Annotated in this window: 47 protein-coding genes and 1 pseudogene (1 of these 48 running past the window's edge); 33 read left to right on the forward strand and 15 right to left on the reverse strand. The window is 59.6% G+C overall.

The features are described 5' to 3' along the window. Positions 1–430 precede the first annotated feature (430 nt). Positions 431–2074 (forward strand): phosphoglucomutase (alpha-D-glucose-1,6-bisphosphate-dependent), encoded by a 1644-nt coding sequence (pgm, locus tag MF6394_RS19250; RefSeq protein WP_078467307.1) that lies wholly within the window; start codon positions 431–433, stop codon positions 2072–2074. 134 nt (positions 2075–2208) lie between these two features. Here pgm and MF6394_RS19255 read toward each other — a convergent pair whose 3' ends face one another. Continuing rightward, entirely contained in the window at positions 2209–2904 is a 696-nt protein-coding gene (locus MF6394_RS19255) for a pirin family protein (RefSeq protein WP_078467308.1), read from the reverse strand. Between the two features lie 217 nt (positions 2905–3121). Between MF6394_RS19255 and MF6394_RS19260 the strand changes: the two genes are divergently transcribed. After that, positions 3122–5584 carry a UvrD-helicase domain-containing protein gene (locus MF6394_RS19260; protein ID WP_078467309.1) on the forward strand — a complete coding sequence of 821 codons (2463 nt, stop codon included), beginning with the start codon at positions 3122–3124 and terminating at the stop codon, positions 5582–5584. A gap of 543 nt (positions 5585–6127) precedes the next feature. Here the strand turns inward: MF6394_RS19260 and MF6394_RS19270 are convergent. Beyond that, a complete protein-coding gene (locus tag MF6394_RS19270; protein ID WP_078467310.1) occupies positions 6128–6400 on the reverse strand; it encodes a DUF1652 domain-containing protein in 273 nt (90 codons plus the stop codon). A gap of 257 nt (positions 6401–6657) precedes the next feature. Here MF6394_RS19270 and MF6394_RS19275 point away from each other — a divergent pair, with 257 nt between their 5' ends. The 5 genes from MF6394_RS19275 to MF6394_RS19295 all read left to right on the forward strand — a co-directional run bounded on the left by MF6394_RS19275 (position 6658) and on the right by MF6394_RS19295 (position 11087). Then, complete coding sequence (locus MF6394_RS19275; protein WP_003191139.1) at positions 6658–7467, forward strand: helix-turn-helix transcriptional regulator; 810 nt, start codon at positions 6658–6660, stop codon at positions 7465–7467. Between the two features lie 49 nt (positions 7468–7516). Then, positions 7517–8923, forward strand: a complete 1407-nt coding sequence (locus MF6394_RS19280; RefSeq protein WP_078467311.1) for an NAD(P)/FAD-dependent oxidoreductase — start codon at positions 7517–7519, stop codon at positions 8921–8923. Between the two features lie 26 nt (positions 8924–8949). After that, a complete protein-coding gene (locus MF6394_RS19285) occupies positions 8950–9291 on the forward strand; it encodes a cupin domain-containing protein (RefSeq protein ID WP_003191142.1) in 342 nt (113 codons plus the stop codon). A 60-nt stretch (positions 9292–9351) separates the two neighbouring features. After that, positions 9352–10431: a polyamine ABC transporter substrate-binding protein gene (locus MF6394_RS19290; protein ID WP_069558124.1), complete on the forward strand. Its 1080-nt coding sequence runs from the start codon at positions 9352–9354 to the stop codon at positions 10429–10431. A gap of 188 nt (positions 10432–10619) precedes the next feature. After that, positions 10620–11087, forward strand: coding sequence for a M10 family metallopeptidase C-terminal domain-containing protein (locus MF6394_RS19295; RefSeq protein ID WP_047710822.1), 468 nt, complete (start codon positions 10620–10622; stop codon positions 11085–11087). Positions 11088–11089: 2 nt separating this feature from the next. Here MF6394_RS19295 and MF6394_RS19300 read toward each other — a convergent pair whose 3' ends face one another. After that, the gene (locus tag MF6394_RS19300) at positions 11090–11875 is read right to left on the reverse strand and encodes a helix-turn-helix transcriptional regulator (RefSeq protein WP_003191146.1); all 786 of its coding nucleotides are present in this window, start codon (positions 11873–11875) and stop codon (positions 11090–11092) included. 199 nt (positions 11876–12074) lie between these two features. On the opposite strand from MF6394_RS19300, the gene MF6394_RS19305 reads away from it, so the two are divergent. From MF6394_RS19305 to MF6394_RS19355, 10 genes are all read left to right on the forward strand, one after another. Then, the gene (locus MF6394_RS19305; protein WP_032897426.1) at positions 12075–13439 is read left to right on the forward strand and encodes an APC family permease; all 1365 of its coding nucleotides are present in this window, start codon (positions 12075–12077) and stop codon (positions 13437–13439) included. Between the two features lie 9 nt (positions 13440–13448). Then, positions 13449–14552: a DmpA family aminopeptidase gene (locus MF6394_RS19310; RefSeq protein ID WP_078467312.1), complete on the forward strand. Its 1104-nt coding sequence runs from the start codon at positions 13449–13451 to the stop codon at positions 14550–14552. Between the two features lie 369 nt (positions 14553–14921). After that, complete coding sequence (locus tag MF6394_RS19315) at positions 14922–16355, forward strand: serralysin family metalloprotease (protein ID WP_044273737.1); 1434 nt, start codon at positions 14922–14924, stop codon at positions 16353–16355. Positions 16356–16403: 48 nt separating this feature from the next. After that, positions 16404–16772: a protease inhibitor Inh/omp19 family protein gene (locus tag MF6394_RS19320; protein WP_003191151.1), complete on the forward strand. Its 369-nt coding sequence runs from the start codon at positions 16404–16406 to the stop codon at positions 16770–16772. A gap of 100 nt (positions 16773–16872) precedes the next feature. After that, on the forward strand, positions 16873–18624 hold the full coding sequence (locus MF6394_RS19325; protein WP_078467313.1) for a type I secretion system permease/ATPase: 1752 nt from the start codon (positions 16873–16875) through the stop codon (positions 18622–18624). Then, positions 18621–19934: an HlyD family type I secretion periplasmic adaptor subunit gene (locus MF6394_RS19330; RefSeq protein WP_044273740.1), complete on the forward strand. Its 1314-nt coding sequence runs from the start codon at positions 18621–18623 to the stop codon at positions 19932–19934. The genes MF6394_RS19325 and MF6394_RS19330 overlap by 4 nt, the downstream gene beginning before the upstream one ends. Before the next feature lie 2 nt (positions 19935–19936). Next, entirely contained in the window at positions 19937–21277 is a 1341-nt protein-coding gene (locus MF6394_RS19335; protein WP_003191155.1) for a TolC family outer membrane protein, read from the forward strand. A 125-nt stretch (positions 21278–21402) separates the two neighbouring features. Beyond that, entirely contained in the window at positions 21403–24360 is a 2958-nt protein-coding gene (gene eprS, locus MF6394_RS19340) for an autotransporter serine peptidase EprS (protein WP_078467314.1), read from the forward strand. Positions 24361–24542: 182 nt separating this feature from the next. Further along, positions 24543–27650: an autotransporter outer membrane beta-barrel domain-containing protein gene (locus tag MF6394_RS19345; RefSeq protein ID WP_078467315.1), complete on the forward strand. Its 3108-nt coding sequence runs from the start codon at positions 24543–24545 to the stop codon at positions 27648–27650. A gap of 180 nt (positions 27651–27830) precedes the next feature. Then, the gene (locus MF6394_RS19355) at positions 27831–29255 is read left to right on the forward strand and encodes a polyurethane esterase (RefSeq protein WP_078467317.1); all 1425 of its coding nucleotides are present in this window, start codon (positions 27831–27833) and stop codon (positions 29253–29255) included. 121 nt (positions 29256–29376) lie between these two features. On the opposite strand, the gene MF6394_RS19360 is transcribed toward MF6394_RS19355, so the two are convergent. Beyond that, positions 29377–29601, reverse strand: coding sequence for a YgdI/YgdR family lipoprotein (locus MF6394_RS19360; RefSeq protein WP_003191162.1), 225 nt, complete (start codon positions 29599–29601; stop codon positions 29377–29379). Between the two features lie 189 nt (positions 29602–29790). Between MF6394_RS19360 and MF6394_RS19365 the strand changes: the two genes are divergently transcribed. Together MF6394_RS19365 and MF6394_RS19370 are read left to right on the forward strand one after the other, a co-directional pair. Continuing rightward, positions 29791–31437: a VRR-NUC domain-containing protein gene (locus MF6394_RS19365; protein ID WP_078467318.1), complete on the forward strand. Its 1647-nt coding sequence runs from the start codon at positions 29791–29793 to the stop codon at positions 31435–31437. Continuing rightward, a complete protein-coding gene (locus tag MF6394_RS19370; protein WP_078467319.1) occupies positions 31434–33695 on the forward strand; it encodes an ATP-dependent DNA helicase in 2262 nt (753 codons plus the stop codon). The genes MF6394_RS19365 and MF6394_RS19370 overlap by 4 nt, the downstream gene beginning before the upstream one ends. Positions 33696–33798: 103 nt before the next feature. Here the strand turns inward: MF6394_RS19370 and MF6394_RS19375 are convergent, their stop codons facing one another. Both MF6394_RS19375 and MF6394_RS19380 read right to left on the reverse strand, forming a co-directional pair. Continuing rightward, positions 33799–34749: an alpha-E domain-containing protein gene (locus MF6394_RS19375; RefSeq protein ID WP_044273752.1), complete on the reverse strand. Its 951-nt coding sequence runs from the start codon at positions 34747–34749 to the stop codon at positions 33799–33801. Between the two features lie 2 nt (positions 34750–34751). Then, positions 34752–36161: a circularly permuted type 2 ATP-grasp protein gene (locus MF6394_RS19380; protein WP_032897394.1), complete on the reverse strand. Its 1410-nt coding sequence runs from the start codon at positions 36159–36161 to the stop codon at positions 34752–34754. Between the two features lie 407 nt (positions 36162–36568). Here MF6394_RS19380 and MF6394_RS19385 point away from each other — a divergent pair, with 407 nt between their 5' ends. From MF6394_RS19385 to MF6394_RS34950, 3 genes are all read left to right on the forward strand, one after another. Continuing rightward, on the forward strand, positions 36569–37114 hold the full coding sequence (locus tag MF6394_RS19385) for a hypothetical protein (protein ID WP_014718415.1): 546 nt from the start codon (positions 36569–36571) through the stop codon (positions 37112–37114). An 85-nt stretch (positions 37115–37199) separates the two neighbouring features. Then, positions 37200–37412: a hypothetical protein gene (locus tag MF6394_RS19390; RefSeq protein WP_069558133.1), complete on the forward strand. Its 213-nt coding sequence runs from the start codon at positions 37200–37202 to the stop codon at positions 37410–37412. 11 nt (positions 37413–37423) lie between these two features. Continuing rightward, positions 37424–37558: a hypothetical protein gene (locus MF6394_RS34950; protein WP_003191171.1), complete on the forward strand. Its 135-nt coding sequence runs from the start codon at positions 37424–37426 to the stop codon at positions 37556–37558. Here MF6394_RS34950 and MF6394_RS19395 read toward each other — a convergent pair. The 3 genes from MF6394_RS19395 to MF6394_RS19405 form a co-directional block, all read right to left on the reverse strand. Further along, positions 37549–37896, reverse strand: coding sequence for a helix-turn-helix domain-containing protein (locus tag MF6394_RS19395; RefSeq protein WP_047710833.1), 348 nt, complete (start codon positions 37894–37896; stop codon positions 37549–37551). The two genes, MF6394_RS34950 and MF6394_RS19395, sit on opposite strands and share 10 nt — an antisense overlap. Positions 37897–37951: 55 nt before the next feature. Further along, the gene (locus MF6394_RS19400) at positions 37952–39298 is read right to left on the reverse strand and encodes a cation:proton antiporter (RefSeq protein WP_078467320.1); all 1347 of its coding nucleotides are present in this window, start codon (positions 39296–39298) and stop codon (positions 37952–37954) included. A gap of 217 nt (positions 39299–39515) precedes the next feature. After that, positions 39516–39959, reverse strand: coding sequence for an Lrp/AsnC family transcriptional regulator (locus MF6394_RS19405; protein WP_032897385.1), 444 nt, complete (start codon positions 39957–39959; stop codon positions 39516–39518). Positions 39960–40067: 108 nt separating this feature from the next. Here MF6394_RS19405 and MF6394_RS19410 point away from each other — a divergent pair, with 108 nt between their 5' ends. Beyond that, positions 40068–40976, forward strand: a complete 909-nt coding sequence (locus MF6394_RS19410; protein WP_078467321.1) for a DMT family transporter — start codon at positions 40068–40070, stop codon at positions 40974–40976. Positions 40977–41020: 44 nt separating this feature from the next. Here MF6394_RS19410 and MF6394_RS19415 read toward each other — a convergent pair whose 3' ends face one another. The 3 genes from MF6394_RS19415 to MF6394_RS19425 all read right to left on the reverse strand — a co-directional run bounded on the left by MF6394_RS19415 (position 41021) and on the right by MF6394_RS19425 (position 45158). Then, positions 41021–43000: a peptidase U32 family protein gene (locus MF6394_RS19415; RefSeq protein ID WP_078467322.1), complete on the reverse strand. Its 1980-nt coding sequence runs from the start codon at positions 42998–43000 to the stop codon at positions 41021–41023. A 726-nt stretch (positions 43001–43726) separates the two neighbouring features. Beyond that, on the reverse strand, positions 43727–44107 hold the full coding sequence (locus tag MF6394_RS19420; protein ID WP_003191178.1) for a RidA family protein: 381 nt from the start codon (positions 44105–44107) through the stop codon (positions 43727–43729). A gap of 70 nt (positions 44108–44177) precedes the next feature. Continuing rightward, positions 44178–45158, reverse strand: a complete 981-nt coding sequence (locus MF6394_RS19425) for a putative phage abortive infection protein (protein ID WP_078467323.1) — start codon at positions 45156–45158, stop codon at positions 44178–44180. 241 nt (positions 45159–45399) lie between these two features. Between MF6394_RS19425 and MF6394_RS19430 the strand changes: the two genes are divergently transcribed. Beyond that, the gene (locus tag MF6394_RS19430) at positions 45400–46830 is read left to right on the forward strand and encodes a PIN domain-containing protein (RefSeq protein WP_161952174.1); all 1431 of its coding nucleotides are present in this window, start codon (positions 45400–45402) and stop codon (positions 46828–46830) included. 108 nt (positions 46831–46938) lie between these two features. Further along, complete coding sequence (locus tag MF6394_RS19435; RefSeq protein ID WP_153046025.1) at positions 46939–47793, forward strand: hypothetical protein; 855 nt, start codon at positions 46939–46941, stop codon at positions 47791–47793. A 64-nt stretch (positions 47794–47857) separates the two neighbouring features. Here MF6394_RS19435 and MF6394_RS19440 read toward each other — a convergent pair whose 3' ends face one another. Beyond that, positions 47858–48727 carry an isocitrate lyase/PEP mutase family protein gene (locus MF6394_RS19440; protein ID WP_078467326.1) on the reverse strand — a complete coding sequence of 290 codons (870 nt, stop codon included), beginning with the start codon at positions 48725–48727 and terminating at the stop codon, positions 47858–47860. 107 nt (positions 48728–48834) lie between these two features. Beyond that, on the reverse strand, positions 48835–49167 hold the full coding sequence (locus MF6394_RS19445; protein ID WP_078467327.1) for a hypothetical protein: 333 nt from the start codon (positions 49165–49167) through the stop codon (positions 48835–48837). A 164-nt stretch (positions 49168–49331) separates the two neighbouring features. On the opposite strand from MF6394_RS19445, the gene MF6394_RS19450 reads away from it, so the two are divergent. The 5 genes from MF6394_RS19450 (at position 49332) to MF6394_RS19470 (ending at position 54931) form a co-directional block, all read left to right on the forward strand. Continuing rightward, positions 49332–50042 carry a response regulator gene (locus tag MF6394_RS19450; protein ID WP_275623540.1) on the forward strand — a complete coding sequence of 237 codons (711 nt, stop codon included), beginning with the start codon at positions 49332–49334 and terminating at the stop codon, positions 50040–50042. After that, positions 50039–51367, forward strand: coding sequence for an ATP-binding protein (locus tag MF6394_RS19455; RefSeq protein WP_078467329.1), 1329 nt, complete (start codon positions 50039–50041; stop codon positions 51365–51367). The genes MF6394_RS19450 and MF6394_RS19455 overlap by 4 nt, the downstream gene beginning before the upstream one ends. Before the next feature lie 165 nt (positions 51368–51532). Then, positions 51533–52486 carry an ABC transporter substrate-binding protein gene (locus tag MF6394_RS19460; RefSeq protein ID WP_069557521.1) on the forward strand — a complete coding sequence of 318 codons (954 nt, stop codon included), beginning with the start codon at positions 51533–51535 and terminating at the stop codon, positions 52484–52486. Positions 52487–52508: 22 nt separating this feature from the next. Beyond that, on the forward strand, positions 52509–53840 hold the full coding sequence (locus tag MF6394_RS19465; RefSeq protein ID WP_078467330.1) for an LLM class flavin-dependent oxidoreductase: 1332 nt from the start codon (positions 52509–52511) through the stop codon (positions 53838–53840). Between the two features lie 158 nt (positions 53841–53998). After that, the gene (locus tag MF6394_RS19470; RefSeq protein ID WP_044273778.1) at positions 53999–54931 is read left to right on the forward strand and encodes a cupin; all 933 of its coding nucleotides are present in this window, start codon (positions 53999–54001) and stop codon (positions 54929–54931) included. A 1-nt stretch (position 54932) separates the two neighbouring features. On the opposite strand, the gene MF6394_RS19475 is transcribed toward MF6394_RS19470, so the two are convergent. Further along, positions 54933–55838, reverse strand: a complete 906-nt coding sequence (locus tag MF6394_RS19475) for a LysR family transcriptional regulator (RefSeq protein WP_078467331.1) — start codon at positions 55836–55838, stop codon at positions 54933–54935. A 225-nt stretch (positions 55839–56063) separates the two neighbouring features. Here MF6394_RS19475 and MF6394_RS35040 point away from each other — a divergent pair. The 3 genes and pseudogenes from MF6394_RS35040 to MF6394_RS19485 form a co-directional block, all read left to right on the forward strand. Then, positions 56064–56159 (forward strand): annotated as a pseudogene (locus MF6394_RS35040) (IS5/IS1182 family transposase); the annotation flags it as partial. Between the two features lie 245 nt (positions 56160–56404). Continuing rightward, positions 56405–57505 (forward strand): alpha-xenorhabdolysin family binary toxin subunit A, encoded by a 1101-nt coding sequence (locus tag MF6394_RS19480; RefSeq protein ID WP_078467332.1) that lies wholly within the window; start codon positions 56405–56407, stop codon positions 57503–57505. Between the two features lie 17 nt (positions 57506–57522). Beyond that, on the forward strand, positions 57523–57671 hold the beginning of the coding sequence (locus MF6394_RS19485) for an alpha-xenorhabdolysin family binary toxin subunit B (RefSeq protein WP_078467333.1). The gene runs 844 nt beyond the window's last position; only the first 149 of its 993 coding nucleotides appear in the window; it begins with the start codon at positions 57523–57525; its stop codon lies beyond the right edge, outside the window.

A 57671-nucleotide genomic window follows, 5' to 3' on the forward strand; every position in this document is an offset into this window, starting at 1 on the left:
CCACTCAAGCGTTGGTAATATTGGCTCGCAAGCTTGCTCGAGTGGTGTTCGCTCTACTGAAAGGGCAAAGCGAATATCAGCCAAAGGTTGGTTGAGGGTTGCCCCTCAACCATAGAATCTCCCACAGGGGATCTGTGGCAGGCGCTGATTCTATGGGCATTACATAACCAGTCGGGGAGCTGGTCAGCTCCCACATTTAGATCTCGGCGCGTCAGTTAGATCAGCGCCGGTTGAGGCCGTTACGGGAGCAAACTTCCTCGCCACAGATTTAGCGTCGTGCCGAAGTTGTGTAGATACCTATGCCGAGTGCATATCCCCACCTCAATTATCCGAAATTTCTCTTCAGGCTGTCGGATCGATACCGTCGCGCAGTAGTCCAAGTCCCAGTAAACTGTCATTTTTTCCGAATCCTTCTTTTCGAGGTTTATGCATGACTATCAGTCCTTTTGCGGGCAAACCGGCGCCAGCCCAGTTGCTGGTGGATATCCCGCGACTGGTCACGGCCTACTACACCGGCCAGCCTGATGCAGCGATCTCCACTCAGCGCGTGGCTTTTGGTACCTCCGGGCACCGCGGCAGCTCGTTTGAACTGAGTTTCAACGAGTGGCATGTGCTGGCTATCAGCCAGGCCATCTGCCTGTACCGCGAAGCGCAGGGCATTACTGGCCCATTGTTTGTCGGCCTGGATACCCATGCATTGTCGACGCCAGCCGGTGCCAGTGCCTTGGAAGTCCTGGCGGCCAACGGCGTGCATGTGATGCTGGCCGAGGGCGATGAGTACACGCCGACGCCGGCGATTTCCCACGCCATCCTCTGCTACAACCGCGGCCGTACCAGCGGCCTGGCGGACGGCATTGTGATTACACCGTCCCACAACCCGCCGCAAAGTGGCGGCTACAAGTACAACCCGCCTAACGGTGGCCCGGCCGATACCCACGTCACCAAGTGGATCGAAGCCAAGGCCAACGAACTGCTCGCCAACAAGTTGGCCGGGGTCAAGCGCATCACGCACGCCCAGGCGCTCAAGGCAGACACCACCCATCGCCATGACTACCTCAACAGCTATGTGGCCGACCTGATCAATGTGATCGACATGGACGCGATCCGCAGCGCTGACCTGCGCTTGGGCGTGGATCCATTGGGCGGAGCAGGGGTGCGCTACTGGTCGGCGATTGCCGAGCATTACCGCTTGAACCTCGACGTGGTAAATACCGAGGTCGACGCAACCTTCCGCTTCATGAGCGTCGACTGGGATGGCCAGATTCGTATGGACCCGTCTTCCAGCTACGCCATGCAAAGCCTGATCGGGCTCAAGGAACGCTTCGACGTTGCGTTTGCGTGTGACCCGGACCATGACCGCCACGGCATCGTCACGCCTTCCGGTGGTTTGCTGGCGCCCAACAACTACCTGGCGGTGTCCATCGACTACCTGTTCCAGAACCGTCCGGACTGGCGTGCCGACGCGGCCGTGGGCAAGACCGTGGTCAGCAGCGGCCTGATCGACCGCGTCGCGGCTCGCATCGGTCGTCGCCTGTACGAAGTGCCGGTGGGCTTCAAGTGGTTTGCCGATGGCTTGTTCGAAGGTTCGTTGGGGTTTGGCGGCGAAGAAAGCGCCGGCGCCTCGTTCCTGCGCAAAGACGGCAGCGTGTGGAGCACCGATAAGGACGGGCTGATCCCGGCCTTGCTGGCCGCAGAAATGACCTCGCGCAAAGGCCAGGACCCGAGCCAGATCTACCGTGGCTTGACCGATGCCCTGGGTGAGCCGTTCGCCATTCGCGTCGATGCCAAGGCCACTCCAGCGCAAAAAGCCCTGCTGGGTAAGCTGTCGCCGGAGCAGGTCACGTCCACGCAATTGGCCGGGGAGAGCATCCAGCAGATCCTCAGCCATGCGCCGGGCAACAACCAGGCGATTGGCGGTCTGAAAGTCATGACCGAAAACGGCTGGTTTGCCGCACGGCCTTCGGGCACTGAGGACATCTACAAGATCTACGCCGAGAGCTTCATTGGCGAAGAACACCTCAAGCAACTGGTGGAAGAGGCGCAGGTGTTGGTAGACGGCGCGATCAGCCAATAACTGACACTAATGCGGTAGAAGTGTGGGAGGGGGCTTGCTCCCGAAAGCGGTGGGTCAGTCAACTAAGATATCGACTGGTTCACTGCTTTCGGGAGCAAGCCCCCTCCCACATTAGATAGCAACAAGCGTTGAGATCAGGCGAGGTCCACCAGCACGATTTCGCTGTCCTCAATCGCCGTCACGCGCAACACCTGCTCATCCTCAACCGCCACACCGTCTCGCGCCTGTGCCCGTACACCATTGACTTCAATCACGCCCGTGGCGGGCACCAGGTACGCCCGGCGGCCGCTGTCCAGCCGGTACTCCGCGCTTTCCCCGGCCTTCAGGTTCGCGGCCACCAAGCGTGCATCGGCACGAATCCGCAAGCTTTCACTGTCACCAGCCTTGCCGCTGGCCAGCGTTACAAAGCCCTCGCGGTTGCCTTGCGGAAACGGTTTGGCGCCCCAGGACGGCGGCAAGCCCGCTTCATTGGGGATGATCCAGATCTGGAAGATCTTGGTCGGCGTGGCCTCCAGGTTGTACTCGCTGTGGGCAATGCCGGTGCCCGCGCTCATCACCTGCACATCGCCGGCTTCGGTGCGGCCTTTGTTACCCAGGTTGTCGGCATGGCTGATGGCGCCTTCGCGCACATAGGTGATGATTTCCATGTCGCGATGCGGGTGCTGGGGAAAGCCGCTGCCGGGGGCGATGATGTCGTCGTTCCACACCCGCAGGTTGCCCCAGTGCGTGCGCTGGGGGTCGTGGTATTCGGCAAAGGAAAAGTGGTGATGAGCGTCAAGCCAGCCATGGTGGGCGCCGCCCAGGCTGGTGAAAGGTCGAAGTTCAAGCATGATCGTCTCCTGTTGATGGGCCTATCATCCAGCAGCGCATGATCGAGAAAAAGCGTAAAAACTGCCGGATTATTATCTATTTGTTCGATGTTTTACCCCGGTGTTCACTTTCACTTCATCGCCTAACTGCATGACTGCAAAGCATTTGGCTGGAACTGGGCGGCGTTTCCGGCGACCATGGTGTCCTGGTCAAAACAAGCTCACCGCAGGAGTCCGCGTGTCGCAACAACAGCCTGATCTACCCCCCGAACTGCGCCCCTTGGCTGAAATGCCGCTGTTGAAGCGGCTTGCCGCTCGCCTGTTCGGCCATGGGCTCACCCGTTTGCGTGCGCAGCATCGGTTTTCCTGGTTGCATGGCCAGGCGGACGGCTTTCGCAGTGGGCATGAGGCGGGCGTTGAATACGGTTACCGCGAGGGTAAGGCCGATGGCATTGAAGAGGGCCGCCAGGTCCTGCTGATTCGTGACTTTCGCCCCGATGAGCACCGCGCACCAGGCATAGATGACAGCCTGTTCGACGATTGGCGATTGCCGCTCACCGCAGAGGTGAAGAAACGCATGAAGGCCGATGTCGCGCGGCTGCTGCCAGCCCATGCGCAGCCAAGTGCGGCGCAATGGAAGATGATCTTCAGCGACACGCCCTCGACCTCGGTGATTGCGGGCGCAGGCGCCGGCAAGTCGACGTCCTTGGTGCTGCGCATCCTGCTGCTCAGCCATTACCTGGGCTTTGAGCTAAGTTCCATGACGGTGGTGACGTTCACCCGCGAGTCGCGCAAGGACTTCATCAACAAACTCATGGAGATTCTCAGCCTGTGGGGCCAACCCCTTGGCAGCAAAGACGCCCAGGCGGTGGTGCGCACCTTTCATTCGCGCATCCTGCCGATGGTGCGCAGCCTGTCGGGATTTGAACGGCTGCAAGCCTTTGAGAACCTCAACGGTGGTTTTGAAGACGCCGACAGCAACGCCTTCGACCTGCGCATCAGCGACGCCCAGCGCCAGCAGATGAACGCCTGTTATCACCGCTTGTATGGCCGCCATCAGCGTTTTCGCGAGTTGATTGCACCCCTGGCCCGCCATGGCCTTCAGCTCAAGGAGCTGGAGCGCGATCATCCGGACGTGCAAAAGCGCATGGCCGTGACTGAATTGGCCGCCAAGCGTGATGAAGAACTCTGTGATGTGATCGAAGACCTGTGGTTTCGCGCCGGTGCCTGGCCGATCAAAGGCATCGAGCCCAGCCGTCAGACCTTTGAAATCAACGGCGCGCAATTTCATTGCCACGGCTACATCCCGGAGCTGGATGCCTGGGTGGTACTGGGGTTCGATGGGCGCGAAAACCCGCAGATCAGTCGGCCGAACTCGAAACTCTCGGTGCGTGCAGAATGGGCGGTTAAGCGCACGTTATTTCAAGCTTTCTGCAATAAGCCGCTGATATGGCTGGATAATTACGAATCTTACAAGCGCCTTCTGAGCAGCCTGGGCGGCGATGCCACGGCCGGACCGGGCTTTGATTACAAGGTCAAAGGCGAGCTCGCTTCGGCGCCCCTGTTGGACAGTTTTGTCATGGCAGCCGGGTTTATCGAGAACCTCGGTTTGGATGTGCCTACGGCGGTTGGCCAGATGAGCTTTGCCAAGGACGACCCGGACCGGCTGTTCTTCGAGGCCTTGAGCATTTTCTGGAAGGCCCTGGAAGATCACCTGCTGGAACAATCGCCGCCGATCATGACCTACAACCGGATGTTCTCCCTGTTTGGCGAAAACACCCCGGAGAACCTCAAGCTGCTCAGCGATCCGCTGTTGCGGCCGATGTCGCACCTGATGATCGATGAATTCCAGGACGTGTCGCCGCAGATCGTGTCCTGGATCCGCGCCAGCCTGCGGGAAATCCGCAGCCGTGGGCCGGCCATGCACGTCGGGCGTGGGGCGCAACGCTCATCGTTGCTGTGCGTGGGGGATGACTGGCAATCGATCTATGGCTGGCGCGGCAGTTCGCCCAAGTACTTCATGGACTTCAACAAGGAGTTTGTTTCGCCCAGCACTACCCGCGTGATGCTGGGGGAGAACTACCGCAGCCACCAGCACATCATCGACGCCGCCGAACATATCGTACGCAGCGCGCCGGCCATCCCGGGCAAGAAGGCCAAGGCCAGTGGCGAGCCCAAGGCATTGGTGCCCGTCACGGTGTTGGAGCGCGACGACGCGGCACTGGGGCAGCGGTTGCTCGAGCACTATCAGCGGGGCGATTCGATCCTGATGCTTTATCGAAAAGGTAGCGATAAGTTATTGATTCAGGAGCATATTCAGTCTGTAGTTAATGTTGATTCTAGCTTTGCGCCTCAGGCGCGCAGGCTTAAACAGCTGACTTATCACAGTGCCAAGGGCTTGCAGGCGGATGCGGTGTTTTTGCTGGGTGATTGTCAGCATGTCACCAGTTCGCCGTACAAGAACCAGGTGTATCGCATGGCGGGTTTGGGCAAGGATGGGGACAGCGAGCCTTATGACAATGCGCAGAGAGACGAAGTGTTGCGCCTGGCCTACGTGGGGATTACCCGGGCGGTCAGCCATTGTTATTGGTATGTGGAAAAGCCGGAAGGCCAGGGTGTGAATGTGCCGAGGGCGTCTGAGCGGGTGGATGGCAGGAAGGTGTTTTTTGATGATCAGCGTTCAGTGAAGGGGGCTGGCTGACCTGCGATGACGGCCTGCCAGCCGACGCCTATCTACCTGACACCCCAACGATCGAAAATGTGGGAGCTGGCTTGCCTGCGATTGCGGTCTGCCAGCCGGCGCCTATCTACCTGAAACCCCACGATCAAAAATGTGGGAGCGGGCTTGCTCGCGAAGGCGGCCTGGCAGTCAACACAGTTGGATTGTGTACATATCCATTGCTGCGGTAACGGCCGCTTAGGGTTCCGCCTGACGGCGGGTCACTTTGGAAAAGAGCCCCAAAGTAACCAAAGGGCTCTTGCCCCACCACTCGGCACCTCGCTTGGGCTCGGTGTGCCCGTAATCCGCCAGTGATTTGGGGGGCCGCCGCCACGCGCCATCCATGGCGCGGGGCGGCTAAACCGGCATCCCTGCCGGTTTACCCCCCAAATCCCTGTCGAATTCCGGCCAGCGTGGTTTAACGGGGCGCCTGAGATCAAGATCACAAGCAGATCAAGATCAAGAGCGGCTCGCTTCGCATCGTGGTTACCGTTGGAGTGGGCCGCTACGGCCTGTTGCCCCGCCTCACGCTCGCAACGAAATCGGCGGCACAAAACTCTCCAATTCATCCTCCACGGCCTCGATGATGCGCTCCACATCAGCCGCGTTCATCACCGTGGCGCACGGGATCCCCGCGATGGCGATCAAGGTCTCGCCGCTGGCCCGGTCGAACAGGCGGGCGATCATGCTGCCGGGGGCGTCCATGCTGCCCTCGAAGCCCATCGGGTGAAAGTGCCAGCGCATCAGCTGGCAGGCGTTGGGGAATGTCACTTTGTGCATGTTGCCCACCTTGTTCATTGAGCGCTTCCTTTAGCTCGCGGCAGGGGCCAGGACCTTCACTGGTCATGACAGATAAGGGCTTAAAAATAGCATTCGTTCGCAACTGCGAGGTGACTTTTTTGGGCCCGTTCAGCGGTTCTTTCGCCTAATTTTGATATGGATCATGTCCTACAGAGGAATAGGCAAAAGGCCATTAGTCAGGCGCTCGATTTGACTCTTGAAGAGGCGGGTAAACTTCGGCAGTCTCAAGTATTTTTTCCGCGGTAGAGCCCGATATGCCCGACATCGCTCCAGACGATGAGTGTCAGAATTCCCACGCTACCGGCGCGCTGGTGCTGCGCCATCACTTGTGCTGGCGCCATCGCGATCTGGATGGAGTGATGGCCTACTATCACCCCGAGATCCAGTACCACGATTTCTTCCAGAACCGTGTGGTGGGCTATGCCGAGTTGCGTGAGTACTTGCAGGCCAGCATGCCCCGTGAGGCAGACGAGGCGATTGAACACACTGATCGCATCCGCGCCGATGGCGATACGGCGTTTATCCAGTACCGCATTACCTTGCGTGGCGGCCAGGGCCTGGTGTCGTTTCGTACCAGTGAGGCCATTACGGTGCGCGACGGGTTGATCTGGCGGGTGAATGAATATGCGTCCCTGGTGCACGAGCAACCGACCCAGGCGCTGCGTCCGACGGTCAGCCGCCTGGGTCTGTCGCCCCAGCAGTTGGGGTATATGGCCAATGACCTGCAACAATATTTCGAGCGTCAGCAACCGTACCTGGACCCGGAACTGGACCTGCAGCGGGTCGCCAAGGCCTGTGGCTACAGTCGCAACCAGATGTCCTACCTGCTGAACCAGGTGCTGGGGCAGAGCTTCTATCGCTACGTCAACCAGGCGCGACTCCAGCATTTGCTGGCCGCGCTAGACTGCGCCACACCGCCCATCAAGGTGGATGATCTGGCCTTTGCCGCCGGTTTCAATTCACTTTCGGCGTTCTACAGCGCTTTTCGCCAGCACACCGGGCAATCGCCCAAGGCGTACCTCAAACAAATTTCTCTGCGTGCACGCGCGCAAGACAGTCCCTGACGCGGCGCTCTAGGATCGACGCTATCGAACCGAGGTAGGGGAACCTGGCATGCCGGCATGGCGCAGTATCAGTTTATGGATGGACCAACTGGACGACCCGCTGGTGGCGCGGCCGTCGCTGGAGCACGACCTGGACGTCAATGTGGCGATCATCGGCGCCGGCTACACTGGCCTGTGGACCGCCTATTACCTGAAGCGCCAGGCCCCCGAGCTGAAAATTGCAATCATCGAGGCACAGACTGCCGGTTTTGGCGCATCCGGTCGCAATGGTGGCTGGTTGATGGGCAACCTCTTGGGGGAAGACCGCCTGCTGGCCGAGCTTGCTCCCCAGCACCGGCGCGCTTCGTTTGACCTGCTGCACGGTATTCCCGATGAAGTGGCCCAGGTGCTGGCCCGCGAAGGCATTGACTGCGATTACCGCAAAGGTGGCGCCTTGTATTGCGCCGCACGCTACCCCGAGCAGGAAGGCAGCCTGCGCCGCTATCTGGACAAGCTGTACGCCCAGGGCCTCACCGAAGACGATTACCGCTGGCTCAGCCCGCAGCAGTTGGCCGAGCAGGTCCGCATTGCCAAGCCTTATGGCGGCATCTATGCCCCTCACGTCGCGACCATCAACCCGGCGAAACTGGTGCGTGGCCTGGCGCGGGCCGTTGAGAACCTGGGTGTAGCCATCTACGAGAACAGCCCCGTGACCCATTGGCAGTCCGGCAGCCTGCGCACCGCCAAGGCCAGCGTGCGCGCCGCCTGGGTGGTGCCTGCTGTCGAGGGTTACGCCAACACCTTGCCGCCGTTGGGCCGCTACCAGTTACCGGTGCAGAGTTTAATCGTCGCCACCGAACCGCTGCCGGCCAGCACCTGGGCAGACATCGGGCTCAGCCAAGGCCAGGCTTTTGGCGAGAGCAGCCGTCAAGTCACCTACGGCCAGCGTACGGCCGACAATCGCCTGGTATTCGGAGCACGTGGTGGCTATCAATTTGCGGGACAGTTACGGCACAACTTCGACCTGACGGACAGTGAAGTGGAGTTGCGTCGCTACCTGTTTGGCGAACTGTTCCCACAGCTGAAGAAGGCCAGGATCACCCACTCCTGGGGCGGCAACCTCGGCATGTCGCGCCGTTTTCGACCGCACATGCTCTGTGACCACAACACCGGCGTCGCACTGTCCGGCGGCTATGGCGGGGAGGGCGTGGGCGCCACCAACCTCGGCGGTCGTACCCTGGCCGATTTGATCCTGGGGCGCGACACCTTGCTGACTCAACAACCTTGGGTTATTCGCGAAGGTGGCCTCAAAGCACTCAAACCCTGGGAGCCGGAGCCGTGCCGCTGGCTGGGCTACAACGCGATCATTCGCAGTTTTGTCCATGAAGACCAAGTCTTGGCCAACCCCAATACTGCGCCCTGGCGTCGCAAGCTGGCGACCGGCATTGCCGGTTTCATGGAAGGTTTCATGCACTAAGTCGTTCCACCCACAGGGGAAAACCCATGAGCATCACCCAATTCAAAGACACGCTGAACACCCCTCTGCCGGATTCATCACCGGTGGCGGCGCCCCTGGGCGAGCCCATCGCCGTGGCCTCGACCCTGAGCGTGGAGCGCAACGACGGCGTCGAGACCGGTATCTGGGCCTGTACGCCGGGGCGCTGGCGTCGGCAGATCACATCCCAGGAGTTTTGCCATTTCATCCAAGGGCGCTGCACCTTCACGCCCGACAACGGAGAAACCCTGCACATACAAGCCGGTGACGCACTGATGTTGCCAGCCAATAGCACGGGTATCTGGGATATCCAGGAAACCGTGCGCAAGACCTATGTCCTGATTCTGTAACGCTTTGATCCTTGATCGCCTGCCATAAAAACAGCCCTAAAACCGCCAGGAAATCGAACCATGAAAGCCATTGCCCTGTTGCCCTTGATGTTGGTGGCCTCTATCAGCCAGGCCGCCGAAACCGTGAAGATCTATAACTGGTCGGACTACATTGCACCGGATACCACCAAGAACTTCCAGAAAGACACCGGCATCGGTTTCACCTATGACGTGTACGACAGCAACGAGACCCTCGACGGCAAGCTGATGACCGGTAAATCAGGCTACGACGTGGTGTTCCCCTCCAACCATTTCATGGCGCGGCAGATCCAGGGCGGCGCCCTTAAAAAGCTCGACAAGAGCCAGTTGCCCAACTGGAAAAACCTCAACCCGGTGCTGCTCAAGGCCCTGGAAAACAACGACCCTGGTAACGCCCACGGCTTCCCGTACCTGTGGGGCAGCACTGGCATTGGCTACAACATCGACAAGGTCAAGGCGGTACTCGGCGACAACGCCCCGGTGGATTCCTGGGACTTGATCTTCAAACCGGAAAACATGGCCAAGCTGCAAAAATGTGGGGTCGCCATCCTCGATAACGGCCCCGAACTGCTGCCTGCCGCGCTGAATTACCTGGGCTTGCCGCACCACAGCAAAAAAGCCGAGGACTACAAAAAGGCCGAAGCCCTGCTGATGAAAGTGCGACCTTACGTGGCGTATTTCCATTCCTCGAAATACACCGCCGACCTGGCCAACGGCGATATCTGCGTGGCCGTCGGTTTCTCCGGCGACATCCTGCAGGCCGAAAGCCGCGCCAAGGAAGCCAAGAACGGCGTGAATATCGGCTACAACATTCCCAAGGAAGGCGCGGCAATCTGGTTCGACATGGTGGCTATGCCCGTCGACGCACCGAACGAAAAAGCCGGCTATGCCTTCATGAACTACCTGCTGCGCCCCGACGTGATGGCGAGTATCACCAACTACGTGCACTACGCTAACGGCAACGCGGCGGCCGACAGCCTGGTAGATCCGGCAATCAAGGCCGATACCAAGGTGTATCCAAGCGCGGAAATGATGGGCAAGTTATTTGCACTGGAAGCCATGCCGTTGAATATCGACCGGGTGCGTACTCGGGTTTGGAACACCATTCGCACGGGACGATGATTAATGACAAAACAGCGCTGGCGTGAAGGGCGATAAGTCATTGGTACGGGTGAGATAAATAATCACGTCATAGTTAAGACATTTGATGTCAATTATTTAGAGTGGAAAGTGTTATTGCCTGCGTGAGAGATTTCGATCCGCAACGCGTAACACTTTCACATACACTCATTATCTGACAGGTGACTTATATGTCCTCAATAGAAAGCCTTCCCACTGGCGGCACGTGGACCCATCCGGAAAACAGCCCGCCGACCTTGCGTGGCACAGACCAGCGGGAGCGCCTGGAAGCCAAGCGGGGCGAGCCCTCGGTGCTCATCGGTGGCGGTGGTGCCGACCAGTTGGTGGGGCGCCAAGGTGAGAATATATTCAAATATGAAAAAAGCACCGACTCGCTTAGCGATGATCCAGACACTCTCTTGAATTTCAACCCCAAGGAGGATGAAATCGATGTGTCCGGAGTATTAAAAGACAACAACATCTCAGCCATTAATATTCAATCTGGCCCGCCCGTGGACGTGGGGGATGTGCAACTGACCCATGAGTTTGGCGTGAGTACTTTGAATATCAAGGTCACCCCTGAAGGGCCGAACTTTTCTGTACGCGTTGATGGCGTAAATTTATTGCCGCAGCATATTAATTTCTTTCATTCGGATTAAGCCTATGGATTCTCCAGGTCATGGCCCAACGACTGAATGAATAGGGAAAACAACTCCGGCTGCGACGAGATGTCCAGCTTGGCGTACAAATGCCTGCGGTGCACTTTTACCGTGTCCGGTGAGATCTTCAGGCGTTCGGCCATGGCCTTGGAGGAGAACCCACGCAACACCAGGCGGGCGATTTCCAGCTCGCGGTCCGACAGCACACCGCTGCCGAAATGACTCAGCGCATCGCGAATCTGGCTGTCCATGGCCGGTGCCCGCTGGGTGCTTTGCTGCCAATGCTGCTGCATGAGCGGCAACACCCAGGCCGACAGCGTGGTCAACAGCCCGGTTTCTTCAAAGCTGAAGCGCCGCTGCATGCCCAGTGACAACGACAAGGTACCGGCGCCAGGCAATTGCAGGATCAATTGCACTTCGTCTTCCAGCACGTTGTCGTGGAAATAATTGAGGAAGTACTCACTTTGGCGAAAATGGTCCGGCGCCACTTCCTCCAGGCGGTATACGCCGCTGGCATAGTGCTCGCGGCAGGCCTGGTAGAACGGGTCGAGCAAGTACAGGCCGTTGAGGTACACCAGCATCGATGCCGGTTTGCTGCTGGGTTGGGCGTCGTACTCTTCCAATGCCTGAGGCGGGCCATCCAGCGGATAGAAAATCGCCAGGGCATTATCGAAGGGCAAACATTGGTGCAAAAGCAGTACCAGTTGCTTCCAGAACCGCTCGGTGCCGATCTGAGACAAGGTGCGGCCCAACCCCGCATGCATACCCACTTCCCGGAACAGGCTCATCCAACCATCCCCACCCTAAAATGATCGGTCAAGGGTTAGGCTTCTGGCGGGCACCGTCAAGGGGAGTACGCCAATAGGGGAATTGGCCGACAGGCCCGCCAGCCGATAACGTCGTCACTGTCCAATGGGAAGCATATCCCGAGGAAAAATCATTTTTCGTTTCTGCCTCACACCAAAAACAACGACAGAGGATAACGATATGAGTGCTACCCCCGCGCCCGATGGCGTGCTCAAGCCCACCCTGAGCGTCTTTGATGTCGTGGCCATTACCGTTTCAGCGGTAACGCCGGCCAGTTCCGTCTTTGTGATCGCCCCGTTTGCCATCCAGCAGGCGGGCAGTGGCGTGTTCCTCGCGTTTGTGATGGCGGCGTTACTCGCGTTGATGTTCGCCTTCTGTTACGCCGAACTCGGCCGCGCCCATAACAGCGCTGGTGGCGAGTACGTGTATGCCAAGCGCGTATTTGGCGGCATGGCTGGTTACGCCACCTTCCTGACGGTGCTGGTGATGTTGCTGTTTATCCCGCCGGTATTGGCCACCGGTGCGGCGACCTATCTGAATAACGCCCTGGGCACCCAGTTCGACGCGCAAACGGTCGCCCTGGTGATCGTGGTGTGCAGCTACGCCCTGGGCATCCTCAATATCAAGCTCAACGCCTGGATTACCGGCACTTGCCTGCTGTTGGAAGTGGCGGCGTTGCTGGTGATTGTGGTGATCGGCTTCGGTAACCCGGTGCAGCCGGCCAGTGTGTTGTTGCAGCCCCAGATCGTCGAAAACGGCGTGTTGCACCTGGCACCCTGGGCCTTGGTGATCGGCGCCGTCGGTATCGGCCTGTTCTCGTTCAACGGCTACGGCCCGGCGGTGTTGCTGGCCGAAGACATGAAGTGCGGCGGCAAGGGCGTGCACAAGGCGGTGCTCTGGTCCCTGGGGTTGGTGGTGGTGATTGAGTTGGTGCCGATCACCGCACTGTTGATCGGCGCGCCGTCCCTGAGCGAGATGATCAGCAGCCCCGACCCGATCGGCTACCTGTTGACCAGCCATGGCAATGAAACCCTGTCGCGGTTGGTGAGCGCCGGGATTTTCCTGTCGGTGTTCAACGCGATCGTCGCCATCGTGATCCAGATTGGCCGGGTGGTGTTCAGCAGCGGTCGCGATGCGCTGTGGACGCCGAGTATCAACAAGCTGTTCACGCGTATCCACCCGCGCTGGGACTCACCGTGGCTGGCGACGCTGTTTCTGGCGATCCCTTCGGCGCTGTTGAGCTTCAGCTCCAACCTGGCCGACCTGACCTCGTTCAGCGTGTTGCTGATCATGCTGGTGTACCTGGTGGTGGCGCTCAGCGCGCTGATGAGCCGGGTGCTGCTGCGGGATCGCGAGCATCCCTATCGCATGCCGTTATGGCCGCTGCCGGCATTGCTGGCGGTGCTCGGTGCCGGTTACCTGCTAGTGACCTTGATCCTGGAGGCGTCGGTACGCGACATCATGATCATCATCGGCTTGCTGGCCCTGTCGGTTATTTTGTATTGCATCAGTGGCCGGTTGAGTCCGGCGTTTCAGAAACTGTAAGGAGTGGGTATGCGTGCACGTCAATTGGGCATCACGTTGGGGCTGGGCATGCCCGGCGAATTGAATGCCATCACCGATGTTCCCGGGGTTCGCGTCGGCCATGCCACGCTCAAGGCGCAGGTCGACGGCAAGCAGGTGCGCACCGGCGTTACGCTGATCCAGCCGCGTGCCGGGGAAGCGCGGCATCAACCGTGTTTTGCCGGCTACCACGTGCTCAACGGCAATGGCGACGCCACGGGGCTTGAGTGGATCCGCGAGGCGGGGCTGTTGACCACGCCGATGGCCATTACCAACACCCACAGTATCGGGGTGGTGCGCGACAGCCTGATCGCCCTGGAGCACGAGCGCCTGGCGGACCCTGCGGTGTACTGGTGCATGCCGGTGGTCATGGAAACCTACGATGGACTGCTCAACGATATCTGGGGCCAGCACGTGCGCCCAGAGCATGTGCGCCAGGCCCTGGAGCAGGCTGAAAGCGGGCCGGTGCAGGAAGGCGCGGTGGGCGGTGGCACCGGCATGATTTGTCATGAGTTCAAGGGCGGCATCGGCACCGCGTCACGGCGGTTGCCAGCGGAGCAGGGCGGCTGGACCGTCGGCGTACTGGTGCAGGCCAACCATGGCAAGCGCCAGGAGCTGCGGGTCGATGGCTACCCGGTGGGCCGTCATTTGATGGACATTGCTTCGCCCTTTGCCGAGCAAGGTACCCCCGGCATGGGCTCCATCGTGGTGATCATCGCCACGGACGCCCCCTTGCTGCCCCACCAGTGCCAGCGCCTGGCACAGCGTGCGTCCATCGGCATCGCGCGCACCGGTGGCGGCACCGAGGATTCCAGTGGTGACCTGTTCCTGGCGTTTGCCACCGGTAATCAGGATTTGCCACCGGCCGACTATGGGCGCAAGGACCTGCCGCTCAGCACCGGCTTGCAGATGGTCAACAATGATCATATTTCGCCGCTGTTCAGCGCGGCGGCAGAGGCGGTGGAGGAGGCGATCATCAACGCCATTCTGGCGGGTGAAGACATGACCACCCAGGACGGCGTCAAGGTGCCGGGCCTGGCTGGCGAAACCCTCTTGGCGGCGTTGAAACAGTGTGGCTGGAGTATGTCCCGGTAATGGGGGACAGCGCACTTTAATAGTGCCGATAGTGGCTCTTTAATGTTGCTAATGACACCGTGACAATATATTGGATCCATTAATCAAGTGGGCCGCTCACTTAGAGTGGCTTTACTTGTATTTAATATTTAAATAGTGCTGTGCGCCGATTCGGCCACGCAAACGCAACGGCCCCCAATAAACACTGCGTGGGACTTCTGCAACTTGAACCTGCGTCACAATTGTGCGATGGAAATAGATGTAGACGAAAGATTTCAAGTTGTGTCAGTTTTCTTACGCCTTCAAAAGAGGTGAGTGATAGGACTATCCTCGCCCGCGAGGTTCCTATCGAACAAAGACTGATGCACTTGCAAACAAGGAAGTACGTTTATGTCAAAAGTAAAAGACAAAGCTATTGTATCTGCCGCGCAAGCCAGCACTGCTTACTCGCAAATCGATAGCTTCAGCCATTTGTATGACCGTGGCGGCAACCTCACGGTCAATGGCAAACCGTCCTACACCGTAGACCAGGCAGCGACCCAGCTGCTGCGGGATGGTGCTGCGTACCGGGACTTTGATGGCAACGGCAAGATCGATCTGACCTACACCTTCCTCACCTCGGCTACCCAGAGCACCATGAACAAACATGGCATCTCGGGGTTCAGCCAATTCAACACCCAGCAGAAAGCACAGGCCGCACTGGCCATGCAATCCTGGGCGGATGTTGCCAACGTGACCTTTACCGAAAAGGCTTCCGGCGGTGACGGCCACATGACCTTCGGCAACTACAGCAGCGGCCAGGACGGCGCCGCGGCCTTCGCTTACCTGCCCGGTACCGGTGCAGGCTACGACGGCACTTCGTGGTACCTGACCAACAACAGCTACACGCCGAACAAGACCCCGGACCTGAACAACTATGGCCGGCAGACCCTGACCCACGAAATCGGCCACACCCTGGGCCTGGCTCACCCTGGCGACTACAACGCCGGGAACGGCAACCCGACCTATAACGACGCCACCTATGGACAGGACACGCGTGGTTATAGCCTCATGAGTTACTGGAGCGAGAGCAACACCAACCAGAACTTCAGCAAAGGCGGCGTCGAGGCTTACGCTTCCGGCCCGCTGATCGATGACATCGCCGCGATCCAGAAGCTCTACGGTGCCAACTTCAACACCCGCGCCACGGACACCACCTACGGGTTCAACTCCAACACCGGGCGTGATTTCCTTAGCGCCACGTCCAATGCCGACAAGCTGGTGTTCTCGGTATGGGACGGTGGCGGCAACGACACCCTGGACTTCTCCGGTTTCACCCAGAACCAGAAGATCAACCTCACGGCCACCTCGTTCTCTGATGTGGGCGGCCTGGTGGGCAACGTGTCCATCGCCAAGGGCGTCACCATCGAGAACGCGTTCGGCGGCGCGGGCAACGACCTGATTATTGGTAACCAAGTCGCCAACACCATCAAGGGCGGGGCCGGCAACGACCTCATCTACGGCGGCGGCGGTGCGGACCAACTGTGGGGCGGCGCGGGCAGCGATACATTCGTGTACGGTGCCAGTTCCGACTCCAAGCCAGGGGCTGCGGACAAGATCTTCGACTTCACGTCCGGTTCGGACAAGATCGACCTGTCTGGTATCACCAAGGGGGCGGGCGTGACCTTCGTCAACGCCTTTACCGGGCATGCCGGCGATGCTGTACTGAGCTATGCCTCGGGTACCAACCTGGGCACCTTGGCCGTGGACTTTTCCGGGCACGGCGTGGCGGATTTCCTCGTCACCACCGTTGGCCAGGCCGCTGCCAGTGACATCGTAGCCTGATGTAAAGCGCGCGGCGCTTCGGCGCCGCGCTCCTGGCTGGAGTTGGATATGCCACGTTTTTCCCCTTTGATCGCCTGTGTTGTGCAGGTGTTGTTCGTGTCGGCAGGAGCCCACGCAATGGCTAGCAGTCTTGTATTACCCACCTCCGCGCAGCTTGCCGGGCAGTGGGAGCTGAAGCAGCAGGATCAGGTGTGCGTGCTGAAGTTAGTGGAGCAAGCCAACGCCCTTGGGGGCGATATCGCTTGTGCCGAGCAGTGGCTGGGCGACAAGCCGCAGACATGGTCACCCACGCCGGATGGTATCTGGCTGTTTAACGCTGAAGGCTCAGGGATCACTCATTTGAATCGCCAGAAAGAGGGTGACTATCAAGCCCGCACTAAAGCTGGCGAAGTTGTAACGTTGCAACGTAAACCTTAATTAAAAGTTATAAGCATATAACTCGATTTGTTAGGGGGCCGTACCCTACTGGGTAGGGGTGACCCTTTTGCGTAATTCGCTGCAAGGAAAAACAATTAATATGGCGAAGTCCCATGGGGTGGCGCCCTTATTCAGGGCGCTGGGTGAGTACAAGAGTATTTTGATCAGCGTTGGCTGTTTCACGGCATTGATTAACCTATTAATGCTGGTGCCCTCGATTTACATGCTGCAAGTGTATGACCGTGTGTTGTCCTCCCAGAATGAAACCACCCTGGTGATGTTGACGCTGATGGTCGTGGGCTTCTTTGCGTTTATCGGCCTGCTGGAAGTGGTGCGCAGCTTTATCGTGATCCGCATTGGCAGCCAGTTGGAGCGACGGTTCAACTTGCGCGTGTACAAAGCCGCGTTCGAGCGCAACCTGCAGCGCGGCCAGGGGCATGCCGGGCAATCCTTGGGCGACCTGACCGCTCTGCGCCAATTCATCACGGGGCCGGCGCTGTTCGCGTTTTTCGATGCGCCGTGGTTCCCGATCTACCTGTTCGTGATTTTCCTGTTCAACGTGTGGCTCGGCGTACTGGCCACGGCGGGCGCGGTGCTGTTGATTGGCTTGGCGTGCCTGAATGAATACCTGACCAAAAAGCCGTTGGGCGAGGCCAGCGGTTATTCGCAGCAGTCCACCCAACTGGCCACCAGCCATTTGCACAACGCCGAAACCATCCAGGCCATGGGCATGCTCGGCGCGCTGCGCCAACGCTGGTTTGGCGTGCATTCGCAGTTCCTGGGCTTGCAGAACCAGGCCAGCGACACCGGTTCGATCATCACCTCCTTAAGCAAATCCCTGCGCCTGTGCCTGCAATCCTTGGTGCTGGGCCTGGGCGCCTACCTGGTGATCAAGGGCGACATGACCGCCGGGATGATGATCGCAGGCTCCATCTTGATGGGCCGCGTACTCAGCCCCATCGACCAATTGATTGCGGTGTGGAAGCAATGGAGCTCGGCCAAGCTGGCCTACCAGCGCCTCGACGAGCTGCTGCGCGAATTCCCGCCAGAGGTGGAGCACATGGCCTTGCCGGCGCCCCACGGCCAGGTCAGTTTCGAGCAGGTCAGCGCCGGCCCACCGGGGCGACGCATGGCCACCCTGCACCAGGTCAGCTTCAACCTGGCCGCCGGTGAAGTGCTGGGCGTGCTCGGCGCGTCGGGCTCCGGCAAATCCACCCTGGCCCGCGTGCTGGTGGGCGTGTGGCCGGCTCTGGCCGGTACCGTGCGCCTGGACGGCGCGGATATTCACCGCTGGAACCGCGACGACCTCGGCCCGCATATCGGTTATTTGCCCCAGGACATCGAGCTGTTCAGCGGCAGCATCGCCGACAACATCGCGCGCTTTCGCGAAGCCGACCCGGAGCTGGTGGTCAAGGCCGCGCAACAGGCCGGTGTGCATGAATTGATCCTGCGCCTGCCACAAGGCTACGACACCGTGCTGGGCGACAACGGCGGTGGCTTGTCCGGCGGCCAGAAACAACGGGTCGCCCTGGCCCGCGCCCTGTACGGCGGGCCGCGCCTGATCGTGCTGGACGAACCCAACTCCAACCTCGACACCGTCGGCGAAGCCGCATTGGCTAGCGCCATCGTGCAGATGAAGGCCCAGGGCAGCAGCGTCGTGCTGGTCACCCATCGCTCCTCGGCACTGGCCCAGGCCGACAAATTGCTGGTGCTCGGCGAAGGCCAACTGCAAGCGTTCGGGCCCAGCCAGGAGGTGCTGCGCGCATTGTCCGGGCAGCAGGAAGCGCCGAAAGAAAAAACCGGTGTCAGTTTCAGTCGTCAGTACCAGGCCGGAAGGAATCCAGGCGCATGAGCAGCCTTACCGTTGAACCTCAAATCAAAGAACGCGATGCCGGCTTTTTCGTAAAAATGGGCTGGGTGATGACCATTGTCGGTGCCGGCGGGTTTTTCCTCTGGGCCAGCCTCGCACCGTTGGACCAAGGCATCCCGGTCCAAGGCACCGTGGTGGTGTCGGGTAAGCGCAAGGCGGTACAAACCTTCAGCCCCGGCGTGGTCAGCCGCATCCTGGTGAAAGAGGGCGAACTGGTCAAACAAGGCCAGCCACTGTTTCGTCTCGACCAGACCCAGAACCAGGCCGATGTGCAATCGCTGCAAGCCCAGTACCGCATGGCCTGGGCCAGCGTGGCGCGTTGGCAGAGCGAGCGTGACAACCTCTCCAGCATCACCTTTCCCGCAGAACTGAGCGCCAATCCCGATCCAGCCCTGATGCTGGTGCTGGAAGGCCAGCGCCAACTGTTCAGCAGCCGTCGCGACGCGTTTGCCCGCGAACAAGCCGGGATCCGCGCCAGCATCGAAGGCGCCACGTCACAGTTGAGCGGCATGCGCCGTGCGCGCAGCGACCTGACCGCCCAGGCTCAATCCCTGCGCGCGCAACTGAGCAACCTGCAACCCTTGGCCGACAACGGCTACATCCCGCGCAACCGGCTGATGGACTACCAGCGCCAGTTGTCCCAGGTACAGCAGGACCTGGCGCAAAACGCCGGTGAAAGCGGCCGGATAGAGCAGGGCATTGTCGAATCGCGGCTCAAACTCCAGCAGCACAGCGAGGAATATCAAAAAGAGGTGCGCAGCCAACTGGCCGACGCGCAACTGCGCAGCCTGACCCTGGAGCAGCAACTGACCTCCGCCGGCTTCAACCTGCAGCACAGCGAAATCAACGCGCCGGCCGATGGTATCGCCGTCAACCTCAGCGTGCACACCGAGGGCGCCGTCGTGCGAGCCGGTGAAACCCTGCTGGAGATCGTGCCCCAGGGCACACGCCTGGAAGTAGAAGGGCATTTGCCCGTGCATCTGGTGGACAAGGTCGGCACGCACTTGCCGGTCGATATCCTCTTCACCGCCTTCAACCAAAGCCGCACGCCACGGGTGCCGGGCGAAGTCAGCCTGATCTCCGCCGACCAGATGCTCGATGAAAAAACCGGGGCGCCGTATTACGTGCTGCGCACCAGCGTCAGCGAGGCGGCGATGGAAAAACTCAACGGCCTGGTGATCAAGCCCGGCATGCCCGCCGAGATGTTCGTGCGCACCGGCGAGCGTTCCTTGCTCAACTACCTGTTCAAGCCGCTGCTGGACCGCGCCGGCTCTGCGTTGACCGAGGAATGAGCATGAAGCCAGTGTTCATTTCGCTGTTACTGGTGTGTGGCAGTGCCCAGGCGGCCATGGGGCCCTTTGATGTGTACGAGCAGGCGCTGCGCAACGACCCAGTGTTCCTCGGCGCCATCAAGGAACGCGACGCCGGCCTGGAAAACCGCACCATTGGCCGCGCCGGCTTGCTGCCGCGGCTGTCCTACAACTACAACAAGGGCCGCAACAACTCCGAAGCGCACCTGCCTGACGGGCGCGGCGGCAGTTACCGCGACGACCGCAACTACAACAGCTACGGCTCGACCTTCAGCCTGCAACAGCCGTTGTTCGACTACGAAGCCTATGCCAACTACCGCAAGGGCGTGGCCCAGGCGCTGTTCGCCGATGAAAGCTTTCGCGACAAGAGCCAGGCGTTGCTGGTGCGGGTGTTGAGCTATTACACCCAGGCGCTGTTTGCCCAGGACCAGATCGACATCGCCAGGGCCAAGAAGAAGGCCTTCGAGCAACAGTTCCAGCAGAACCGCCATCTGTTCCAGCAAGGCGAGGGCACCCGCACCGATATCCTTGAAGCCGAGTCGCGCTATGAGCTGGCCACCGCCGAAGAGATCCAGGCCCTGGATGAGCAGGACGCCTCGCTCCGGGAACTGGGCGCATTGATCGGTGTGCAAAGTGTCAACATCAACGACCTGGCACCGCTGAACCAGAGCTTTGCCGCGTTCACCCTGACCCCGGCCAACTACGACACCTGGCATGAGTTGGCGCTGACCAACAACCCGGTGCTGGCTTCGCAGCGCCAGTCCCTGGAAGTGGCGCGTTATGAAGTGGAACGCAACCGCGCCGGGCATTTGCCGCGCATCACCGCGTATGCCACCTCGCGCAAGCAGGAGTCCGACAGCGGCAACACCTATAACCAGCGCTACGACACCAACACCATCGGCGTCGAAGTGAGCATGCCGCTGTATGCCGGTGGCGGTATCTCGGCCTCCACCCGCCAGGCCAGCCGCGCCATGGAGCAGGCGGAGTACGAGCTGGAAGGCAAGACCCGCGAAACCCTGATCGAGCTGCGTCGCCAGTTCAGTGCGTGCCTGTCAGGCGTGAGCAAGTTGCGCGCCTATCAGAAAGCGCTGGCATCCGCCGAGGCGCTGGTGGTGTCGACCAAGCAAAGCATTCTGGGCGGCGAGCGCGTCAACCTCGACGCCTTGAACGCCGAACAGCAGCTGTACAGCACCCGCCGCGACCTGGCCCAGGCGCGTTATGACTACTTGATGGCCTGGACCAAATTGCACTACTACGCGGGCAACTTGCGTGACACCGACTTGGCCAAAGTGGACGAAGCCTTCGGCCCAGATGGAAAACTGTAGGAGCGAGCTTGCTCGCGAAAAACGTCAACGATGACGTGGACATCCTGGCTATACGCGGTGCCAGTGAGTTCTTCGCGAGCAAGCTCGCTCCTACAGGGGGAATAACAATAATAGGGAGTGTGCACATGATCACCGATTCACCGCGTTTCAAACCCTTCACCGCAGGTTCTTTGCTGCTGCTGTCCGTTGCGGCACAGGCGCAATACACCGAAACCGGCCAGCCGGGTAACCCTGCCAGTTGGCGCTCGGCCGAGTACCAGAGCGACTGGGGCCTGGGCCGCATGAAAGCCGATGAAGCCTACGCCGCCGGGATCAGCGGCCAGGGCGTGAAAATCGGCGCGCTGGACTCAGGGTTCGATGCCAATCACCCCGAAGCCGCCAAAGACCGTTTCCACCCGGTCACCGCCACGGGCACCTATGTCGATGGCAGCGCCTTCAGCACCACCGGCGCGCTCAACCCGAACAACGATTCCCACGGCACCCACGTCACCGGCACCATGGGCGCCGCCCGCGACGGCGTGGGCATGCATGGCGTTGCGTACAACGCGCAAGTCTATGTGGGCAACACCAACGCCAACGACAGCTTCCTGTTCGGCCCCACGCCAGACCCCAAATACTTCAAGACCGTGTACACCGCCCTGGTGGATTCCGGCGTGCGCGCCATCAACAACAGCTGGGGCAGCCAGCCCAAGGACGTCAGCTACCAGACCCTGGACAACATGCATGCGGCGTACGCCCAGCATTACAACCGTGGCACCTGGCTGGACGCGGCCGCGGACGTGGCCAAGGCCGGTGTGATCAACGTGTTCAGCGCCGGCAACAGCGGCTATGCCAACGCCAGCGTGCGCTCGGCCTTGCCGTATTTTCAACCGGAACTGGAAGGCCACTGGCTGGCCGTGTCCGGGCTGGATAAAGCCAATAACCAGAAATACAACAAATGCGGCGTCGCCAAGTACTGGTGTATTTCTACCCCTGGCGCGCTGATCAACAGCACCATTCCCGACGGCGGCTATGGGGTCAAGTCCGGCACCTCGATGTCGGCGCCCCATGCCACTGGCGCGTTGGCGCTGGTGATGGAACGTTATCCCTACATGACCAACGAGCAAGCCTTGCAGGTGCTGCTGACCACCGCCACCCAGCTCGACGGCTCGATCACCCAGGCGCCTAACGCCATCGTCGGCTGGGGCGTGCCTGACCTGGGCCGGGCGATGCACGGCCCAGGGCAATTGCTCGGGCCCATGGAGGTCAACCTGGCCGCCGGTCAGGGTGACGTGTGGAGCAACGGCATCTCCGACCAGGCGCTACTTCAGCGCCAGGCCGAGGACCGCGCCGAGCACACGGCCTGGCAGCAAACCCTGATCGACAAGGGCTGGCAAAACGGCGTGGGCGCCACTGCCAGCCAGCAGGACCAGACCGACTACGCCATCGGCAATGCCCGCGACCAGGCCGCCGCCAACCGCGTGTACGAGGGCAGCCTGATCAAGGCCGGTGCAGGCAGCCTGGTGCTCAGCGGCGACAGCACCTATCGCGGTACGACCCTGGTCAACGGCGGTCTGTTGGCCGTCAATGGCTCGCTGACTTCGGCGGTGACGGTCAATGACAGCGGCACCCTGGGTGGTTCCGGACGTATCGCCGCGTTGTCGGTAAACAGTGGCGGCCGTGTGGCGCCAGGCAATTCGGTGGGTACATTGCAGGTGGCGGGGGATGTAAACCTCGGCGCCGGCTCGACCTATGCCGTGGAACTGACGCCCACCAGCAGCGACCGCATTGTCGCCGGTGGCCAGGCGATTCTGGGCGGCGGCACCGTCACGCTGGCGCTGGAAAACAGCCCCACCTTGCTCAGCCAGAGCGAGGCCCAAAGCCTGATTGGCCGGCAGTACTCGATTCTCGAGGCGGCGGGCGGCATTCAGGGCCAGTTCGGGCAAGTGCTGCCCAACTACCTGTTCCTCGGTGGCACCCTGGACTACGCCGCCAATGCCGTGCAACTGAACGTGGGGCGCAACGACGCCAGCTTCGCCAGCGTCGGCGCCACCCGCAACCAGCGCAACGTCGCAGCCGCCGCCGAGCAATTGGGCGCCGGCAACCCGGTGTATGAAAGCCTGCTGCAGTCGCAATCGGTTGCCGTGGCCCAGCAGGGCTTGCAGCAACTGTCCGGGGAAATCTACCCGGCGGTGGGTGCGATGCTGATCAACGACAGCCTGCAACTGCGCAATGCCGTGGGCGAGCGCCTGCGCCATGTGCCAGTGGCCGGTGAAAGCAACCTGTGGTTCAAAGCACTGGGCGCCTGGGGCAAGACCGATAGCCGCACTGAAACGGCGGGGTCCACCACCTCCATCGGTGGCCTGTTGGCGGGCGTGGATGGCGCGCTGGATGAGCAGACCCGCGTGGGTGTGGTCGCCGGTTACAGCGACAGCTCCTTGAACATGGGCAGCGGTACCCATTCATCGGCGTCCATCGACAGCTACCACTTTGGCGCGTACGCCGGGCGCGAGCTGGGTGACTGGCGCCTGAGCGTCGGCGGTGCCTACAGCTGGCATCGCGGCGATGTGAAGCGCGACCTGCAATGGGGTGATGTCAGCGGCAAGCAAAAAACCAAGCTGGACGCGACCACGGCGCAAGTCTTCACCGAAGCTGCGTACCGCATCCGCCTGCAAGCGGTTGCCCTGGAGCCGTTCGCCAACCTGGCTTACGTGCATCTGAACAGCGAGTCCTTCCACGAAAAAGGCGATGCCGCGGCCCTGGAGCGCGGTAGCGACCGGCGTGACGCGGTGCTCAGCACCCTTGGCGTACGTGCCCTGAAAACCCTGGCTCTCAATGACCACCAGCAACTGGACCTGTCCGGTTCGTTGGGCTGGCAACACAGCCTGACGGCGGTGGAGTCCGAAGAACACCTGGCGTTTGTCGCAGGCGGCCCTTCATTTGCCGTGCGCAGTGCGCCATTGCTGCGCGACGCTGCCTTGGTGGGCGTGCAGGCCAGCCTGGCGCTGAATGCATCGACACGGGTCAACCTGGATTACAACGGCCAACTGGGTGGGCGCGCGAAAACCCAGGGCGTGGGCTTGAGCCTGAACTGGCAGTTCTAAGCACACCCGCGAACTTGTAGGCGCGAGCTTGCTCGCGAAGAACTCACAGGCGCCGCGTTGATACAGGAAGCCCGCGTTATCGTTGACGTTTTTCGCGAGCAAGCTCGCTCCTACATTGAAGCGGCGTTGTTCTGGAGTAAGTGATTTACACACGTGCAATAAGAAAACTAAGGAAGGTCACCGTGAAAAAACGCAAGTCAGGGTTAACTACCGCCATCCACACAGGCCCGGGCTATCCGCTCAAGGCGCTGAGCTGCGTGCCATATGGCGCGTTGTTGTGTTGCCTGGCAAGCCTGGGGACCGCCCAGGCTGCACCCTATGTGGAAACCGGCAAACTGGGCGACGCCGCCAGCTGGCGCAGCAATGAGTTCAAGGCCGACTGGGGCCTGGGCGCCGTGCACGCCGACACCGCCTATGCGGCTGGCTATACCGGCAAGGGCGTCAAGCTGGGGATCTTCGACCAGCCGGTGTACGCCCAGCACCCGGAGTTCGCCAGCCCTGACAAGGTGGTGACGATTGTCACCGAGGGCATTCGCCAATACACCGACCCGTATATCCCGGTGAAGGCCGGCGACGCGTTCCGCTACGACGGCACGCCGTCCAAGGACTCCAACGGCAAACTGGGTAACCACGGCACCCACGTCGGCGGCATTGCGGCCGGTAACCGCGATGGCGGGCCGATGCATGGCGTGGCGTTCAACGCACAGATCCTCACCGCCGAAAACGGCGACCCGGGGCCGGAAGACGGGATCATCCTTGGCAACGATGGCGCCGTGTACAAGGCCGGTTGGGATGGGCTGGTCGCCAGTGGCGCACGCATCATCAACAACAGTTGGGGCATCGGCATCGGTGATCAGTACGCCAAAGGGGGTCGTGATCCGGCGTTCCCCAACTTCACCGTCAATGAGGCCCAGGCGCAGTTCAATACCATCCGGCCGATCCTTGGCACCCTCGCAGGTGGTGCGTACCAAGGCGCCATCGACGCGGCCCGCAGCGGTGTGCTGACCATCTTTGCCGCAGGCAATGACTACAACCTCAACAACCCGGATGCGATTTCCGGCCTTGCGTATTTTGTGCCAGAGATCGCGCCTAACTGGCTGTCCGTCGCGGCCCTGCAGCAGAACCCGAATACCGCAAGCCCCGATCCGTATGTGATCAGTACTTTCTCCTCGCGTTGTGGCTATGCGGCGAGCTTTTGCGTGTCGGCACCCGGCACCAAGATCTACAGTTCGATCATCAACGGTACCGACCTGAGCAACCTCACCACCGACTGGGCCAACAAAAACGGCACTTCAATGGCCGCACCCCACGTGGCAGGCGCCGCAGCGGTGCTGATGGAACGCTTCCAATACATGAGCGGTGACCAGATCTCCACTGTGCTCAAGACCACCGCCACCGACCTCGGCGCGCCGGGCATCGACTCGCTGTACGGCTGGGGCATGATCAACCTGGGCAAGGCGGTCAACGGCCCAGGGATGTTTATCACCGCCGAAGATATCCCGGCCGAGTTCCGTATCGACGGTGCCTACGGCAGCGGCCAGTTCGTCGCGGAGTTGCCGGGTCTCGGGGCGGTGGTGGATGCCGGCAAACCCACCCAGCGTGTGTGCGATGACCTGCACTGCGGCCGGGATGTGTGGAGCAACGACATCTCGGGCCATGGCGGCCTGACCAAGCAGGGCATCGGTACCTTGGTGCTCACCGGCGCCAACACCTACAGCGGGCCGACGCGGGTCAACCAGGGCTTGCTGGCGATCAATGGTTCGGTTACCTCCGACGTCACGGTGAGCCAGAGCGGCGTGGTCGGTGGTTCGGGGCGTATCGGTTCGCTGAGCGCGAACAGCGGCGGCACCGTGGCGCCGGGCAATTCCATCGGCACCTTGAACGTGGCGGGCAACGTCAACTTTGAACCGGGCTCGACCTACGCGGTAGAACTGTCGCCCACCAGCAGCGATCGCATCGTCGCCGGCGGCGCGGCCACCCTCAACGGCGGCACCGTGACCCTGGCCCTGGAAAACAGCCCGACCTTGTTGAGTGCCACCCAGGCCCAAAGCCTGATCGGCCGCCAGTACAACATCCTGCAAGCGGCAGGTGGCGTCACCGGCAGCTTCGCGGCAGTGGTGCCCAACTACCTGTTTGTCGGGGGCACCTTGAACTACGCCGCCAACGGTGTGCAGTTGGATGTGGCACGCACCAACAGCTTCGCCAGTGTGGCCGCCACGCCGAACCAGCGCGCCGTGGCCGCCGCCGTCGAGCAATTGGGCGCGGGCAACGGTGTGTATGAAAGCTTGCTGCTGGCACCCACGGCCGCCTCGGCCCAGGGCGCGTTCCAGCAACTGAGCGGGGAGGTTTACCCGGCGCTGGAAACCGCGCTGGTCAATGACAGCCGCTACGTGCGCGAAGCCGTGGGCGAACGCCTGCGCAACGGTGAAATGGGCGCTGCCAGCCAAGCCATCGACAGCCGTGGCAACGTGTGGGTCAAGGCACTGGGCGCATGGGGCAAGACCGACAGCCGCAACGACACCGCGGGCTACACCACCTCCATCGGCGGCATGCTCGCCGGTGTGGACGGCGCCCTCGATGAGGCCACACGCATTGGCCTGGTGGCCGGCTACAGCGACACGTCGCTGAACATGGGCAGCGGCACCCACAGCCGCGCTTCGGTCGACAGCTACCATTTCGGCGCCTATGCCGGGCATGAAATCGGCGCCTGGCGCCTGAGTGGCGGCGCGACCTACAGCTGGCACCGCGCCGATGTCAAACGCGACCTGCAATACGGCGACGTCAGCGGCAAGCAAAAGGCCAAGGTCGATGCCCACAGCACCCAGGTGTTCACCGAAGCTGCGTACCGCATCAACCTGCAACCGCTGGCCCTGGAGCCGTTCGCCAACCTGGCCTACGTGCACCTGGCAACTGACAGCTTCAAAGAGAAGGGCGACGCCGCCGCGCTGAGAAGTGGCGACGACAGCCGTGACCTGGTGCTCAGCACCCTGGGTATGCGCGCCTTGAAGACCTTCAATATCAACGACCATCAGCAACTGGAAGTCTCCGGCACCCTGGGCTGGCAGCACAACCTGAGCAGCACCGATTCGGAGCAGCACCTGGCGTTTGCCTCGGGCGGCCCGTCGTTCACGGTGGAAAGTGCGCCGATGGTGCGCGATGCGGCGTTGGTCGGGGCCCGGGTCAGCCTGGCCTTGAGTAAGGATGCGCGGGTGAACTTCGATTACAACGGCCTGCTGGCCAGCAAAGAGAAGGTGCACGGCGTTGGCTTGAGCCTGGATTGGGCGTTCTAAAGCTTTGAAAAACCACTGTAGGAGCGAGCTTGCTCGCGAAAAACTCAAGTGCGCCGCGTTCCTTCAGGTAGAACGCGTCATCGTTGACGACCTTCGCGAGCAAGCTCGCTCCTACAGGTGGTAACGGATAACAGGTGTTTTGGCTTTCTCTACAAATCCAACAACAGAGAGGCACTACCAATGGGTATCTTTGACTATAAAAACCTCGGTACCGAGGACTCCAAGGCGCTGTTCGCCGATGCCATGGCGATCACGCTGTATTCCTACCACAACCTGGATAACGGCTTTGCCGTCGGCTACCAGAACAACGGCCTCGGCCTGGGCTTGCCCGCCACGCTGGTCAGCGCGCTGATTGGCGGCAGCAACGCCCAAGGGGTCATCCCTGGCATCCCCTGGAACCCCGACTCGGAAAAGGCCGCCCTCGACGCGGTGCAGAAAGCCGGCTGGACGCCTATCAGCGCCAGTACCCTGGGCTACAGCGGCAAGGTCGATGCGCGCGGCACCTTCTTTGGCGAAAAATTCGGCTACGGCACGGCGCAGGCCGAGGTGCTGGGCAAGTACGATGACGCTGGCAAGCTGCTGGAAATCGGCATCAGTTTTCGCGGCACTTCGGGGCCTCGGGAAAGTGTGATCACCGATTCCATCGGCGATGTGATCAGCGACCTGCTCGCCGCCTTCGGGCCCAAGGATTACGCCAAGAACTACGCGGGGGAAGCCTTTGGCGGCTTGCTCAAGAACGTGGCGGACTATGCCAGTGCCCAGGGCCTGAGCGGCAATGACGTCGTGGTCAGCGGCCACAGCCTGGGGGGGCTGGCGGTCAACAGCATGGCCGATTTGAGCGACAGCACCTGGTCAGGGTTTTATAAGGACTCCAACTACGTGGCCTATGCTTCGCCGACCCAAAGCGCCGGCGACAAGGTGCTTAACGTTGGCTACGAAAACGACCCGGTGTTCCGCGCCCTGGATGGCTCGTCATTCAACCTGTCGTCCCTGGGCGTGCACGACAAACCCCACGAGTCGAGCACCGACAACATCGTCAGCTTCAACGACCATTACGCCTCATCCCTGTGGAATGTGCTGCCGTTTTCCATCCTCAACCTGCCCACCTGGGTCTCGCACTTGCCCACCGGTTACGGCGACGGCATGACCCGCATCCTCGATTCGGGCTTCTACGAGCAGATGACCCGCGACTCGACGGTGATCGTCGCCAACCTGTCCGACCCGGCACGGGCCACCACCTGGGTGCAAGACCTCAACCGCAATGCCGAGACGCACAAGGGCAGTACCTTCATCATCGGCAGCGACGGTGACGACCTGATCAAGGGCGGCAGGGGCGTAGACTTTATCGAAGGCGGCAAAGGCAATGACACGATCCGCGACAGCAGCGGGCATAACACGTTTTTGTTCAGCGGGCAGTTTGGCAATGACCGGGTGATTGGCTATCAGGCGACGGACAAGCTGGTGTTCAACGACGTGGCGGGCAGCACCGATTACCGCGATCACGCCAAGGTGGTGGGCGGGGATACCGTCATTAGCTTTGGTACGGATTCGGTGACGCTGGTGGGGGTGAGCAGTCTGTCGGGGGAGGGGATAGTCATCAGCTAACGTATTCGGTGTGGGAGCTGGCTTGCCTGCGATGGCGGCGGTCGAGACAGCCATGCGGTGACTGACAAATCGCTATCGCAGGCAAGCCAGCTCCCACATTTGATGGGGTGTTGCTAGATGATCATTTTTCCTTACGCACGGTGGCCACATCATCGGCCTTTATACGAATACGCTTGCCGGCAATATCGGTGAACTCGTAGAAGCCGTCGGCCGTCTTGGCGTTAGGCGTGTCCTTGGTCAAATATTGCGTGCCATTCTGCAAGGTCACTACGGTTTGCGTGGAGCAACCGGCCAATACCAGAAAAGTGAGTGCAACCAGTGGCAGACCCAAATTCTTCATGTTCATAACCCTTACCTTTAACCCTGAAAAGTCCCGCAGCGTCTGGCTGCGCGGCCATAAATATTACTTGATCAACCCCCTCATCAGATTGTTTTTTTGCAAAAAGTTGCAGGCGCCATTTATCTATTACTGATTGCAACAACCGCTTTGCCCCGGCACTCTGTATGCATAACCAGTATTTGATTGCTTTGCGCCATGGCCAACCCCCTCGAAGACCCCTTGTATTACCTGCATAACTTCCGCCAAGTGCTGGTGTGGTTGGGGCAGCGCTATGCCGATTTGCTCGACGCGCACGAACAGCATTTCATTCAGCAATTTGACAGGTTGCCCCAGGCCTCCCAGGCGTTGTTGGTGCGGATGGTGATGCGCAAGGGCGTGCATTTTCGCGCTGCCAGGCTCCATTACCTGGAAATCGGTTGCCCTCATGCGGCGGCAGGGCCATTGCGGGAGTTGGGATGGGTAGAGGATCAAAGCCCGCTGCCGTTTGCCACCCTGTTTGCTCTGCTGCAAAAAAGTGAACTGCTCGGCGCCTTCAAACCCTGGATCGATCAACCCAAGGGCAACAAGGCCGATTGGCTTGAACCCTTGGCCGCGCAATTTAGCGAACCGCGCAGCTTTGCCCAGTGGTGCCCCGACGTGGACGATGTGCTGTATAGCCTGACGGTCATGGAGTTGTGTGATCGCCTGCGCCTGATGTTCTTCGGCAACCTGCACCAGGACTGGTCGGAATTCGTGTTGGCAGATCTCGGCATCTACACCTATGAAAAAGTCGAGTTCTGCGCTGAGTCTCGCGGTTTACGCAGCCGCGACGACGTGCATGGGTTTGTGTTCCTGCACCAGTGCCAGCAAGCTTTTGAAGCCGGTGAGGCAGTGGATACGGTGCTGGCGCAGGTCGCCACGCTGTGTACCGACAACCCCTGGCTGGAAAAGCGCCGCGCCAAGCTGCTGTTCCAGATCGGCCAGTATTGCGAACGTTGCGCCGAGCTGGCACTGGCTGAACAGATCTACCGCAATTGCACCCATCCCGGTGCGCGGGCGCGGCTGATCCGTGTACTGGAGCGCCAGGAAGATTACGCCCAAGCCATGGCCCTGGCGAGCGAGGCGCAACAGGCCCCCCACAACGCAGCGGAACAACAACACCTGCTGCGCGTCGTGCCGCGCCTGCGCCGCAAACTTGGCGGGCCGGCGCTGCCCAGGGCCAAGCCCCAAGCGGTGGCGCGCCTGGACCTGGCGCTGGTGCAGGAGCCGCTGCTGTCGGTGGAGTCCTGTGTGCTGGCGCACCTGAGTGAACCGGATGCGCCGGTGCATTACGTCGAGAATGGCCTGATCAATTCGCTGTTTGGCTTGCTGTGCTGGGAAGCGATTTTCGCACCGCTGCCAGGGGCGTTCTTCCACCCGTTCCAGCGTGGGCCGGCGGATTTGCACAGCGAGGACTTTTATCAGCGCCGTGAAGCCTTGTTTGCCGCGTGTTTTGCACAACTGGAGGACGGTCGCTACAAGGCGAGCATCCGCCAACGCTATGTGGACAAATGGGGCATTCAGTCGCCGTTCGTGTTCTGGAACCTGCTCAGCGAAGAACTGCTGGAGCAAGCCCTGGCCTGCCTGCCCGCCGAGCACTTGCGTCATTGGTTCACGCGCCTGTTGCAGGATATCCGTGCCAACCGGGCCGGGATGCCGGACCTTATCCAGTTCTGGCCGGCGCAAAACACCTATCGCATGATCGAGGTCAAGGGCCCCGGCGACCGCCTGCAGGACAACCAGTTGCGCTGGCTGGCGTTCTGCGGTGAATACCAGATGCCGGTCACCGTTTGCTACGTGCGCTGGGCGGAGCAACCCGCTTGAGTTACAGCGTGGCCGTGCGGGCGCTGTGTGAGTTCACCGCCAAGGTCGGCGACCTCGACCTGCGCTTTACGCCGTCGCCCAGCGCCCAGGAAGGCATTGTCGGCCATCGTACGGTGGCGTCCCGGCGCAGCGCGCATTATCAGCACGAGGTTGCCCTGGAGGGTGACTACCAGCAGCTCAAGGTGCGGGGCAGGGCGGACGGCTACGACCCTGACGCCAACCGCCTGGAAGAAGTCAAAACCTACCGTGGCGATCTCGCTGCTCAACCCGCCAACCATCGGCAACTGCACTGGGCCCAGGTCAAGGTGTATGGCTGGCTGATGTGCCAGAAACTCGGGCTCGATCACATTGACCTTGCGCTGGTGTACTTCGATATCGTCGGAGAAGGCGAAACCGTACTGAACCAGCGATTCGAGGCGCCAGGCCTTGAGCAGTTCTTCAATCAGCAATGCGCGCTGTTCCTGGACTGGGCGCGGCAAGAGATGCAGCATCGCGACGCACGCAACGCCGCTGCGCAGAACCTGGCGTTTCCCCATGCCGACTTCCGTATCGGGCAACGCGACTTGGCCGAGTCGGTCTACAAAGCGGTGACTACGGGCCGGTGCCTGATGGCCCAGGCGCCCACTGGCATTGGCAAGACCATCGGCACTATTTTCCCGCTGCTCAAGGCCCTGGCGCCGCAGCAACTGGACAAGCTGTTCTTCCTTACCGCCAAGACGCCCGGGCGCAAGCTGGCCCTGGATGCCGCCCAAGTGCTGTACGACAGCAGCCCCGAGCTGTCACTGCGCGTGCTTGAACTGGTGGCACGGGACAAAGCGTGCGAACACCTGGACAAAGCCTGTCACGGTGACTCCTGCCCGTTGGCCAAGGGGTTTTACGACCGCCTGCCTGCCGCTCGCCAGGCTGCGTCCCAGGTGCGCTTGCTCGACCAGCGCAGCCTGCGCAACGTGGCGCTGGCCCACCAGGTATGCCCGTACTACCTGAGCCAGGAAATGGCGCGCTGGAGCGACCTGATCGTCGCCGACTATAACTATTATTTCGACTTTGGCGCCATGCTGTTCGGCCTGGCCCAGCTCAACCAATGGCGCGTCGCGGTGCTGGTGGACGAGGCGCACAACTTGGTCGACCGGGCGCGCTCGATGTACAGCGCCAGCCTGGACCAGTACAGCCTCAAGACCTTGCGCGAGAGCGCGCCCGAGACACTGAAGAAGCCCTTACAGCGCTTGAACCGCGAGTGGAATGCGTTGCACAAGGACCAACTCGCGCCGTATCAGGCATACGCGGCCAAACCAGACAAACTGCTCCAGGCCCTGAGCCTGTGCACCAGCGCCATGGGCGACTACTTCAACGACCACCCCGAAGCCCTCAGCGGTGACTTGCAAGCCTTCTACTTCGACGCGCTGCAATGGGCCAAAGTGGCCGAGCTGTTCAATGAACACTTTATCTTCGATATCACTAAACGCCAGTTCAGCGCCAAGCGCAGCAGCTCGACCCTGTGCCTGCGCAATGTAGTGCCGGCCGAGTTCATTCGGCCCAGGCTGACCGCCGCACGCAGCAGCGTGCTGTTTTCCGCGACCCTGAGCCCGCGCCATTATTACGCGGACTTGCTGGGCCTGCCGGCGGATACCGCCTGGGTTGATGTGGCGTCACCGTTCAAGGCCGAGCAATTGCAGGTCAGCATCGTTGACCGCATCTCTACGCGGTTTGTGCATCGCCAGGCGTCGCTGGAACCCATTGTGGAACTGCTCGCCCGGCAATTCGCCGCGCAACCGGGTAACTACCTGGCGTTTTTCTCAAGCTTCGATTACCTGCAACAGGTGGCCCAGTTAATGGCCGAACGGCACCCACAGATTGCGTTGTGGCTGCAGGCGCGGGGCATGGCCGAGGCCGAGCGCCAAGCATTTTTGGACCAGTTTACCCACCACAGCCAGGGCATTGGCTTTGCGGTGCTGGGCGGTGCGTTTGGCGAAGGTATCGACCTGCCCGGAGCGCGCCTGATCGGTGCCTTTATCGCCACCCTGGGTTTGCCGCAGCTCAACCCGGTGAATGAACAGATCAAGGCACGCATGGGCGCGGTCTTTGGCGCGGGGTATGACTACACCTACCTGTATCCCGGTATTCAGAAAGTGGTGCAGGCAGCGGGGAGGGTGATCCGCAGCCAGCAGGATCGCGGAGTGGTGATGCTGATCGACGACCGCTTTGGCGAATCGCGGGTACGCCAGTTGCTCCCACGTTGGTGGGCGATCAACCCCCTGTAGGAGCGAGCTTGCTCGCGAAAAACGGCAACGATAACGCGGGTTTTCTGAATAAACGCGGCGCCGGTGAGTTTTTCGCGAGCGAGCTCGCTCCTACAGGTGTGTGTTAGACCACTTCCAGGTAGGAGCTTTGTATCTCCCGCGCCAACTCACGCACGGTGTCGATGAATTCTGTCAGCCGAGTATGCAGCCCATCTTCCAGAATCTCATCAATCCCCGTGTACCGCAGCCGCGCCTCGAACTCCGCCGCCAGGCGTTGCGCCGTGCGCCCATAACTGCCGGGCAGGTCGGCCAGGATATGGCTCAATTCCTCGATGCAGGCATGCAGCGAACGGGGCACATCGCTGCGCAACAGCAACAGCTCGGATACCGAGCGTGCATTCAAGGCATTCGGATACAGCTCGGTATACGCCTCGAACGACGACAACGCGCGCAGCAGGGCGCTCCACTGGTAATAACCGCGTGCCGACAGGTCGCTGACTTCTTCAGACTCTTCGCCGAACATCTCATAGCGTGCATCCAGCAGGCGCAGGGTGTTATCGGCGCGCTCGACAAAGGTGCCCAGGCGAATGAAGCGGTAGGCGTCATTGCGCATGATGGTGCCCGAGGTTGCGCCACGAAACAGGTGTGAGCGTTGTTTGACCCAATCACAGAAGTGGCTGATGCCATGCCGTGCCAGGCCGCCGGCGGCGATGCTGCGCATTTCCAGCCAGGTGGCGTTGAGGTTTTCCCACATATCGGCGGTAATGCGCCCGCGTACCGCATGGGCATTGCCTCGGGCGGCGCGCAGGCAGTTGTAAATGCTCGCGGGGTTTTCTGCATCGAGGGCAAAGAAGTGCAACATGCGCTCGGCATCCAGGGTCTGGTGCCGTTCCAGGTAGTTGTCCAGGGTGCCGCTGCTGAGCAACGACATCGCCAATTCGTCCAAGCCATCGCTGCGCCCGGCCTGGGGCATCAAGGACAGCGAATAACTGACTTCCAGCATGCGTGCCAGGTTCTCGGCACGCTCCAGGTAGCGCGACATCCAATACAGATCTGCAGCCGTTCTACTCAGCATACTCAGCCCTCCACCACCCAGGTGTCCTTGGTTCCACCGCCTTGCGACGAGTTGACGACCAGCGAGCCTTCCTTCAGCGCCACGCGGGTCAAGCCTCCGGGCACCAGGCGGGTTTCCTTGCCCGAGAGCACGAAGGGCCGCAGGTCGATGTGCCGGGGTGCGATGCCGTTTTCGACAAAGGTCGGGCAGGTGGACAGGCTCAGGGTCGGTTGGGCGATATACGCATGGGGACGCGCCTTGATGCGCTGGCGGAAGTCCTCGATCTCGGCGGCCGTCGACGCCGGGCCCACCAGCATGCCGTAGCCGCCGGAGCCCTGGGTTTCCTTGACCACCAACTGCTCGAGGTTGGCCAATACATGGGACAGTTCATCGGGCTTGCGGCATTGGAAGGTCGGCACGTTCTGCAGGATCGGTTCCTCGTCCAGGTAGAAGCGGATCATGGCCGGTACGTAGGGGTAGATCGACTTGTCGTCAGCCACGCCGGTGCCGATGGCGTTGGCCAGCACCACATTGCCGGCGCAGTAAGCCGCCACCAGCCCGGGCACGCCGAGCATTGACTCGGGGTTGAACGCCTGGGGGTCGAGGAAAGCGTCGTCGATGCGCCGGTAGATCACGTCCACGGCCTTGGGGCCGTCGGTGGTGCGCATGAACACCTTGAGGTCCTGCACGAACAGATCGGCGCCTTCCACCAGTTCCACGCCCATTTCCCGGGCAAGGAACGCGTGTTCGAAGAAGGCGCTGTTGAAGCGCCCTGGAGTCAGGACGACCACGTTGGGATTGTCCAGGCGGCTGGAACTCTTCAAGGTCTTGAGCAGCAGGTTAGGGTAATGATCCACCGGCGCAATGCGCTGTTTGGCGAACACTTCCGGGAACAGGCGCATCATCATCTTGCGGTCTTCGAGCATGTAGCTCACGCCGCTGGGGGTGCGCAGGTTGTCTTCCAGCACGTAGTAGGTACCGTCGCCGTCGCGTACCAGGTCGACGCCGGAGATGTGCGAGTAGATGCCACGGTGCAGGTCAAGACCGACCATGGCCTTCTGATAGCCCTCATTGCCCAGGACCTGGTCGGCGGGAATGATCCCGGCCTTGATAATGCGCTGGTCGTGGTAGATGTCGGCGAGGAACATGTTCAATGCATTAACCCGCTGGATACAGCCGCGCTCGATCAGGCTCCATTCACTGGCGGGGATGCTGCGGGGAATGATGTCGAAGGGAATCAGGCGTTCGGTGTCTTGCTCGTCGCCATACAGGGTGAAGGTGATCCCGGCGCGATGGAACAGCAAATCCGCTTCACGGCGACGCTGGGCCAGCAGTTCCGGCGGCGTGTTGGCCAGCCAGCGAGAGAAGTCCTGATAGTGCGCACGGCATACGCCGTTTGCGTCATTCATTTCATCAAAGAAAGATCGAGCCATTCCAGTACCTTGTCAGTGCCCAGTGTGGCTTGGGGTGGCACTGCCGCTTAAAAAAACGCATGTTTTTATGAGCCCGTGGCTGAAGGTGCCAACAGACCTGGTCCTTACTTTCTTATGGGGGCGGCTCTGGGTCGGGGGGTAACGCATGCTCCTGTTTTCGGGGTGGTGAATGGATAAAGCAATGCCTGTGCCGGAATGCCATTAATCCCCTGTAGGAGCGAGCTTGCTCGCGAAAAACTCACCGGCACCGCGTTTAATCAGGCAGCCCGCGTTAGCGTTGACGTTTTTCGCGAGCAAGCTCGCTCCTACAGAGGGCGGTGGTCGCCCTGAATTGGTGCGTGAACCTACTTGAACTTCACCAGGCCCCGATTCTTCTAAGGAGTTTCGTCACCTTGTGGAGCACCGTCGTGTCCAGAATCATCTCCCCCCACACTCCGGAAGCGGCCCTGAACGACCACAGCGAACACAACGCAAAGATTTTCGGCTCGCCCAAGGACCGCCTCGACTTTTACCGGCGCGAGATTCAGTACGAAACCAGCATCCTGGCCAACCGCACCGACGCCTACCTGACGGCGCAATCCTTCCTGGTGATTGCCTTTGTTTCCGGCATGGGTAACCTCAACCCGGAATGGGGCAAGCTGTTCACGCTGGTGGTGCCGATCTTCCTGGTTTCGCTGGGTATTCTCAGCTCGCTGAACGCTTGGCCCGGTATCCGTGCGGCGTATGAAATCATCGACCACTGGCACTACAAGCAAAGCGAATTGCTGCGCAGCGAACCGGTGATGGGCATGGCCTACGATGAGTCGCCGCTGTTTTCCGAGGTGGAGTCGAGCCACAAGGGCTATCGCAAGTCGCTGTTGTTTTCCATGCGTGCGCCATGGCTGTTCATGGTGTTCTGGCTGGTGTTGGGCATCTATGCGTTCTATATCCAGGTGGACAACCCGCTGCGCTGAGCAAGCGAACGGAACTTCAGCCGTGGCCATGACGCCTTACCTCTATGCGGTACAGATTTTTTACCGGCCTGCAAAGAGGTGCCTCATGACCCAGTCTAATGATCCACAGACTAACAATCGCAATGACCCCGCGATCGACGGCGGCGAGCCTGCCCCTGGCACCGCCGCCGATGCGCCCAAGGATCCAACGCCTGCGAGCGACCCAAAGGCCAAGGAAAACGACTACAGTCCAGACTTCAAGCCTGAGCGCGAGCACAAGCCTGAAACCGATGCCGATATCGATACTCAAGGCGGTTAGAGGAGACGCACATGTCAAAAGAACTGGACGAAGAACTCAACGACCCCGGCAACGAAGACCCGGGGTCGTTGATGGACGATGCCGAGGTACCGCTGAACGACTTGGATGAAGCGGCGGACGTTGGCAACACTGAAAATCAGGACTGATCCGGCGGCGGGCCCGAGGGGTTACTGAGCTTGAAGTAGACTTCCTCCTCGGCCCCGCCGTCCAGCGACACCTCCTGACCCACCACGCGGTTATCGATCAGCGTCTGCGCCTGATCGCGGCTGATATTGACCACCGTGCTGCGCTTGCCGGTGATCACATACACCACATCCACCCCATGCTCGGCCAAGGCTGCCAGGTAGTCGGCATGGGGCAGGTCTTCGCCCAGTTCATATTGACGTTGCTCGCGCGTGGTCACGCCGCCTGCCTGTGCCAGGTATTGCTGCGAATATCCCAGGCGTTGGCGTTCCTCAAGCAATCGTTGGGCGATGTTTTTCATTGGCTGACTCGCACTGTAGGTCCTGACTGTTTGAAACCCCGGCGCGGTGCAGGATTCAATTTTTTTGCGCAGCCTGACGCTCATACCACACCAGCATCGGCTGAGTACTCAGGCCATGGACCAGGATGCTCAACGCGATGACCGACAGCGTCAGGTTGACTGCCACCGCACTGCTGGTGCCCACCAGCCCATGGTTGAGCGCATAAAACAGGTAGTAAATGCTGCCGATCCCACGAATGCCGAACCAACTGACCAGGCTGCGTTGCCGACGGTCCAGCAGGCGGCCCCACGGCATGGCGAATACGCTGGCGGGGCGAATCACACAGAACAGCAGCGGCGCTACCGCCAACGCGCGCCACTCCCAGTGGCTGACCAGCACGATGCCCAAGACTGTTACCAGGAACACCTCCATGGCCCGCTCCACCAGGCTGCCGAAGGCCAGCATGTCGCCCATCATCACGCCTGCTGCGATCTGGGTGTCTTTCAGGTGGCTGACGTCGCCATGCAAGGCTTGTTCGGGCTCGATTTCAAGGTGGCCCACCACCGGTTGCGCCAGGTGCTCGGCGGGTGTCTGGGCGTTGCCAGTGGACTTCACCTCGGCCTGACGCAACCCCAGGCCCGCTGCGAAGACCGACAGGAAGCCAAAGCCGCCCACGGCTTCGGCGCTCACATAGGCGAGGGCGATCAATGCCAGTGTCAGGTAATCATTGGGCGAGAGGGTGCTGTCGGCATTGATCAGGCGCAGGCGCAACGTCACACGGCCGATACCTCGCCCCATCCAGTAGCCGATCAATAGCCCGACCGGCACCGCCCACACCAGGTTTTTCAGCACCCAGCCGCCGACCCAGTCACCATCGAAGCCGCCGTGTTGCATGAACAGCAGGCCGAAGATCACAAACGGAAAGGCGCTGCCATCGTTGAGCCCCGCTTCGCCGGACAGGCCGAAGCGCAGCGCGTCGTAGTCCTGGGCATTGTTGACCTGAACCAGGCCCGCCAGCACTGGGTCGGTCGGCGCCAAAATCGCGCCCACCAGCAATGACACGCCCCACGACAGATCCAGCAGGTAATGCAGTAACAGCCCGGTACCGAGGATGGTCAGCAGCATGACCGGGCCGGCCAGGCCGAAGGCGATGCGCCAGGTGCGATGCCTGAGTGGCAGGCGCAGTTTCAGGCCGCTGACGAACAGCGAAAACAGCACCGCCACTTCGGTCAGGTGCTCCATCCAGCGCGCCGAACCCTTGATGTCCAGATGCAGCAGGTCCACGCCCAACGGGCCGATGGCGATACCCAGCAGCAGGCACACCGCCGAGGTGGTGACTGGCATCCAGCGCAGGTAGGAGGAGGTGAGCGCGAGCGTCAGCAGCACCGCGCCCAATACGGCCAACCATAGAATGAAAGTCATTGTGCGTGCACCCGGCCGTGGTTCATTCAGGTTGGAGGGCCGTGGCCAAGTGCGGGTTCAAACAATCAACGGGTTGAAGTGGCTTCTGTGGGAGCGGGCTTGCCCGCGAATGCGGTATACCCGTCAACATAGTCGGTGACTGACACCCTGTATTCGCGAGCAAGCCCGCTCCCACATTTGACTGTGTTTGGTCATGACACGCCCTTGGCATGGCACCTTAGCGATCCCCCAGCGGCGGCAGGCGCCGTTTCACCGGGGTTTTCTTTACGATCGCCGTGTTGGTTTCGGCATACCCATTGATCCGGTCCAGCAGGCTGTCCAACTGGTCCATGGTGCGCACATGCAGGCGGGCGATGAAGCAGTCCTCGCCGGTGACCTTGTCGCATTCGGTGAACTCGGGGATCGCCTGGATCTGGCGCTCCACTTCCTGCAATTTGCCGGGCAGGGGGCGGATGCGCACGATGGCTTGCAACAGGTAGCCGAAGTGCTTGGGGTCGATGTCGACGGTGTAGTGGGTCAGCACGCCGCGTTCCTCCAGGCGGCGCAGGCGTTCGCTGACGCTGGGCGAGGACAGCCCGGTGATGCCTGCCAGGGCTTTGAGGGACAGCCGCGAGTCGTCCATCAAGGCGGCGATCAATTGCTGGTCGATGGTGTCGATCATGGTTTGTGCCTAATAAGAAAAGGTGAATTAGGGGTTTTGCCTTTTTTAGACGCTGTAGCCGTCGCGGACAGATTGCCATACTGGAGCTTCACTTGAGGAGCTTCAATCATGGATTCATCCATCCGTCGCGGGTCGTGGGAAATGGTCGCCGCCATGCTGATCTCGGGCAGTATTGGCTGGTTTGTGCTGGTGTCTGGCGTGTCGGTGATCGAGGTGGTGTTCTGGCGCTGCGTGATCGGCGCGCTGACACTGTTACTGGTGTGCGCCTGGCTGGGTTACCTGCGTGTAGACCTGCTCAGTTGGGCAAAACTGGGGCTGGCCGTGCTCAGCGGCGTGGCCATTGTCGGCAACTGGCTGCTGCTGTTTGAATCCTATTCCCGGGCATCCATCGCTATCAGCACCGCGGTATACAACGTGCAGCCGTTTATGTTGGTGATGCTGGCGGCGGTGTTTCTCGGTGAGAAGATCACCGTGCAGAAACTGGCGTGGTTGAGCGTGGCGTTCCTGGGCATGTTGGCGATTGTCACCGCCCATGGCGAGCAGACGGGTGGCGGTGATTATCTGGTAGGCATCGCGCTGGCCCTGGGCGCGGCATTTTTGTATGCGATCGCTGCGTTGATCATCAAGCGCCTCAAGGAAGTACCGCCGCATTTGATGGCGTTGATCCAGGTGGCCACTGGCGCGGTACTCCTAACGCCGTTGGTACCCTGGAATGGCTTGCCTGCGTCCACAAATGCCTGGGCTGCGCTGCTGACCTTGGGGGTTGTGCATACCGGGTTGATGTATGTGCTGCTGTATGGCGCGATCCAGAAACTACCGACCGCCATTACCGGCGCACTGTCGTTCATCTACCCGATTGCAGCGATCTTTGTGGATTGGATTGCGTTCGGGCATCGCCTGGGGTGGCTGCAATGGCTGGGCGTGGCGGCGATTCTGCTGGCAGCGGCGGGGTTGCAGCGGGGCTGGTGGTGGCCCCGCAACCTCGGTAGGCGCGAGCTTGCTCGCGAACAAGGTTAACGATGACGCAGCGCATCGGGGGGAAACGCGGCGTCAGATGAGGGTTAGTGCGTGCCTTGGTAGATAAGGTTTTCCGGGTTGAAATGCTCCACCGCGCTGCCGGGCTGCGGCAGGCCGAGGATATGCCCCTTGATCTTGCCTACCACGTGCATCTCGCAAGGTTTGCAGTCGAACTTCAGGGTCAGCACTTCGTCGCCGTGGATCAACTGCATCGGCGCCACCTTGGTCTTCACCCCGGTCACGCCCTTGGCCTGTTTAGGGCACAGGTTGAATGAGAAACGCAGGCAGTGCTTGGTGATCATCACCGGCACTTCGCCGGTTTCTTCGTGGGCTTCGAAGGCCGCGTCGATCAGCTTTACGCCGTGACGATGGTAGAAGTCCCGGGCTTTCTGGTTGTAAACGTTGGCCAGGAACGACAGGTGCGCCTCGGGGTAAACCGGCGGCGGCGAGGTTTCAGCCTTGCGCCCACCCCGTGGGTGCGCGGCGACGCGTGCGGCAGTCAGCGCTTCGATCACTTCACGGCGCAAGGCTTTGAGCTGCGAGTTGGGGATGAAGAACGCCTGCGGCGCATCCAGCTCGATGCGGGTGGCATGGTATTCGGTGGTGCCGAGCTGGCCGAGCAGGTCGCGCAGGGTGTCCAGCGCCTGTTCCGGCTTGTTGGCCACGCCAAACGGGCCGGGCAGGGTGACACTGGCGCTGATGCCTTCTTCGCTGGTCGCGGTGATTTGCAGCTGCTCTTCACGCAGGCGCGCGACCCATGACAAGCCGATACGGCGCTCGGCCGAGGTCTTGAGCAGGGCCTGCTGCCAGTTGTGGTCTAGGTTGCGATTGAGCGGGTGATGGGGGCGCAGTTGATGCAGGCCGGCCGGCATTTCGTTGGGCTCGACGCGGTAGCGGTAGCGCTTCTCACCGTCTTCTTCGAACTCACCCTTGGGCTCGGCGATATTGGCGCGAAAGCCCACCACTTCACGCTTGATCAGCACATTGAGACCGTCGCCGTTGGACAGCGGCTCATGGGTGACCACCTGCAAGTCGCGCTTGCCGGCTTTTTCCACGGTGCCCACGGGCAGGCCGGTGAAGGTCGGGGTGTCAAAGGCGCCGATGTCGATCTTGCGGTCGCTGACAAAGTAGTCGGTGCTGCCACGGTGGAAGGTTTTTTCCGGGTCGGGCAGGAAGAAGTGCGCGGTACGGCCGCTGGAAGCGCGGGCCAGGTCCGGGCGGTCTTCGAGGATCTCGTCGAGGCGCTGGCGGTAGTAGGCGGTGATGTTCTTCACATAGCCCATGTCCTTGTAGCGGCCTTCGATCTTGAACGAACGCACGCCCGCTTCGACCAATGCGCGCAGGTTGGCGCTCTGGTTGTTGTCTTTCATCGACAGCAGGTGCTTTTCAAAAGCAACCACGCGGCCTTGGTCATCTTTCAAGGTGTAGGGCAGGCGGCAGGCCTGGGAGCAGTCGCCACGGTTGGCGCTGCGGCCATTTTGCGCGTGGGAGATATTGCACTGGCCGGAGAAGGCTACGCACAGGGCGCCGTGGATAAAGAACTCGATGGCCGCATCGGTCTCATCGGCAATGGCGCGGATCTCTTGCAAGTTCAACTCGCGGGCCAATACCAACTGCGAGAAACCAGCCTGGTCAAGGAACTTGGCCCGGCCCAGGGTGCGGATGTCGGTCTGGGTGCTGGCGTGCAGCTCGATCGGCGGAATATCCAGCTCCATCACGCCCAGGTCTTGCACGATCAACGCATCGACACCGGCATCGTAGAGCTGATGGATCAGCTTGCGTGCGGGCTCCAGCTCGTTGTCATGCAGGATGGTGTTGATGGTGGTGAAGACGCGGGCGTGGTAACGGCGGGCGAATTCCACCAGTTGAGCGATATCGCTCACCTCGTTACACGCATTATGGCGGGCGCCGAAGCTCGGCCCGCCGATATAAACGGCGTCGGCGCCGTGCAGGATAGCCTCGCGCGCAATGGCGACATCGCGGGCAGGGCTGAGCAATTCCAGGTGATGCTTGGGCAAGGACATAGTTTTTTAGTCAGGCTTGTCACGGTTGAGGCGCGCATTGTAGCCGCGAAATGCCTGGGCGGCATCTACCGCAGGGCTGTCGGGCCTGATGCAAGCCCGTTAAGCGAACGCATTACTCAACGCAACGAAGACCCAATGTGGGAGCTGGCTTGCCTGCGAAGACGGCCTGACAGCCGACCTCTATCGACCTGATGCCCCGCGTTCCAAATGTGGGAGCTGGCTTGCCTGCGATGACGACCTGACAGGCGACACTGTTATACCGAGTACATATCCATTCCTGCGGTAACGGCCACCTAGGGTTCCGCTCTGACAGCGGGTCACTTTTGGAAGGACCCAAAAGTAACCAAAAGGTCCTCGCCCCCCCACTCGGCACCTCGCTTGGGCTCGGTGTGCCCGTAATCCGCCAGTGATTTGGGGGGCCGCCGCCACGCGCCATCCATGGCGCGGGGCGGCTAAACCGGCATCCCTGCCGGTTTACCCCCCAAATCCCTGTCGAATTCCGGCCAGCGTGGTTTAACGGGGCGCCTGAGATCAAGATCAAAAGCAGATCAAGATCAAGAGCGGCTCGCTTCGCATCGTGGTTACGGGGCTGCGGCGAACTGCACAGTTGTGTAGATACCTATGCTGCGATGGCGATGTAACATTCACCACCGCTACCGCAGGCAAGCCCACCTTTTTGACCGCGTTCGACATTCCGATCAGATCGGCGCTAACGGCGCCACAGATTCAAGCCTTGGCAGCCATCGCCGTCACTTCCACGCGCATGCCTTCCACCGCCAAAGCCGCAACGCCCACGGCCGCCCGCACTGGCCAGGGCTTGGCGAAAAAGCGCTTGTAGACTTCGTTGAACGCGGCACGGTCGGCCATGTCGGTGAGGTAAATAGTCAAGTGCATAACCCGGTCCATGGAGCTGCCGGCTTTTTCCAGCGCGACTTTCAGCGCTTGCAGGGTGCACTCGCTTTGCTGGGTGATATCGCCCAGCTCCAGGCTGCCATCGGCACGGGTGGGAATCTGGGTGGAGACCAGGATGCCGTTGAAGCCGATCACGTCGGAGGAGATGGAATCGGCGTCTGGGTCGGGGGTATAGGACAGGTCGTGGTTGGCCATGGGCACCTCGTGTTGGCAGGAACAGAAAGGCGCCATGGTCGGTGAAAAAAACGCTTGGGGCAAACGTGCGTTATTTTTGGGCTTGTTGCTGACGCCGTTTGGCGATTCGTGAATGGGCCGCTGTAAATTTTTCGTTCGAGAAAAGCCGATCGCTGTTGGCATGGTCTCGCGTGAATACAATTTTCCACAAGTACTCGAAACTTTCATAGTGAGATGAGGGAATGCTATCTACACAAAAACGAGATTGAAATGAGGGCGAAGTTGAGAGCGTGGCGCGCAACACATGGTACTTGGGATTGATGAAGGCTTGGTAAAAAAGGTATTTTATTTCGTAGGTGGTGAATTGAGAGGAAAGTATATTAAGATAATGCTCTTTTTTTTCAGCAGAAAAGCAATCATCCTGAATAAGCAGGAGTATTGAGTTGAGTGTTTCCATATACCTGGATTGGGAGCGGAAATGGCTATGGCACAGGCTGTATAGCTCATAGATAAACTCATCTTTTTCAACCTCGCTCGCGCGGGAAGGAAAAGGAACTTTCCGCTGCGGTTTGCATTTTTCGTCAAATTGCTGCTGCTTGCTGCTAAGGGCATCAATACCTTGTATTCGAATGGGGGAGTTGGCCGACACTTTTATGGATAGTTGGTCTAGGTTGTCGCGGTATAGGGACAGTAGGCGATAGAAAGACTCCTCAAATTGTTGTTGCCTGAAAGTTTGGCTCTGCAGTTTTATTTCGGAGCGAGTCTCCGATAACTCCATTCTGGTAAGTTTGAGGTCTTCGCGCTGCAAGAATATGGTCACCAGCAGGCCAGCAAATCCCAAACCTGTAAACAGACTATTCAATGCGCCAAAGCTATCGCCAAAAGTTCCTGCTTTTGCGATTGAATACTCTGTAATAGGCCACGTTTTTACTATTAAAAAGGTACCGTATGAAAAAACGGTAAGTAGAATTAATGAAAAACTGGTAGCGAGTACTCTTTTTATATGCAGGCTGGGCGGTGATGTTGGAGTTGATAGGTCATTACTGTAAAAAAAAACCGAAATCTTCTTCATTTTGCTTCCTTGGTATCAGCTTGAATATCTATATCAAAGAGGGGGCTGCCCATGGACACCAGACCATAGGGCGGCGGTCTAATGGGCCGCTCGGCGGTTGCTCTCTGCCGAAATGCCATTAGAATGCCATGATTCTGAACGCAATACCTCCACGACTTTTCAGCGCCTCGTCCCAGTGGCAGTAGGGCAGCAGGTCATTCCATCGCAGGTGCGTTCATCGTCTAACAGCAAGGAAACGGTTATGGATGACTCAATCAAGACACTTTACGTTGTTCCTGATACCAACGTATTCGTGCAATGCCGACAGCTTGGCACGCTGGATTGGCGCGATTTAGGAGACTACGAGAAAATCGTCCTTGTGGTTACAAGGCCCGTCATCGCTGAAGTTGACCGACAAAAAGGTGCGAGCGGCCGACTGGCTAAACGCGCTCGACTTGCTAATGGGCTCTTCACCGGTTTTCTCACCAATGACGAAGTAGTGATTGACACGCAAGGTTCTGGCCCGGCTGTTGTTCTGGCGCTAGGCCAAAACTTGGAACCGTCGGATGAGTTGGTCGATGTACTGAATTACAGTCACGCCGATGATCTTTTGGTAGGAATCGTGCATGCCTATCAACGAGCTAACGATCACCAGGTGCTCTTTTTGTCCTTCGACACGGGGCCGCTTCTGAGCGCCAAGAGCGTGGGCGTTCCTTACAAAAGCGTGCCGTCAACTTGGTTACTTAACAGTGAAAATGACGAAGAGCAGAAGCGGATCAAGGAGTTAGAGGGGCAGCTCAAGCGTCTTCAAGCGGCGGAGCCTCAATGCACGATTTCTTTTCCCGATACGCCTTGGGAGATTGTCAGGCAGAAACGCCTCCCGCTCACTGATACTCAGATTGCAGAACTGTTGCGGTTACTCAAAACTCGGCACCCACTGCAAACTGATTTTGGTTCAAAGGTAGCGGCTCAGCGTGAAGGAAGATCGTCCCCATTTGGTCATCCCTCGGTAGAGCGTTTCGTACCAGTCACTGAACAGGAAATCAACGAATATCAAGTCAGATACACACAATGGATCGAAAGTTGCACGGATTTTTTTAGAAAGGCCCATGAGAAGCTCAACGGTCAAGAAGAAGTTCACATTGTTTCTACGGTGCTTGCCAATATTGGCTCTAGGCCTGCAGATAATGTCTTGGTGATCTTCGAGATTACAGGCGACCACTTGGCGTTAATGGCGACACCGACCGAAGATGAGGAAGAAAAAAAGGCCGAGCCCTTGAGTTTGAAACCTCCACCTGGGGTACCTCAGGGTAGATGGGTGAGTGAGTATCCTTACCGTGACGCTCAGACATATGCCACGCTGGCCAGAGTTCATGATGTACCTCGATTTGACTCATCTATTTTCAGAAAAGATTTTGTACGCGATCCCAATAAATTTTTCTGGAAAAATAAACGCCCCAAATTTCCAGTGTTACGCGCCGAATTTGAGTGTGATCAGTGGAGGCATAAGGAAGACGACGAATTTTTTGATTTGCGTGTTTGCTATACGCCCGAATTCGAAGGCCGTGAGGGAGCTCTGCACGTGACCATCAGTGCGACAAACCTCGCGGAACCCTTGAAGAAAACTCAAAACATCAAGGTGCTCATCGAAGAAACTGATGCATTCGAAGAGGCGAGAGCGATCGTACTTTAATTCCAGAAACAAGATCGGGTAGTTGTGGTGGTGCGTAAAAAGCGTTCTGCAACAAAGGCGTTACTTTAATATAAATGTACTTTAATATAAATGTTTTTTGAGGGCATAATGAAGTTTGTTTATTGCGATCATGGCGTGATAGTCGAGTGGCTCAAGGGGCGTAAAATAGCGACCGCTGCAATCGAAAAACTGCTAAAAATCGGACATCAACCCGTATACAGTCCTGCTCATATAGAGGAATTTTCCGTGCCGGTTCAAAGAAGTGGTCTTTCGGAGGATGTCGTGATGGCAGAGCTCAAGAAACTGTCGGCGCTCACCAAAAACTTCGAAATTCTTCCGAATTCACGCCGAGGGTTACGAAAAATACGCACAGAGGGAAAGTTTGGTGCTTTTTTATGCAAAGAGCACCCTAAATACTGCTATGAACGGGTGATCGAAAACTATAAACCTCTCAATGACCGTGCAGAGGGCGGTCAACAAATGTTTACAACCCTTGCCAATCAAGAAGCGAATGGCAGAGTGCCCGGTACAGTGAATCGTTACGATGCTCAAGAATTGCTGGGGCGAACACCTGTAAAATCAAGCATCCTTGGTGAGTATTTTAGCATATTTCATAATGGGCATGACTATGCAAGGATGGCAACAGGTATTTCTAAACAATCACCATTTATTGAAGTTGACGATCCACAAGGCTCTATCAAATTATTGAAAGGCAATCATGATGCCGTACAAGCGATGATAGAAGCGGTTATAAAATGTTTGATTCGCGAAAGATATTACCCGGATCCCATAAAAAAATATCGCTCGGAAATGCACGATATTACCCATGCGGTATATGCGTCATACTTTAATCTCTATGTAATTGATGATGAGAAATCTCGCGAAAAATGCAAGGCTGCCTATAAGTTTCTTGGCGTACCAACCAATGTGTTATCACCTGATCAGGTGATCGAAACGTTATAGAAAATTACCGAAGACCTGCGCCGGAAACCGGCACAGGTTGACTCACTCCTCCATAAGCGAACGTTTATTCATCTACGTCCATGAATTCCTTGGCCCACGCTACATAACTCTCAGGCAAGGTATAGGTGTGGGTCAATTCCGTAGCACTGAGGTTCGAGGTGCTGTGAGTCAGCTGACGCTGGGCACGCAGGCTGTCGTAGGTGGCCTTGATCGCGGCGAAGTAGGCGCCATGCCCGGCTACCACGATGCGCACGCCCAGGCTGGCCAGGCGCTCACTGTCGTGCAGTTGCGGGTTGCCGTAGGTCACCAGCATCAGGGGAACGCTGAGGTTCTCTGCGATCTGCTCCAGGTGGTCGAAGTCCTTGACGCCGACCATGCAGATGCCGTCAGCGCCGGCCTTTTCGTAGGCCTTGGTACGCGCAATCACGTCGGCAGTAGGCAGTACACCGGCATTGGTACGGGCAATGATCGACAGTTCTGGGTCGACACGCGCCTCTAAGGCGGCTTTGACCTTGCCGATGCCCTCTTCGACGGAAATCAGGTCCGTGGATTTACGCCCGAATTGCGCGGGCAAGAGCGTGTCTTCGATGGTCAGCGCCGCAACGCCGGCGCGTTCCAGTTCTTCGACGGTGCGCATCACGTTCAGGGCGTTGCCGTAGCCGTGGTCGGCGTCGGCAATGAACGGCAACTGGGCCACACGGCCGATGCGGGTGGCTTGCTCGACGAACTCACTCAGGGTAATCAACGCAAAATCGGGGGCCGCCAGCACCTGCAGGGAGGCGACTGAGCCGCCCAGGATTCCCACTTCAAACCCCAGGTCGGCCGCGATGCGGGCAGACATGGGGTCGAATACGGAGGCGGTTTCAACGCAGATCGGCGTTGCCAGCAGGTCACGGAAATTACGGCGTAGCGCTGAGTGAGAAATCTTGGGCATGGTCTTTCCTGGCTTTGGTCATCGTCAAGTGACGATCAATGTCTATTCGTGGTGCCGGGAGATTACCACGCAGACGCCCCTGTGATTATGACGTTTGAGCAGGCGCGCTAACGAGCGTCGGTGCTGTATGCCGGGCCGGCCTGTGCGTTCGGGTTGTCGTAAGAGGATTCGACGTGCAACTGGCCATGGGTCATGATCCAGTGGACAAGCTGGGCGATGGGAATGGAGTGGGCGTACTCGACCCAGCTCCCGGCGTCGGGGCTGTAGTGTTCGAAGTAGCGACGCAGCACGATACGGTCCAGGTCCGCGTTCAGCCCCAGGCAGGATTCCTGAAACAGCAACGGGCTATCCTGAGCGGGGGCGCAGGTGCGCTGGCTCAGCACCAATGGCCGGGCGTCGCTCGCTGCCTGCTCGGTGTACCTGCTGCTCAAAACTTTCATAGGCGTCTCCTTGAGTGGTAGGCGTGCAGAATGCCCGACAGGTTTTGCCCAAAGATGTCCGGGTTGTGTCCGTGGCGAAGGAATGTTGCGCGATTGAAATAAATGACCCCGGCGCCGGAATGGTTTTAGATGTCGTTCTTTTTTTGGCCTGGGAATCTGTGAACGTGAGCAGACTGCTGATCGTCGATGACGACGTGGAAGTGCTGGCATTGCTGAAGAAGTTTTTCGTCCAGCACGCCTATGAAGTCGACGTGGCCGCCGACGGCGAGGCCATGTGGGCGGCAATCGCGCAGCAGCGGCCAGACACGATCATCCTCGACCTCATGTTGCCCGGCGAAGGCGGCCTCAGCCTCTGCCAGAAGGTACGGGCGCAGTTCGGCATTCCTATCATCATGCTCACGGCCATGGGCGAGCTGAGCGACCGCATTGTTGGCTTGGAACTGGGCGCTGACGACTACCTGACCAAACCCTTCGCCCCGCGCGAATTGCTGGCCCGCCTGCGTGCCGTGCAACGGCGTGCGGGGCAGGCAGTCAGTGCGGCCGACGAGCGTTCACGCCCGGTGATTGCCTTTGCCGGTTGGCATCTGGATATCACCTGTCGCGAACTGCGCTCGCCCGAGGGCGTCATGATCCCGCTGTCCGGTGGTGAGTTCGATTTGTTGGTGGTGTTTCTCGAACACCCCCAGCGCATCCTCACCCGCGACCAATTGATCGACCTGACCCACGGCCAGGGCCACGACGCCTTCGACCGCAGTATTGATGTGCAGGTCAGCCGGCTGCGGCGCAAGATCGAGCCCGACTGCAAGCGCCCGGACCTGATCCGCACCGTGCGCAATGGCGGCTATCTGTTCACCGCCCCGGTGACCCGCTCATGATCCGCCGCCTGTTGCGCCGCGACACCCTGAATCGGCGGATCGCCCTGACCATTCTCGCCGCGATGCTCGCCTCACTGGCCCTCAACGCCTTGTTCGTGCAGGTGGCCGGGGTGTGGGCGCGTCCGCCCATCGACCGTACGGGGTTGCTTGAGCAGATGGCCGCGACACTGAAAGTGATCGAGGCCGCGCCTGCGCCGTTGCGCTCGCACCTGGCGGCAGCGGCCAGCGATACCCGGTTGCAGGTGACGTGGCATACCAACCCCGTGGATTTCGGCCTGCCCAGCGGCGGCAACGTGCTACAAGCCGGCGAAGTCCCCGGGATACAGGCGTTGTTTGGCACCGGGCGCACCATTCAGGTGTACAGCCCGGACGATTGGCCGCGTGGCAGCCCCGACGCACATTATGTGGCGCTGGTGCAGTTAGTTGATGGCAGCTGGTTGTCCTTCATCCCGCCCGAACGCAGTTGGGGCCTGAGCGCACCCACGCGGATTGCGGTGATCATCATCCTGGGGTTGATCGCCACCTTGCTGGTCGCCTGGATCGCCACCCGGCAATTGGCCCAGCCGTTGCAGCGTTTCGCCAGCGCTGCCAGACGCTTCGGTGGCGATCTGCGCGCACCGCCCATCGACATCGAAGGCCCCGACGAGATACGCCAGGCCACCATCGCCTTCAACGCCATGCAGGCGCAGATCCAGCACTTTATCGGCGAGCGCACCCAGATGCTGGCGGCCATTTCCCATGACTTGCGCGCGCCCTTGACGCGTATACGCCTGCGCTGTGAGTTCATGGAAGACCTGGACCATCAACACAAGCTGATTCGCGATGTCGAGGAAATGCAGTCGATGATCAACGCCGCATTGGCGTTTTTCCGCGACGATACGGTGCTGGAGCACAGCACGGCGTTCGATCTGTCTGAACTGCTGCAAACCATCATCGACGACTATCGCGACCAGCAACTGGTGGTCGACTTCCGAGGGCCGCCCCATCTGGTCTATCACGGCCGGCCACTGGGGCTGAAACGGGTGGTGGTCAACCTGCTGGAAAATGCTGCCAAGTACGCCCGGCACCCCAGCATTGCACTGAGTGTTAATGACCAGAGGGTGTGCATCGAGGTCAGCGACGAGGGCCCGGGGATTCCTGAAGCAGACCTGGAGCGTGTGTTCGATCCGTTCTTTCGCCTTGAGACCTCACGCAACCGCAATACCGGTGGGGTGGGGCTTGGGCTCTCGGCGGCACGGGCGATTGTGCGCGAGCAGGGCGGTGAACTGAGCCTGAGCAATCGACGTGGTTCGGGGTTGGTGGCCCGGGTTGAATTGCCGTGCTAGCGTGATGCGATACGCGCATTATTATTGAATTAGGTTATGCGTTATGAGTATTTTACATCCCGCCTTCAACACCGCAAAAATACCCCAGACAACAAATGACCTTATAAAACCGAGACCGTACGCGCGGATCGACTTGAATGCCCCACACGGCATCTGGAGACGAACGTGCGTTACCTAACCCTGGCGGCTGGATTGGCCGCCTCATTGCTGTGCCTGACGGCGCAGGCGCAAACCCTGGTGGTCGGCGACCAGAGCTACAACGCCCAGGCCGTGATGGAAGCGGCGGGGGTACTCGATGACCTGCCCTACACGCTGGACTGGAAACAGTTCACGGCCGGGTCGCCGGTGGCCGAAGCGCTCAACGTCGGCAGCCTGGACCTGGGCCTGCTCGGGGATGCCCCGGTGCTGTTTTTGGGCGCTTTGGGCGCACCGATCAAGGTGATCGCCGTGAGCCGGCAAAATCTCGACGGCGTGGCCATCCTGGTGAAAAAGGATTCGTCGATCCACAGCCTGGCTGATCTGGCAGGCAAGCGCGCCGCAATCTGGAAGGGCTCCTGGAGCCAGCAACTGTTGCTGACCGCGCTGGACAAGGCCGGGGTGGCGCGGGATTCGCTGCAATGGCGCTACCTCAGCGCCCTGGATGCCTCCCACGCGCTGGAAGGCGGTGCGGTTGACGTGATCGCCACCTGGGAACCCTATGTCACGCAACAGGAACGCCAAGGCGCGCGGGTGCTGGCAACCGCTGAAGACTTGATCCCGGCCCAGAGTTTCATTGCCGCCAACGCCAGTGCTGTGGAGGCCAAGCGTGAACCCATCAGCGACTTTCTCCAGCGTCTGAAAAAAGCCCGCGACTGGGCCCGCCAAAGCCCGGCCAACGCCAACGCGTATGCCGATGCCTGGGCCAAGCGCACCCGCGCGGATGCCGACATCGCCCGCGTCTGGTTTGCCCGCGCGCGCACCACCGTCGAACCGCTGACGCCCCAGGCGCCCATCGAGGCGCAAAAGACCGTGGACTTTTTCGCCGGCCTGGGCCTGGTCAAGTCTTACTCTGCCGCCACGTTGTTCGACCCTTCATTCACGGCCGCTTTGCAGCCCGCCGTCGCCACGACCCAGCCCTGACCGCTTGAAGGACTACTGCGCAATGACTAAAAGACAGCTCAAACTGGGCGCCCTGACCATGGGCTGCGGTGGGCCGGGCCGCCATAACCTGTGGCTTGACCCGCAATTGCCGGCCGATGCCAGCGTCAACGTCGACTGGTACATCCAGATAGCCCGCCAGGCCGAGGCGGCATTGTTCGACCTGATGTTTATCGTCGACAGCCAGTTCATCACCGAAGGCTCGCCGTCCCATTACCTCAATCGCCTGGAGCCGCTGACCTTGCTGTCGGCACTGGCCGTGAGCACGCGGCATATCGGCCTGGTCGGTACGCTGACCACCTCGTATAACTCGCCGTATAACGTCGCCCGGCGCCTGGCCTCCCTGGACCTGATCAGCAAAGGCCGCGCCGGCTGGAACGTGGTGACCAGTGGCGATGCCGGTACCGCTGGCAATTACAGCCGCGACGAACATTACGACTACGCCACCCGCTATGGTCGCGCCGCCGAACACGTTCAGGTGGTGCAGGGGTTGTGGAACTCCTATGAAGACGATGCGTTTGTGAGCAACCGTGCCACCGGGCAGTTTCTCGACCCGAGCAAGCTGCACAGCCTGAATCACCAGGGCGAACATTTCCGGGTGGTGGGCCCGCTGAATATCCAGCGCTCGCCCCAAGGCCAGCCGGTGATTTTCCAGGCCGGTGACTCCGAACAAGGCCGCGAGCTGGGCGCCGCCACCGCCGATGTGATCTTCACCCACGCGGCCAGTATCGAGCAGGGCCAGGCGTTTTACCGGGATATCAAGGGCAGGGCGGTACAACGGGGGCGTGATCCTGAGCAGTTACTGATCATGCCCGGTGCGGAAATTTATGTGGGCGACACCGATGCCCATGCCCGGGAAATCGAACAGCACTACCATCAGGTGGACCATAGTTTTGCATTGGCACTCAAGGAGTTCGGGCGCAATTTTGGCTGGCATGATTTCAGCCAATACGACTTGGACGCGCCGTTCCCGCAAGAGAGCCTGGAGGCCGCGCGCAGCAGTTTTTTTACCGCCGCCAAACGCATTGCCGACCAGGCGCGGGAACAGGGCTTTACCCTGCGCCAGGCCGTCGAATTTGGCCGGCAATTGCGCCCAGGCGCGTTCGTTGGCAGCGCCGCCACGGTGGCGCACAAAATGGCGGATTGGTTCGAGGCACGGGCCGTGGATGGGTTCAATATCTACATCGGGCACCCTGGGCAATTTGATCGTTTTACTCAGGAGGTGATTCCGTTGCTGCAAGAGCGCGGTGTTTATCGCACGGCCTACGAGGGCTCGACCTTGCGTGAAAGCCTGGGCTTGGCGATTCCGAGGTTCCAGCGCTTCCCCTTATCCTAAGGGCTGGTTTTGCGGGGTTGCGTTAACTGCCCCATTTCGCATAACTGCTGTGCCGTCACAGGCATTAATCCGCCAGCGAGCTGTGTCTATAGTCCACTCACCCCGTGCAGCCCGTTCAACGGCGCTGCGCGATCCAGCCCGAGACTGAGGTGAGCCTTATGAACCGTGAATTCGACCCCGCACTGACGGATATCAACCAAGTCGACGCCGAGTACTTCGAGTACAGCAAGGCGGCGAACCCCATCAGTGCCAACCTGATTTCCCGCATTCCCTACCATAGCTTTCCCGCCTCGCTGTATGACAGTGGCCCCTCGCGCGTGGTACCGCTGGACCTCAGCGACGCCTTGGGCTGCGAAGGCCCCGCCACAGGCCCAGGGTTGTGCGCGAATTTCATGCGCCTTAACCGTGGCGATACGTTGACGCTGCAGCCCAACGCCACCTCCCAGGTGTTCTACGTGATCGCCGGGGAGGGCAGCGTGGTTCAGGGCGAGTATGAGATTCAATGGTCCAAGGGCTGCTTTATTGCCCTGCCGGGGTTACAGCAGGCGCACTTCAGTGCCCGCGAGGATGCGCGTCTTTACTATGTGCACGATGAGCCGTTGCTGCGTTACCTGGGGGTGACACCCAGTGCCGACCGCTTTGCGCCAACCCTGTACCCGGCAGCACTGGCCAACGCGAAGTTGCGTGAAGCAGCCGATGATCCCAGGGCCCAGGACCGCAGCCGCATCAGTATCCTGCTGGGTAACCGCCACTTTCCGCAGACGCGCACGGTGACCCACGTATTGTGGGCCATGTACGGGATTCTGCCGGCAGGATCGGTGCAGAAACCCCATCGGCATCAGTCGATTGCACTGGACTTCATTATCGATTGCCCCAAGGGCTGTTATTCCCTGGTGGGCACTGAGCTTGAGGCGGATGGGCAAATCCGTAACCCGCAACGGGTCGACTGGTCGCCCGGCCTGGCGTTTGTCACACCACCGGGTTATTGGCATGCGCATTTTAATGAATCAGATAGCGAGGCGTTCCTGATCCCGATTCAGGATGCCGGGCTGCAAACTTACTTGCGCGCGTTGGATATTCGCTTCAGTTGAGTCATTTCCAGTCCGGGGTCTCGCCCAGTCGTTCAACGATAAAGTCGATAAAACACCGGACCTTGGACGACACAATGCGCTTGGGCGGGTAGACAAACCACACCGCAAACGCCCGCTCCACGCCCTGGATATGCCATTCCGGTAACCACACTACCAAGTCGCCGGCCTCGATACTTCGCGCCACCAGCCAGTCGGGCAACAGCGCAAAGCCCAAGCCTTGGCGCACGGCGATCAGTTGCGCGTCCAGGTCGTTGATTCGAATCGCGCCATCATGCAGCAGCGGGAACGCGCGACCGGCGGATACAAAACTGATATCGCCCGTGATAGACGTGCCCAACACCGCAGGCACACCGGCCAGGTCCGTGGGCGTGGACGGAGGAGGGTGCTGCATGCCAAACGCCGGGCTGACCACCAAGCGGTAATGGCCGTCGCTGAGCTTGCGTGCCTTGAGCGTCGAATCGGCCAGCTCGCCAATGCGGATGGCTAAATCGACGCCGGCATGAATCAAATTGACCTGGCTGTTATCCAGCACCAGTTCCACGCTGATTTGCGGGTAACGCACCAGAAAGTCATTCAACGCCGGCAGGATGTGATGCCGCGCAAACGCCGGTGGCAGGTTGAGTTTCAGCACGCCCCGGGGATGCTGGTTCAACGCAGACGTGGCAGCCTTGGCGTGTTCCAGCTCATCCAGCACCTTGCGTGCGTGTATCAGGAAGGTCTGGCCGCCTTCGGTCAGATGCAGCGTGCGTGTGGAGCGGTTGAACAGCGCGATGCCCAAGTCCTGCTCAAGGTCCTTCACGTAGCGCGAAACCGTTGAGGCCTTGATCCCCAGGCGCTCGGCGGCGCGGGAGAAGTTGTTGCCTTCGGCGGCTTCGATGAAGGCGGTGAGGGCGGTGAAATAGTCCAAGGGGCAGCCTCAGGGCAGGGCGATAAGAGGTGCAGGTTGTTGAGTTTTGCCGGGGGCTGTCAACTGCACGACCGTAGAACCACGATGCAGCCCCCGTTTTCATAAATCAGGGCTGTTGGTGAAACGATACCAGTCATGGTGGCCGAGGCACCGGCTGCGTCCAGTCGAAGGGTGGTCAGTGATAAAAGAACGCCGTTGCCCAGGGCAACAATGAACAGCATCGTTACGCGCTTCGACGAACTCGCGAAAAGTTAAGCGACGATGGTCTCTCGGGCCTGCGCCATGAGGTGTTTACGACATTACTTTTCGTACAGAGCCTAGACATTTTTTATTCCATTACTATCCAAGAAAAAGCTACCAGGCATCAACTGGCTAACTAATTTCGCCGCCATGCCAACCCCACCACAAATACAACTTCTTGTTCTTTATGGATTTATCTGGCTGCCAGACAAAGGGTACGCCAGCCCAAGCTTGTCAACTGTCAAAAGTCACAGTAGATCCTTTCATTTTTTTTGCTAAATTTTCCAATAAGAAACACAAATACACCTAAATAGAGGGAACAGTTTATGAGCAGTGAAATTTCATACAGCCCACCTAAGGCCAAGGTGACTTCAGACGACGTGGAAAAAGTTAGGCGTTATGTGAATGCGGGGCTTACGCTTCCGCTCACTTTAGAATCTATTAATAGCGAATTCCATGGAAGTGTTAATGAGGGTGGCATTACTGCGTCTGACCTATTGGTCACCTTTGATAACATTCATAACCATGCAAAAAAATGGTCCCCTCTGGAAACACAAATAATAAAAGTTTCCAGTTCTTTGAAGCGCTTTGCGAGCGACCTTAAAGCAAACACTCAGCCGGCACTTGACGAAGTTCAGGCCATTGAAGGCTATAACGACTATAAACTTAAAACGACTGATCTTACAGTTGAGCAAATCCAGAATTTCAAGGTTCCACTGAATACGAGCGGCCCCCAGGTCGATGATACTTACGAAACGATCAACGAATACGTGAAATTAATTATTGGCTCCATTCAGGATAAGCAAAATATTGCTGCAGAAGTTAAGACGCAGTTAGTAGACTTCGACGCGACTCTGGATAGAATCGAACAGGATGTAGGACACAAAGCAAACATCGCATTAGCCTCCAAGACATTGGAAGAGCTGCGAGACATCACAGCAAAGCTTATCACCGTTAACAATCAGCTCAGCAATCTGCGAAGTGAATCCAAGTACAGCGTGGGGGAGTGGTTTATGTTTGCCACTCTAATTCTTCCTGTTATCGGCGTGCCATTATGTGGCGCCTATTTTGGCGTCCGTGACGCGAATTATAACGCGAAAATTACCGAGCTGAACCATCAAGAGAGTACGTTATTGGCTCGGCAAGCCGAATTACAAAAGGTGGCGTCGGTGCTTAATAGCATCCATTCAGGAATGGTCAGTCTTAAGATTTTCACCAAAGGAGCAGTAGAGGGGCTTATGCAAATCGAAACACTGTGGAGTAATACACTTACTGAAATTACAGCAGCGAAAAACGCACTATCTGGGACCAGGGATTTTAGCCTTCTTGTTATTTTTGTTATCAAAATGACCGACGTACTGTCGCGCTGGAAGAATATCCAGGACAACATGAATAACATGTCGGCTGCTTTCGGCCAAAGAAACTGATACCTGAGCACATAAAAATGACTATCGAACTAGTGTCCCCCTACAAGCCAAATATTAATAAAGCTCGGATTTTAATACGCGAGTACGCAGACGTGAAACTGAGCAGTCTCTATATTCCCGCACTCGCCTCTGAACTCCAGAGCCTCAAACACTCACTCGATAGTTC

Origin of the sequence: Pseudomonas sp. MF6394 (genome assembly GCF_002018845.1) — a bacterium.
In the GTDB taxonomy this organism is placed as follows: domain Bacteria; phylum Pseudomonadota; class Gammaproteobacteria; order Pseudomonadales; family Pseudomonadaceae; genus Aquipseudomonas; species Aquipseudomonas lactis.

Coding starts and splice junctions, on each gene's coding strand:
- pgm (WP_078467307.1), top strand. CDS start 431: ATGACTATCAGTCCTTTTGCGGGCAAACCGGCGCCAGCCCAGTTGCTG.
- MF6394_RS19255 (WP_078467308.1), bottom strand. CDS start 2,904: ATGCTTGAACTTCGACCTTTCACCAGCCTGGGCGGCGCCCACCATGGC.
- MF6394_RS19270 (WP_078467310.1), bottom strand. CDS start 6,400: ATGAACAAGGTGGGCAACATGCACAAAGTGACATTCCCCAACGCCTGC.
- MF6394_RS19275 (WP_003191139.1), top strand. CDS start 6,658: ATGCCCGACATCGCTCCAGACGATGAGTGTCAGAATTCCCACGCTACC.
- MF6394_RS19280 (WP_078467311.1), top strand. CDS start 7,517: ATGCCGGCATGGCGCAGTATCAGTTTATGGATGGACCAACTGGACGAC.
- MF6394_RS19285 (WP_003191142.1), top strand. CDS start 8,950: ATGAGCATCACCCAATTCAAAGACACGCTGAACACCCCTCTGCCGGAT.
- MF6394_RS19290 (WP_069558124.1), top strand. CDS start 9,352: ATGAAAGCCATTGCCCTGTTGCCCTTGATGTTGGTGGCCTCTATCAGC.
- MF6394_RS19295 (WP_047710822.1), top strand. CDS start 10,620: ATGTCCTCAATAGAAAGCCTTCCCACTGGCGGCACGTGGACCCATCCG.
- MF6394_RS19300 (WP_003191146.1), bottom strand. CDS start 11,875: ATGAGCCTGTTCCGGGAAGTGGGTATGCATGCGGGGTTGGGCCGCACC.
- MF6394_RS19305 (WP_032897426.1), top strand. CDS start 12,075: ATGAGTGCTACCCCCGCGCCCGATGGCGTGCTCAAGCCCACCCTGAGC.
- MF6394_RS19310 (WP_078467312.1), top strand. CDS start 13,449: ATGCGTGCACGTCAATTGGGCATCACGTTGGGGCTGGGCATGCCCGGC.
- MF6394_RS19315 (WP_044273737.1), top strand. CDS start 14,922: ATGTCAAAAGTAAAAGACAAAGCTATTGTATCTGCCGCGCAAGCCAGC.
- MF6394_RS19320 (WP_003191151.1), top strand. CDS start 16,404: ATGCCACGTTTTTCCCCTTTGATCGCCTGTGTTGTGCAGGTGTTGTTC.
- MF6394_RS19325 (WP_078467313.1), top strand. CDS start 16,873: ATGGCGAAGTCCCATGGGGTGGCGCCCTTATTCAGGGCGCTGGGTGAG.
- MF6394_RS19330 (WP_044273740.1), top strand. CDS start 18,621: ATGAGCAGCCTTACCGTTGAACCTCAAATCAAAGAACGCGATGCCGGC.
- MF6394_RS19335 (WP_003191155.1), top strand. CDS start 19,937: ATGAAGCCAGTGTTCATTTCGCTGTTACTGGTGTGTGGCAGTGCCCAG.
- eprS (WP_078467314.1), top strand. CDS start 21,403: ATGATCACCGATTCACCGCGTTTCAAACCCTTCACCGCAGGTTCTTTG.
- MF6394_RS19355 (WP_078467317.1), top strand. CDS start 27,831: ATGGGTATCTTTGACTATAAAAACCTCGGTACCGAGGACTCCAAGGCG.
- MF6394_RS19360 (WP_003191162.1), bottom strand. CDS start 29,601: ATGAACATGAAGAATTTGGGTCTGCCACTGGTTGCACTCACTTTTCTG.
- MF6394_RS19365 (WP_078467318.1), top strand. CDS start 29,791: ATGGCCAACCCCCTCGAAGACCCCTTGTATTACCTGCATAACTTCCGC.
- MF6394_RS19375 (WP_044273752.1), bottom strand. CDS start 34,749: ATGCTGAGTAGAACGGCTGCAGATCTGTATTGGATGTCGCGCTACCTG.
- MF6394_RS19380 (WP_032897394.1), bottom strand. CDS start 36,161: ATGGCTCGATCTTTCTTTGATGAAATGAATGACGCAAACGGCGTATGC.
- MF6394_RS19390 (WP_069558133.1), top strand. CDS start 37,200: ATGACCCAGTCTAATGATCCACAGACTAACAATCGCAATGACCCCGCG.
- MF6394_RS34950 (WP_003191171.1), top strand. CDS start 37,424: ATGTCAAAAGAACTGGACGAAGAACTCAACGACCCCGGCAACGAAGAC.
- MF6394_RS19395 (WP_047710833.1), bottom strand. CDS start 37,896: ATGAAAAACATCGCCCAACGATTGCTTGAGGAACGCCAACGCCTGGGA.
- MF6394_RS19400 (WP_078467320.1), bottom strand. CDS start 39,298: ATGACTTTCATTCTATGGTTGGCCGTATTGGGCGCGGTGCTGCTGACG.
- MF6394_RS19405 (WP_032897385.1), bottom strand. CDS start 39,959: ATGATCGACACCATCGACCAGCAATTGATCGCCGCCTTGATGGACGAC.
- MF6394_RS19410 (WP_078467321.1), top strand. CDS start 40,068: ATGGATTCATCCATCCGTCGCGGGTCGTGGGAAATGGTCGCCGCCATG.
- MF6394_RS19415 (WP_078467322.1), bottom strand. CDS start 43,000: ATGTCCTTGCCCAAGCATCACCTGGAATTGCTCAGCCCTGCCCGCGAT.
- MF6394_RS19420 (WP_003191178.1), bottom strand. CDS start 44,107: ATGGCCAACCACGACCTGTCCTATACCCCCGACCCAGACGCCGATTCC.
- MF6394_RS19425 (WP_078467323.1), bottom strand. CDS start 45,158: ATGAAGAAGATTTCGGTTTTTTTTTACAGTAATGACCTATCAACTCCA.
- MF6394_RS19430 (WP_161952174.1), top strand. CDS start 45,400: ATGGATGACTCAATCAAGACACTTTACGTTGTTCCTGATACCAACGTA.
- MF6394_RS19435 (WP_153046025.1), top strand. CDS start 46,939: ATGAAGTTTGTTTATTGCGATCATGGCGTGATAGTCGAGTGGCTCAAG.
- MF6394_RS19440 (WP_078467326.1), bottom strand. CDS start 48,727: ATGCCCAAGATTTCTCACTCAGCGCTACGCCGTAATTTCCGTGACCTG.
- MF6394_RS19445 (WP_078467327.1), bottom strand. CDS start 49,167: ATGAAAGTTTTGAGCAGCAGGTACACCGAGCAGGCAGCGAGCGACGCC.
- MF6394_RS19455 (WP_078467329.1), top strand. CDS start 50,039: ATGATCCGCCGCCTGTTGCGCCGCGACACCCTGAATCGGCGGATCGCC.
- MF6394_RS19465 (WP_078467330.1), top strand. CDS start 52,509: ATGACTAAAAGACAGCTCAAACTGGGCGCCCTGACCATGGGCTGCGGT.
- MF6394_RS19470 (WP_044273778.1), top strand. CDS start 53,999: ATGAACCGTGAATTCGACCCCGCACTGACGGATATCAACCAAGTCGAC.
- MF6394_RS19480 (WP_078467332.1), top strand. CDS start 56,405: ATGAGCAGTGAAATTTCATACAGCCCACCTAAGGCCAAGGTGACTTCA.